Below are 57,671 nucleotides of genomic sequence, written 5' to 3'. Positions count from 1 at the left end.
TGCCCGCGGGGCCGATGGCGAGGGTCTCGATGGTCCGCCCGTCGCGCAGGATGGTGACGGCGTCGGCGACCCGGGCGATCTCGTTCAACTTGTGCGAGATGAGGATGCAGGAGATGCCCCGGGCCTTGAGTTCGAGGATGAGGTCGAGCAGCTTGCGGCTGTCCTCGTCGTTGAGGGCGGCCGTCGGCTCGTCCAGGATGAGAAGCTTGACCTTCTTGGCGAGTGCCTTGGCGATCTCGACCAACTGCTGTTTGCCCACCCCGAGATCGGCGACCCTGGTGTGCGGGCGCTCGTCGAGTCCGACCTGCCGGAGCAGGTCGGCGGCGTGGGTCAGCGTCCGGTGCCAATTGATCACGCCCCGGGTGGCGTGCTCGTTGCCGAGGAAGATGTTCTCGGCGATGGACAGGTAGGGCACCAGCGCCAGTTCCTGGTGGATGATCGCGATGCCGCGCTGCTCGCTGGCCCGGATGTCCCGGAACCGGCAGGGGGTGCCTTCGAAGTAGATCTCGCCCTCGTAGCCGCCGTACGGGTACACCCCGCTGAGCACCTTCATCAGGGTGGACTTGCCGGCGCCGTTCTCACCGCAGACGGCGTGCACCTCGCCGGCGGCGACGGTCAGGTTGACCTCGGAGAGGGCTTTCACCCCGGGAAACGTCTTGCTGATCGACCGCATTTCGAGAACGGGTCGGGCCATGGCTGTGCGTCCGTATCGTCGGGGCGGCGCGGTGCCCGCGGGTCTCCCCGGGCACCGCACCCGCCGGCTGCTACTTGAGCTGGTCCTCGGTGTACTGGCCGCTGTCCACCAGGACCTTGCGGTAGTTCTCCTTGTCGACGCTGACCGGCTGGAGCAGCTGCGCCGGAACGGTCTTGACGCCGTTGTGGTACTGACGGGTGTCGTTGACCTCGGGCTTTCCGCCGGTCAGTAGCGCGTCGCCCATCTGGACCGCGACCTTGGCCAGTTGGCGGGTGTCCTTGTAGACGGTCTGGGTCTGCTCGCCCGCGATGATCGACTTCACCGAGGCCAGCTCGCCGTCCTGACCCGTGACGATGGGCAGGGGCCGGCCCGGTGTGCCGTAGCCGACGCCCTTCAGCGAGGAGATGACGCCGATCGAGATGCCGTCGTACGGCGAGAGGACGGCGTCGACACGGGCGGTCGTGTACGCCTTGCTCAGCAGGTTGTCCATCCGGGACTGGGCGAGACCGCCGTCCCAGCGCAGGGTGGCGATCTGGGCGAGGGAGGTCTGGCCGCTCTGCACGACCAGCTTCTTGTCGTCGATGTACGGCTGGAGGACGCTCATCGCGCCGTTGTAGAAGAACGCGGCGTTGTTGTCGTCCGGAGAGCCGGCGAACAGCTCGACGTTGAAGGGGCCCTTGCCGTCCTTGAGGCCGAGCCTGTCGACGATGTAACTGCCCTGGAGGACGCCGACCTTGAAGTTGTCGAAGGTCGCGTAGTAGTCGACGTTGCCGGTGCCGCGGATCAGCCGGTCGTAGGAGATGACGGGGACGTGGGCGTCGGCGGCCCGCTGCAGCACATTGGTGAGCGAGGAACCGTCGATGGCGGCGATCACCAGCAGTCTGGCCCCCTTGGTGATCATGTTCTCCACCTGGGAGACCTGGTTCTCCACGACGTTGTCGCCGTACTGGAGGTCCGTCTTGTAGCCCTTGGCCTGGAACTCCTTGACCATGTTGGTGCCGTCGTTGATCCAGCGCTCCGACGACTTGGTCGGCATCGCGATGCCGATGAGGCCGCCCTTGGCGTCGCTGCCGCCCCCTCCGTCGCCCGCTCCGTTGGCGCTCTGGCCGCAGGCCGCCAGCGCCAGCGTCATGCCCAGGGCGGCAAGGCCCGCTGAAAGCTTCCGCACAGTTCCTCCAGTGATGGTCCGCGACCGGCACAGCGCGCCCCGGCAGGGGCAACCGGAAACGGTCGGGCGGGGCCGGCCGGGAGCCGCGTCCTCGCACGGTGCGAAGTCGTGTGGTGTGCGGCGTCTCCGGCCTGGCGATCCTGAGTGTTAACGCTCACAAGAGCGCCGTCAAGGGTCTGTGCGGATCACCGGGCGGGGCCAACTTCGGTGCGGCGTATGGCCCTTCCGGGAGTGAGTGCCCCGGATCGTCGGACGGGTCCGAGCCGGGCTTCCGCGGCGAGGGCGGCGCACGGTCCTTGACGCGCCGATTGTTAGCGTTAACATTCCCTTCGGGGGGGCCGGGCCGCGCAAGGGCGCGGCCCGGCTCATGAGCACTCCGGGTCAGCGGGCGCCGAGGAGGTGTTCGAGGGCCAGCTGGTCCAGCTGTTCGAAGGCCATGCCGCGACGGGCGGCCGCGTCGACGTCGAACTCCTCGAACGCGGACCGGTCGGCCAGTAGGCCGGCCAGGCCGTCCTCGGCCGTGGGCAGAGCCAGTTCGGGCAGCCGGGAGGCGGCGAGCGCGGCCTGGACCTCCGGATCCGACCGGAAGGCGCGGGAACGCTGCGCCAGGAGCAGGTAGTTGCGCATGCAGGCGGCGGCCGAGGCCCAGACGCCGGCAGGGTCCTCCGTGCGCGGCGGCTTGAAGTCGAAGTGGCGCGGGCCTTCGTAACCCGCCGACTCCAGCAGGTCGACCAGCCAGAAGGCCTGGCGCAGGTCGCCCGCGCCGAAACGCAGGTCCTGGTCGTACTTGATCCCGCTCTGGCCGTTGAGGTCGATGTGGAACAGCTTGCCGTGCCACAGGGCCTGGGCGATGCCGTGCGGGAAGTTCAGCCCGGCCATCTGCTCGTGGCCGACCTCCGGGTTGAGGCCGACCCGCTCGGGCCGGTCCAACTCGTTGATGAACGCCAGGGCGTGGCCGACGGTGGGCAGCAGGATGTCGCCGCGCGGCTCGTTGGGCTTGGGCTCGATCGCGAAGCGCAGGTCGTAGCCCTGGTCCTCGACGTACTCGCCCAGCAGGTCGAAGGCTTCCTTCAGCCGGTCGAGGGCGGTGCGCACGTCCTTGGCCGCGCCCGACTCCGCGCCCTCGCGGCCGCCCCAGGCGACGTAGACCGAGGCGCCGAGCTCCACGGCCAGGTCGATGTTGCGGATCGTCTTGCGCAGCGCGTACCGGCGCACGTCGCGGTCGTTCGCGGTGAACGCGCCGTCCTTGAACACCGGGTGGGTGAAGAGGTTGGTGGTGGCCATCGGCACCTTCAGCCCGGCCGTGTCCAGAGCGGTGCGGAAGCGCTTGACCGCCTGCTCGCGGGCGGCTTCGCCGGAGGCGAAGGGGATCAGGTCGTCGTCGTGGAACGTGACGCCGTAGGCACCGAGCCCGGCCAGCCGCTCCACGGTCTCGACCGGGTCGAGGGCGGCTCGGGTGGCGTCGCCGAAGGGGTCCCGCCCCTGCCAGCCGACGGTCCACAGGCCGAAGGTGAACCTGTGCGCGGGAGTGGGGACGAGCGGGTCGCTGCTCATGAGGCGCTCCGGATCAGGCCGAGGTCTATTTGTAATGGCGAAAAACAAATTAGTATGCCGAGACGCCAGAAGGAACCCCACCGGAGGGACCCCATGCCCGCACAGCGTGTCGTGATCGGCGTCGACAGCTCGACCCAGTCCACCAAGGCCCTCGCCGTCGACCTGGAGACCGGCGCCGTCCTGGGCGAGGGCCGCGCCGCGCACACCGTCAGCGCGGGCCCCGGACGCGAGAGCGACCCCGAACAGTGGTGGCGGGCGCTCGGCGAGGCCACGGCGGCCACCGGCTGGGCGGACCGGGCAGCCGCCTGCTCGATCGCCGGCCAGCAGCACGGCCTGGTCACCCTCGACACGGCCGGCCGGCCCGTGCGCCCCGCACTGCTGTGGAACGACGTCCGCTCCGCCCCGCAGGCCGCCGCGCTCGCGGCCGCCTTCGGCCCGGCAGAGCTGGCCCGCCGCACCGGAAGCGTCCCGACGGCCGCCTTCACCGCCGCCAAGTGGGCCTGGCTGCGCGCGCAGGAGCCCGCCGCCGCCGGCCGCGTCGCCGCGGTCCGGCTTCCCCACGACTTCCTGACGGAGCGGCTGACCGGGGAGGCGGTGACGGACCGCGGTGACGCGTCGGGAACCGGCTGGTGGGGCCCCGACGGCTACGACCGGGACGTCCTCGCCCGGATCGGGCTCGACTCCGCTCTCCTGCCGGAAGTCCTCGCGCCCGGCGCCCGGGCGGGCCTCGTCCGGGCCGGCACGCCGCTGCGCGAAGGCGCGCTCGTGGCCACCGGGACCGGCGACAACATGGCCGCCGCCCTCGGGCTGGGCCTGACCCCCGGCCGTCCGGTGCTGAGCCTCGGCACCTCGGGCACCGTCTACGCCGTCGGCCGGACCCGGCCCGCCGACCCGAACGGGACCGTCGCCGGCTTCGCCGACGCCCTCGGCGGCTGGCTGCCGCTCGCCTGCACGCTCAACTGCACCCTCGCCGTCGACCGCTTCGCCGCCCTCGCCGGCCGCGACCGCGAGGACGTCGAGGAAGGCGGCACGGTGGTGGTGCTCCCCTACCTCGACGGCGAGCGCACCCCGGACCTCCCGGGTGCCTCGGGTCTGGTCCACGGGCTGCGCCACGACACGACACCGGGCCAGCTGCTCCAGGCCGCCTACGACGGCGCCGCCCATGCCCTGCTCACAGCCCTGGACGACGTACTGCGCGCCACGGGCGAAGACCCGGCCGCGGAAGAACCCCTGCTGCTGATCGGCGGCGGAGCAGGGGGCAGGGCCTGGCAGCACACGGTCCTGCGGCTGTCCGGCCGGGCCGTCCAGGTGCCGCGGGCCCGGGAACTGGTCGCGCTCGGGGCCGCCGCGCAGGCCGCCGCCCTGCTGACCGGTGAGCCCGCCGACGCCGTCGCCCGGCGCTGGCGCACCACGGAGGGCCGGGTGCTGGAGCCCGTACCCCGTGACGACGACACGCTCGAACGGATCACCGGTACGCTGCGGCGGGCGCGGGCCCTGCAGGAGGTCCCGCCGGACGAACGACAGGAGGGACGGGAGCGATGACCTCGCTCGGCAGGCCGGGCGGGAGCGCGCAGACCGCACCCGCCTCCCAGCAGGGGATGCGCCGGCAGAACCTGGCCGCGGTGCTCGGCGCGGTCGCCGCGCACGGCCCGCTCTCCCGGGCGGGCGTCGCCGGACACACCGGCCTGACCAGGCCGGCCGTCTCCTCCCTGGTCGACGAGCTGATCGGCCGCACCGCCCTGACCGAGACGGAGACCGCCCCGAGCGGACGCGTCGGCCGCCCCGGGCGGGCCCTGGCCCTCAACGACCGGGGCCCCGCGGGGCTCGGCCTGGAGATCGGCGTCACCCATCTCGCCGTGTGCGTCGTCGACCTGCGCGGCGAACCCCGGGTGTGGCGCCGGGTGGAGCGGGCCAACGCGGGCCGGCCGGCCGGGCAGGTGCTGAGGGAGGCCGCCGCGCTCACCGCCGACGCGGAGTCCGAGGCCACTGCCCTCGGCCTGCGCGTCGAGGGCCGCGTCCTGGCCGTCCCGGGGGTGGTGCCGAACGCCCCCGGCGGACTGGTCGCCAACGCCCCCAACCTCGGCTGGAAGGCCGTCCGCCCCGCCGACCACTGGCCCGACCCCGACACCGTGCCCGAGCCGGAGAACGAGGCCAACCTCGGAGCGCTCGCCGAGCAACGGCAGCAGGGACACCCCGCCGAGACCTTCCTCCACGTCTCCGCCGAGGCCGGAATCGGCGCGGCGCTGGTCATAGGCGGCCGGTTGTTCCGGGGCGCCCGCGGCTTCGCGGGCGAACTCGGCCACCTGCCCGTCCACCCGCAGGGCGCACCGTGTCCCTGCGGGGCGCGCGGCTGTCTGGAGCAGTACGCGGGCGAAGCCGCCGTACTGCGCGAGGCGGGGCTGGCGGGCGCCGGCGACCCGGTGGCCGTGCTGGCCGAGCGGGCGGGCGCCGGGGACGGGGCGACCCTGCGGGCCTTGGACCGCGCCGGACGGGCCCTGGGCCTCGCCCTCGTCTCGGCGGTGGACCTGATCGACCCGGACGCCCTCGTCCTGGGCGGTGCCTACGCCGAACTCGCCGAGTGGCTCCTTCCCCCGATACGTGCCGAACTGGCGGCCCGGGTCACCGTCAGGCCCTGGAACCCCGAGGCGGTGCGCCCCTCCGCCCTGGGGCGCCGCGGACCGGTACTGGGTGCGGCGTGGTCGACCGTGCAGCGGATCATCGCCGACCCCACCCGCCTGCCCGTCCGCCAGGCCGTGTGAGCCCTCTGCCGCCTTCCGGGGGCTACGCCCCGCCCGGGGCGTGCAACCGTCCCGTCCGGGCCACGCGGGAGTACCAGAGAGCGCTCGATTTGGGCGTGCGCTCCAGGGTGTCGTAGTCGACGTGAACGGCGCCGAAGCGCTTCGCGTAGCCGTAGGACCACTCGAAGTTGTCGAGCAGCGACCACAGGAAGTATCCGCGCACGTCCGCACCGTCTGTGATCGCCCGGTGCACGGCGTCGAGGTGCGCGTGGACGTAGGCGGCGCGCTGCGGGTCGTGCACCCCGCCGTCGGGGCCGACCTCGTCCTCGTACGCGGCGCCGTTCTCGCTGATGACGAGCGGCAGGCCGGGATAGCGGGCGGCGGTACGGGTGAGCAGGTCGTAGAGCGCGTCGGGGTCGACCGACCAGCCCATCGCGGTGCGTTCACCCGGCGCCCGGTGGAAGGCGACGTCGTCCGCGCCGGGCCAGGGCGAGTGCTCGCTGTCGCCGTGGCCGTCGTCCTGCGGCCGCTCGGCGCCCTGCGCGACGTGCGAGACGACCGTCGGGGTGTAGTAGTTCACGGCGAGGAGGTCCAGCGGCTGGTGGATTGTCGCGGCGTCGCCGTCCCGGACGAAGGACCAGTCGGTCAGGTGGGCGGTGTCCGCGAACAGGTCCCGGGGGTACGCGCCCTCCAGCATCGGTCCCAGCCAGATCCGGTTGCCGACGGCGTCGATGCGACGGGCCGCCTCCCGGTCCTCGGCAGAGGGTGTCAGGGGGCGGACCGCGTGGAGGTTGAGGGAGACCGCGAGCCGGGCGTCGCCGGGCAGCGAGGCCCGCAGGGCCCGGACGGCGAGGCCGTGGCCGAGGTTGAGGTGGTGGGCCGCGCGCAGGGCGGCGACCGGGTCGGTCCGTCCCGGGGCGTGGACGCCGGAGCCGTAGCCGAGGAACGCGCTGCACCAGGGCTCGTTGAGCGTCGTCCAGAGCTTCACCCGGTCTCCGAGGGCAGCGGCCACGAGACCCGCGTACTCGGCGAACCGCTCGGCGGTCCTGCGCTCCGGCCAGCCCCCCGCATCCTCCAGGTCTTGGGGCAGGTCCCAGTGGTAGAGCGTGAGCGCCGGCACGATGCCCGCGGCGAGCAGTTCGTCGACGAGCCGGCGGTAGAAGTCCAGGCCCCTCTGGACGACCGGGCCCCGGCCGGTCGGCTGGACGCGCGACCAGGAGACGGAGAACCGGTACGCCCCCAGGCCGAGTGCGGACATGAGGCCGACGTCCTCGGCGAAGCGGTGGTAGTGGTCCACGGCCACGTCACCGGTGTGACCTTCGAAGACCTTGCCGGGGGTGTGCGAGAAGGTGTCCCAGATGGACGGGGTCCGGCCGTCCTCACGGGCGGCGCCTTCGATCTGGTACGCGGCGGTGGCCGTGCCCCACAGGAAACCGGACGGGAAGGTGCGGGTGGCGGTGAGTGGCCGGGTCTCGGGCACGGTCATCGAAAAAGCGCTCCCAACACGGGTTCGGATGAAGTCGTCAGACGCCGTCAGTTCTTGACGGCGCCCGCGGTGATGCCGCCCACGATGTGCTTGCCGAGAACGGCGAAGACCACGAGCAGCGGCAGCGTGGACATGAGCGCGCCGGTCAGCACGACGGCCTGGTCGACCGTGTGGTTGCCCGCTCCGAGGCCGGCCAGGGCGACCTGCAGGGTCGGGTTGCCGTCGGGGGTCAGCGCGATGAACGGCCAGAAGAAGTCGTTCCAGGCCTGGACGAAGACGAGCATCCCGAGGACCGCCATCGCGGGCCGTGCCACGGGGAACACCACGTGCCAGATGATGCGCAGGCTGTGGGCGCCGTCCATCCTGGCCGCCTCCACGAGCTCCACCGGGAGTGCCTCGAGGAGGTACTGGCGCATGAAGAACACGCCGAAGGCGGCGACCAGCGAAGGCAGGACGACCGACTGGAGCTGATCGACCCAGCCGAGGTCCGTGATGATCTGGTAGAGGGGGATCACGCTGAGCTGCGGCGGGATCGTCATGGTGGCCACCACGAGGGCCAGCAGGGCGCCCCGGCCCTTGAAGGGCAGTTTGGCGAAGGCGAATCCGGCCAGGGTGGAGAACAGGACGGTGGACAGGGCCACCAGGCCGGCCACGATCGTCGTGTTGACCAGTGCCTCGCCCATGTCGACCTGGTTCCAGGCGAAGGAGAGGTTGTCGAGCAGCCGGGGGCCGGGCAACAGCGGCGCCGGGGCCTTGACCACCCGCTCGCCCGTGTGGGAGGCGGCGACGAGGTTCCAGTAGAGGGGGAAGAGGGAGAGCAGGGCCGCCAGGCCCAGGAGGACGTAGGTCAGCGGTCCCGCGTGGTGCTGACGGCCGGCCGACGGGCGAAGACGCCTGACGCGCGGCGCCCCGGAGGCGGTCGTGTCGGGTGTGCGGGCCATGGGTTCAGCTCCCCGCCTTCGTGCGCAGTCGGGAGATCAGGATCCGGAGGCCGCCGACGAGCAGGAGGAGCAGGAGCATGACCCAGGCGATGGCGGAGGCCTGGCCCAGCGCGCCGGTCACCCACCCCTTCTCGTACATCAGCAGGCTCAGGGTCTGGAACTGGTTGCCGCTGCCGCCGCTGATCCCCACGCTGCCGCCGAAGAGCAGCGGCTCGCCGAACAGCTGGGTGGCGCCGATGGTGGAGACGACGGCGGTGAAGAGGATCGTCGGCCGGATGGAAGGGACGGTCACGCTGAGGAACTGGCGCCGGCGCGAAGCCCCGTCCAGCGCGGCGGCCTCGTACAGGTCCTGCGGTACGGCCTGCATCGCCGCCAGATAGATCAGCGCGTTGTAGCCCGTCCACCGCCAGGTCACGATCGTCGATATCGCGATCTGAGCGGGCCACTTGGAGGACTCCCAGTCGACCGGCGCGAAGCCGGCCCGGCCCAGGACCGTGTTGATCAGACCGTAGTCGGTGTTGAAGAGCTGGGCGAAGACGAGCGTCGCCGCCGCGATGGAGGTGGCGTACGGGGCGAGGACCGCGACCCGGAAGAACCCGCGGCCGCGGGCCTTGTGGTTGAGCAGATGAGCCAGGCCCAGGGCCATCAGCAGCTGGGGCACGGTCGAGAGCAGACCGATGGTGAAGGTGTTGGCCAGCGCGTTCCAGAAGAATTCGCTGGTCGCCAGCGAACTGTAGTTCTCCATTCCCTTCCACTGGGCCTCCCCGCCGAGCTCGACCCGGTGGAGCGAGAGCCAGCCCGTGTAGATCAGGGGGAAGAGGCCGAAGGCGGCGAAGGTGAGGAAGAAGGGGGCGACGAAGACGTACGGGACGGCCTTCAGGTCGAGGCGGTGGAGCGTGCTGCGCCAACCGCTGCGGCCGCGGGGCCGCCGGCTGGGGGAGCCGGGGCCGGCGCTGCGGCCCCGAACCGGTGTGGCGGGCGGCGCGGAGCCGTCGCCCGCCGCCCGTACGGAGGTGGCCACGGGGGCTTCCTTCCAGGTCGATGCGTGCGGTGGTCCGCGTTACCGGTCGATCTTGTCGGCGACCAGCTTCCTGACGTTCTCCCAGGCCTTCGCCGGATCGGTGCCGCGCTGCTCGATGTCGAGGATTCCGTTGTCGGTGAGGAAGGTCTTCACCTGACCGTCCCAGCGGCTGATCGGGGCGGGCGTGATGCCGGCCGCGGCCTGCGAGTAGATCCTGCCGACCGGGGTGTCACCGAAGTACGGCAGCTTCGCGTCCTGGACCGCGGGGGAGGCGAGGGTGTCCTTGGAGGACGGGATGTTGCCGTTCACGCCGAAGACCTTGGCGTGCTGGGCCGGGGCGGTGAGCCAGGCGGCGAGCTCGGCCGCCTCCTTGACGTGTTTGCCCGACTTCGGCACGGCGAGGAAGGAGCCGCCCCAGTTCCCGGCCACGGGCGGCGCGGCGATGTCCCACTTCCCCTGGTTCTCCGGGCCCGCCTGGTCCTTGATGATGCCCGTCATCCAGCTGGGACAGGCGACCGTGGCGAACCTGGAGTTCTTGAAGGCCGCGTTCCACGTGCCCTTCTCGTCGAACTGGCGCAGTTTGGCCGTCAGTCCGCCCTGAGCCGCCGCCACGGCAGTGTCCCAGGCCTTCTTCACGCCGGGGCTGTTCTCGTAGTCCAGCTCCCCCTTGGCGTTGGCGTACTGCACGGCCTCGCTGGAGATGACCGCGTTGAACAGCCCGCTGGCGGAGTCGTGGAAGGCGGTCCCGGCGGGGGCGTTCTTCATGTACGTTTCCCCGGCCGCCAGGAACTTCGCCCAGTCGCCCGCCCAGAGCCGGGCGACCTCCGCACGCTCGGTCGGCAGTTTGGCCTGGGCGAACAGGTCCTTGTTGTAGCAGATGGCCATCGGGCCGATGTCCGTGCCGAGCCCGATGACCTTGCCGTCACCCGTGGTGGCCTGCTTGACCTTCCAGTCGAGGAACGACCCGAGGTCCGCGCCGCCCGTCTTGCCGAGGTCGGCCCACTTGCCCGCCATCGAGGGACCGGTGGCCTCGGCGATGTATCCCACCTCCAGGGCCTGGATGTCCGCGAGGCCGCTGTCGCGGGAGAGGCGGAGCTTGAGCGTGTCCCAGTACTTCTGGCCGTCCGCGACGTTCGATTCCTCGATCTTGATGTGGGGATGGGACTTCTCGTATTCGGCGTAGAGCTTCGCCCCGGTGGCGTTGTCGTAGCCGAAGGAACCGTAGGTCGCGATCCGCAGCTTGATCTGTCCGCCGGCGTCCGCGCCGGCGTCCCCGCCGTCGTCGCCTCCGCAACCGGTGAGCAAGGCCGCGGCGGTCACCACGGCGACGGCCGTGACGAGCGCGGTGCGGTGGCCGCGGCCACGTCTGCTGCTGGAAGTGCGCATTCCACTCTCCTCGTCCAAGGCGGTGCTGGTCGTGCGCCAGGGGTCCGGCGGCTCGTTCGCGGCTCGGCGAGGGCCCGCGCGGACCTGAAGCGACGTCTGGTGCGCCCCGGGGTGGGAGCGCTCCCACATCGCTGCCGGAAGGTTCCTGCCTGGCGGGCGTGAGTGTCAAGGGTTGAACGCGGATTCGTGCGTGGCGTGTTTCAGATGATCGAGGGTACGGTGGGAGCGCTCCCATAATGGCTCCCATGACGGCTCCCGTGACGCTCCTCGACGTAAGGTGTGCCGCGCGAAGCGGCGGGGTCCATCATGGTCGGCGGATCCACCGGATCGGGGCCGACGCGGAGTGCGATGCGCGAGGGGAGTGCGAGAGGCGTGAGCGGACAGCGGAACGGCAGGCCCACCCTGGAGGAGGTCGCGGCCCTGGCCGGCGTGGGCCGGGGCACGGTGTCCCGGGTCATCAACGGCTCGCCGAGGGTGAGCGAGCAGGCCAGGGAAGCCGTCGCCCGCGCGGTCGCCGAGCTCGGGTACGTACCCAACCAGGCGGCCAGGGCGCTGGCCGGCAACCGGACCGACGCGGTCGCCCTGGTCATCCCGGAGGCCGAGGCCCGGGTGTTCTCGGAGCCGTACTTCCTGGACCTGATCCGCGGAGTCAGTGCCGAACTCGCCCAGGCGGACAAACAGTTGCTGCTCACCCTCGTCCGGACCGAGGCGGAGCGCCGACGGTTCGAACAGTACCTGGCCGCCCAGCGGGTCGACGGCGTACTGCTGGCATCCGTCCACGGGGACGACCCCCTGCCCGACCGGATGGCGCGGCTGGGCCTGCCGGTCGTCATGAACGGACGGCGCTCCGAGGCCGAGCCCGTCGACTACGTGGACTCCGACAACGTCGGCGCCGGCCGGGCGGCCGTCGCCCACCTGGTGGCCCGGGGCCGCGGCCGGATCGCGACCATCAGCGGCCCGCTCGACATGTACGTGGCCCGCGCCCGCCTCGCAGGCTACCGCGCGGGCCTCACCGAGGCCGGGATCGCGCCCGAGGAGCCGCTCCTGGCGGTCGCGGACTTCACCGAGGAGGGCGGCAGGCTGGCGATGCGCGCACTGCTGGAGCGCGCCCCCGGGCTGGACGCGGTCTTCGCCGCCTCCGACGTGATGGCGGCCGGAGCGCGCGGGGTGCTGCGCGAGGCCGGCCGACGGGTCCCCGAGGACGTGGCCCTCGTCGGCGTCGACGACTCGGTGGTGGCGCGCCTGATGGATCCGCCCCTGACGAGCGTGCGCCAGCCGATCGAGGAGATGGGCCGCACGATGACGCGGCTGCTGCTGCAGAAGATCGCCGAAGGGCCCGGAGCCGGCCCGGCGGCGGGGGAGGAGCAGCGGCGGGTCCTTCCCACGGAGCTGATCGTGCGGGATTCCTCCTGAGCGGCGGGGGACGTGCGCCGGTTCCGATCGCGGCCGGGGCCCGAGCGCGTACGGGCCGGAGCCGTACGGGAACCAGGTGGTTCCGTACGGCTCCGGGTCCTTCACCGGCGGTCCGTCACAGGGCCGGGTAGGCGTTCTTCATGAGTTCCCGGAACTGTGCGGAGAACCACTGTCCGGCGAGCGGCGCGTCCGGGAGTGCGCCCGACATGCTGTTGCCGTTGCGGACGTTGCCCGTGTAGGTGGGGTCGCACATCCGGTCGAAACCCTTGCCCTCGTTGTTCGGGACCTCCTTGCTCGCCCCGTCCGACTCGCCCGGCGGCTTCATCCACACGTAGGCGTCGATGCCGGGGGCCGGTGCCGCCTGCGGCCGTTCGCCCAGCCCGGCCCCCGCCTGGTTGCACCAGTTGCCGAGGTGGATGCGCCGGTCGTAGCGGCCGCCGTTGACGTAGGAGTCCACGCTGGTCGTCGCGCCGGGTCCGGTCGGGCGGGCCGTGCCGCCCCAGCCGTTGCGGGAGGTGTCGATGAGCATGCCGACGCCGGCGTCGAAGCCCAGCGAGACCACCTTGGCCCGCATGGCCTGGGCGTAGGACAGCTCGTCGGTGTAGCGGTTCCAGTCGACCCACTTCGACTGGCGCACGGAGGTGCCGCCCACCGAGTCGTCGATCTTGAAGTTGTCCTCCTTCAGCGCGCTGAAGTTGGCCGTGTTCACGATGAAGCCGTGGACCTTGGAGAGCGTGGAGCCCTCGGCGGTGGCGGCCTGCTTGAACATCTCCGCGGAGGCGGTGAAGTTGTCGTCCCAGCCGAGCCAGCCGTGGTGGCCCGCGTCCACGTAGTTGTAGACGTTGGCGACCGAGCCCAGCTTGTTCAGCGCGTAGCCGACCCCCTTGATGTAGTTGCCGTTGGTCTTCATCACGTCGCAGGTGGGGGTGGCCGTCGGGCGGCCCGAGACGTTGGTGACGAGGTTCGGCAGCGAGTCGATCTCGACGGCGGTGACGATCCGCAGACCGGCGTACTTGGGATCGGCGAGGATCGCGGCGATCGGGTCGATGAACTGCGTCTTGTACTTGTCGATCTCGGTCGGGCCCAGTTCTCCGTTGGAGGCGAGCGCGGAGCAGTCCCGTCCGGGCAGGTCGTAGATCACCAGCTGGACGACGAGTTCGCCGCTGCCCTTCTGGGCCAGGGCCGCGTCGAGGTGGTCGCGCAGGCCCATCTTGCCGCCGGCGCCCGTGACGAGGGCGATGCGGTCCAGCCAGACGGCGGTGGGCTGGTTCGACACCCTCGTGCCGCCCGGCTCGGCGGCCGCCTTGGCGGACCACTCGGGATTCACGTACACCCTGGCGCCGGCGTAGGGGTTGTCGACCTTGCCGCCCGAGGGCGGAGGCGTCGTGGGCGGGGTCGTCGGGGGAGTGGTGGGGGGCTGGGTCGGATCGGTGGCACCGTTGCAGGTGACCCCGTTGAGCTTGAACGTCGCGGGCACGGCGTTCGTGCCGTTGTGGGAACCGTTGAACCCGAAGGACGTCGAACCGCCGGTGGCCAGTGACCCGTTGTACGAGAGGCTCTTGGCCGTCACGGCCGCCCCCGACTGGGTGATCGCGGCGTTCCAGCCCTGGGTGACCTGCTGGCCGTTCGCGTAGGTCCATTCCAGGGTCCAGGCGGCGACCGGGTCTCCGGTGTTGGTGACGACCACATTGGCGCCGAACCCGGTGTTCCACTGGTTCGTGATCTGGTATTCGACCTTGCAGCCGGCGGTGGTGGCGCCGGCGGGGGTGCCGAAGGCGGTGGCGGTGGCGCCCGCGGCCGTGACGAGGCCGAGGGCCGCCAGTAACGCGGTGCGGGGGATGATGCGGCTCATTTCGCGGGGTGCCCTTTCCGGTAGGGGCGCGCAGGCGGAGCCTGGCGCCGGTGGGGGCGCTGCGTCGTGCGGGGAGGGGTGCGGGGTCGGAACCGGGCCATGGCACGGCCGGAGAGCGCATGTCCGCGGGTGGGGGCGCCGTCCTGGCCGTGGCACGGAGGGACCGTGCACGAGCCGTGAACCAGTGGGAGCGCTCCCACTGTGCGGACGGAGCCCAGCCGAGTCAAGGTACGCGAAGGGTCGAAAGCATTTCGCTCAGGAATTGCGCTTCCCCCGGTCGGCGCGCCGCGCAAGCGCGACCTCGGCCGCGAGTACCGGCCGCCCGGTTCAAAACCCCAGTGCCAGCCGGTGGTAGGCCTGGTTCCAGCGCAGATCGCGCCGGAACTGCTGCGGGGTGGTGCTCTCTTCGATGAGGAGGAGCTCCAGGCGGAGCATTTCCGCGAGATCGTCGAGGTGGTCGGAGGTCAGGGCGGTGCTGAGGACGGTGTGGTGGGGTCCGCCGGCCGTCAGCCAGGATTCGGTGGAGGTCCGCAGGTCGGGGCGGGGCCGCCAGACCGCGCGGGCGACGGGCAGGGCGGGCAGCGGGTGCGGGGGTGCCACGACGTCGACGTCATTGGCCACCAGACGGAACCGGTCGCCGAGGTCGGCGAGGCCGACCACCACGGCCGGGCCGGGGGCGGCGTCGAACACCAGCCGGACCGGGTCCTCCCGCCCGCCGATGCCGAGCGGGTGGATCTCGCAGGCGGGCCTGGCGGTCGCGAGGGTGGGGCACACTTCCAGCATGTGTGCGCCGAGGATGAGCTCGTTGCCCGGTGTCATGTCGTAGGTGTAGTCCTCCATGAAGGAGGTGCCGCCGGGGAGGCCCGTGGCGGCCGCCTTGAGGGCGCGCAGCAGGACGGCGGTCTTCCAGTCGCCCTCCCCTCCGAAGCCGTACCCCTGGGCCATGAGCCGCTGGACCGCGAGGCCGGGCAGCTGGCGCAGTCCGCCCAGGTCCTCGAAATTGGTGGTGAAGGCCCGGAAGCCGCCCGCTTCGAGGAAGGTGCGCAGGCCGGCTTCGATGCGGGCCGCGTAGCGCAGCGACTCGTGCCGTTCGCCTCCCCGTCGAAGCTCGGGCGCCAGGTCGTACAGGTCCGCGTACTCCTCGACGAGCGAGGCCACCTCGCTCTCCTGCGCGCTGTCGACGACCTCCACCAGGTCGTTGACGCCGTAGGTGTTGACGGAGACGCCGAGGCGCAGCTGGGCCTCCACCTTGTCCCCTTCGGTGACGGCCACGTCGCGCATGTTGTCGCCGAAGCGGGCGGCCTTGAGGGTGGCCAGTTCGGAGCGTGCGGCGGCCGCCCGCACCCAGACGGCCACCCGTGCGATCGTCACCGGGTCGGTGACGTGTCCGGCCACGGTCTTGCGGGGCACCCCGAGGCGGGCCTGGACGTGCCCGAACTCGCGGTCCCCGTGGGCGGCCTGGTTGAGGTTCATGAAGTCCATGTCGATGGTGTTCCAGGGCAGGGCCACGTTCGACTGGGTGTGCAGGTGCAGCAGCGGCTTGCGCAGCGCGTCCAGTCCGGCGATCCACATTTTCGCCGGCGAGAAGGTGTGCATCCAGGCGACGATCCCGGTGCACCGGTCGTCGGCGTTCGCGTCGAGGCACTGGCGGCGGATGGCGTCGGCGTCGGTGAGCACCGGCTTCCACACGACGCGTGTGGGAATGCCGGAGGCGTCGTCCAGCGCGGCGGCCAGCTGCCGCGACTGTTCGGCGACCTGTTTCAGGGTTTCCTCCCCGTACAGGTGCTGGCTGCCCGTGAGGAACCAGATTTCCTGGGCGGGTGACGTTCGGCTGGGCACATGGACTCCTGGAGGTGATGTCCCGCGACGCGCCGAAGCGGGCGGGGAGGGCGGGCAGCGGCGCGGGTCAGTTCGCCGTGTGGGTCGTGTCGCGGATGCGCCTCAGGCGGTGCAGCTGGCCGTCGGTGCCGAAGCGGTCGTGCAGGAGCCGGTATTCGGCGTAGAGGGCGTCGTAGGCATCGGCCCGGGAGGCGTCGGGCGTGTAGACGGCCGGAAGCCGGCGGCCCATGGCGGCACTGGCCGTCCGCACGTCGCTGTACGCGCCCGCGGCCACGGCGGCGTGGATGGCCGACCCGAGGGCGGGTGCCTGGTCCGATGCGGCGAGGGAGACGGGGCGGCGCAGCACGTCGGAGTAGATCTGCATCAGCAGTTCGTTCCTGGCCAGTCCGCCGGCGACGATGAACTCGCGCACCGGTACGCCGCCCGCTTCCAGGGTCTCCACGATGACGCGGGTGCCGAAGGCGGTGGCCTCGAGCAGCGCGCGGTAGACGTCCTCGGGGCGGGTCGCGAGCGTCAGACCGACGATGACTCCGGAGAGGCGGTGGTCGACGAGGACCGAACGGTTGCCGTTCAGCCAGTCGAGGGCGACCAGTCCGTGGCCGCCGACCGGCTGTCGGGCGGCCTTCCGGCTCAGCAGGGCGTGCAGGTCCTCGCCGCGGTCGGCGGCCTCGGCGAGGTACTCCGGTGGGACGCCCTGGTCCAGTACCCAGGCGAAGACGTCACCGACCGCGCTCTGGCCGGCCTCGTAGCCGTAGGCTCCCTCGACGATCCCACCGCTGACGACACCGCAGATGCCGGGGACATCGGCGAGGACGGGAGCGTTCACGACGTGGCAGGTGGACGTTCCCATGATGGCGAGCAGCTGACCGTCCTCCACGGCCTGGGCCGCCGCCGCGGTGACGTGGGCGTCGACGTTGCCCGCGGCCACCGCGATCCCGGCGCGCAGCCCCGTCCAGGCCGCAGCCTCGGTACTGAGCGGGCCCACGCGTGAGCCCAGCGCGGAGAGCGGGAATGCGAGGCGGGTACGGGCGAAGTCGGCGAACCGGGGGTTCAGCCCGGCCAGGTACTCCTCACTCGGGTAGGCACCGTCCTGGTGGATGCCCTTGTATCCGGCGGTGCAGGCGTTGCGGGACTCGGTTCCGGTGAGCTGCCACACGATCCAGTCGGCGGCCTCGATCCACCGCGCGCAGGTGTCGTACACGAGCGGATCCTCCTCCAGGACCTGGAGGGCCTTCGCGAACTGCCACTCGGAGGAGATCCGGCCGCCGTAGCGGGCGATCCACTTCTCCCCGCGGGCGTGGGCGAGTTCGTTGATCCGATCGGCGTACGGCTGGGCCGCGTGGTGCTTCCACAGCTTGGGCCACGCGTGCGGCCGTCCGGCGAGCTCCGTCTCGGCGAGGGGGGTCCCGTCGGCCAGGGTGGGCAGGACGGTGCAGGCGGTGAAGTCGGTGGCGATGCCGATCACCGCGGCGGGATCGATCCCCGCCGCTGCCACGGCCTCCGGGACGGCGCGGCGCAGCACGTCCCGCCAGTCCTGGGGGTGTTGCAGGGCCCAGTCCGGTGGCAGTTGAGCACCGTCGTGCGGCAGGTGCCGCTCCATGACGGCGTGCCGGTAGGTGTGGACCGCCGCCGCCAGCTCCTGCCCGTCGCGAATCCGCACCACCACGGCGCGGCCCGACAGGGTGCCGAAGTCGACACCGACCGTGTACTGCTCCGGTTCCACGGAACGGGGGGCGGGCGCGAGGAGGTGGGGTGACGTCAACTGAATGCCTTTCGCAGGAGTGGCGGTGTCGGACGCCATGCAGTGTGAGCGCTAACAATGTCGAGGAGCAAGGGGGTTCGCTCAGATCGCGCGATGAGTCACTCAATCTCGCGTCCGGCGCGATAACAGACAGGTAACGCGAGCAAGAGGGTTGAGAACCGCACTTGTTAGCGCTCACAATGCGACGGCTCCCCTTCTCGACGGCGGCCCCTTGCCGCTGCACTCGGCCCCGCCGCACCCACGGCCGTGCGGAGCCCCTTCCGCGCACCCCGAAAGGACACCCGTCATGGCTCGCAGAGCAGTCCTCGTCCTCACCGCCGCACTTCTCGCCTCCTCGGCGCTGACCGCCTGCTCGACCCAGGGCCCGGCCGCCGGTCCCGCCCAGGGCCCGGCCTCCGGCGCCAAGGGGGGCTCCGGCGGCAAGATCACCATGGGCTTCGCCCAGGTCGGCGCCGAGAGCGGATGGCGTACCGCCAACACCAAGTCCGTCCAGGAGGCGGCGAAGAAGGCCGGGATCGAACTCAAGTTCTCCGACGCGCAGCAGAAGCAGGAGAACCAGATCAAGGCGATCCGCACCTTCATCCAGCAGAAGGTCGACGTGATCGCCTTCTCCCCGGTCGTGGAGTCCGGCTGGGACACGGTGCTGAAGGAGGCCAAGGACGCGGGCATCCCGGTCATCCTGACCGACCGCGCCGTGGACACCAAGGACACCTCCCTCTACAAGACCTTCCTGGGCTCGGACTTCGTCAAGGAGGGCAAGGCCGCGGGGGAGTGGCTGACCGGTGCGTACGCGAACGCGCAGGGTCCGGTCAACATCGTCGAGCTCCAGGGCACCACGGGCTCCGCACCCGCCAACGACCGCAAGGCCGGCTTCGCCGACGCCATCCGCTCCGACGGCAAGTTCAGGATCGTCGCCTCTCAGTCGGGTGACTTCACGCGTGCCAAGGGCAAGGAGGTCATGCAGGCGTTCCTGAAGTCCCAGAAGGACATCGACGTCCTCTACGCCCACAACGACGACATGGCCCTCGGCGCCATCCAGGCCATCGAGGAGTCCGGCAAGAAGCCCGGTACGGACATCAAGGTGATCTCGGTGGACGGGATCAAGGACGCCTTCGTCGCGATGACCGAGGGCAAGATCAACGTCGTGGTGGAGTGCAACCCGCTCCTCGGTGACCAGCTGATGGAACTGGCCAAGAAGGTCGTCGCGGGGGAGAGCGTGCCCGCCCGGGTCGAAACCCAGGAGGGCGTGTTCCCGCAGGACAAGGCCGCGGCCGCGCTGCCGTCGCGGAAGTACTGACACGGCGCGGCGGCCCCGCCGCCGCTGGAGTCCCGGCGGGCCCGGCCGTCCCCTCCTGATCCCGCCGGCCCGCGAGGCCCGGCGATCGGGCCCGCTCCACCCACACACGAGAGGAGGGCGGATGACATCTCCGTCCACTCGGCCCCCCACGGGCACCGGCGGCCCGCGGCCGGTCCTGGAAGCCCACGGCATCCGCAAGCGGTTCCCGGGCGTGCTCGCCCTCGACGGAGTCGCCCTGCGGCTCTTCCCCGGCGAGGTGCACGCCCTCATGGGCGAGAACGGCGCCGGGAAGTCCACCTTGATCAAGGTGCTCACCGGTGTCCACCCCGCCGACGACGGCACCGTCCTCGTCGACGGCCGCCCCCACGCGTTCACGGACCCCCTCCAGGCGCAGCGGGCCGGAATCAGCACCGTCTACCAGGAGGTCAACCTCTGCCCCAACCTCTCGGTCGCCGAGAACATCCTCATCGGGCGCGAACCGCGCCGGTTCGGTCTCGTCCGCTGGTCCGCGATGCGGCGGCGGGCGGCCGAGCTGCTGACCGAGCTGGAGCTCGACCTGGACGTCGCCGGCCTGCTCGACGCGCATTCCCTGGCGGTGCAGCAACTCGTCGCCATCGTCCGGGCGGTGGACGTCTCGGCGAAGGTGCTCGTGCTGGACGAACCCACCTCCAGCCTGGACCGCGAGGAGGTGGCCCAGCTCTTCAGGCTGGTGCGGCGCCTGCGTGACCGCGGTGTGGCCATTCTGTTCGTCACGCACTTCCTGGACCAGGTGTTCGACCTCTGTGACCGTGTCACCGTCCTGCGGGGCGGCCGGCTGGAAGGCGAGTACCCCATCGACGAACTCACCCCGGTGAAGCTCGTCCAGCGCATGATCGGCGGAGAACTGGCCACCCTCGACCGGTTGTCGGGCCGTGCCCAGGGACCTGGGGCCGAACGGGCGGCCCGCGAGCCGTTCCTCCGGGCCCGACGGCTGACCCGTACCGGCTCGATCGAACCCTACGACCTCGACATCCACGTCGGCGAGGTCATCGGACTGGCCGGCCTGTTGGGCTCCGGCCGCACCGAGGCGGCGCGCCTGCTGTTCGGCGCGGACAGCGCGGACGCCGGAGAGGTGCGCGTCGAGGGCAGGAAGGTGGTCCTGCGCAGTCCCCGCCACGCCATCGCCCGGGGCATCGCCTTCTGCTCCGAGAACCGCAAGTCCGAGGGCCTGGTGGAGGAGCTCACGGTCCGCGAGAACATCGTCCTCGCCCTGCAGGCCGCCCGCGGCTGGACCAGGCCGCTGACCCGCGCGAAACAGGACGAACTGGCGCGCAACTGGATCGAGGCCCTGGACATCCGCCCCGCCGACCCCGAAGCACAGGTACGCCACCTCAGCGGAGGCAACCAGCAGAAGGTCCTCCTCGCGCGCTGGCTGCTCACCGAGCCCCGGCTCCTGATCCTCGACGAACCCACCCGCGGCATCGACATCGGGGCCAAGGCCGAGATCCAGAGACTCGTGGCCCGCCTGGCGGGCGAAGGCACCGCCGTGCTGTTCATCTCGGCGGAACTCGAAGAGGTACTGCGCCTGAGCCACCGCATCGCCGTGCTCCGCGACCACCGCATGGTGGCCACCCTGGCGAACGACGACACCGTCACGCCCGAACGCCTCCTGACGACCATCGCCACCGGAACGGACTCATGACCCCCCAGCCCGCCCCGTCCGGGGCCGCCGTTGGCAACGGGCGACGGCCGGCCGGCCACCGCCTGCTGTGGCCCGCGCTCGTCCTGCTCGCCCTGCTCCTCGGCAACCTCGCGTTCCACCACGACTTCTTCTCGGTCCGGGTGCGTGACGGCCACCTCTACGGCAGCCTCGTCGACATCCTGCGCTTCGGCGCGCCCCTCGTCCTCGTGGCGCTCGGTATGACCCTCGTCATCGCCACACGGGGGATCGACCTCTCGGTGGGCTCCACCGTCGCCATCGCCGGCGCGCTCGCCTGCGGACACATCTCCGCCGCGGCGCGTCCCGGCAGCGTCGCCACCACGCTCACGGCCGTCGCCCTCGCGCTCGGGGTCGCCCTCGTGCTGGGCCTGGCCAACGGACTGCTGGTGTCCGGGCTGGGGGTGCAGCCCATCGTGGCCACGCTGATCCTCATGGTCGCGGGCCGCGGCGTCGCACAGCTGATCACGGACGGCCAGATCATCACGGTGACCAGCGCCCCCTACAAGATGATCGGGGGCGGCTACTGGCTCCTCCTCCCGTTCGCCGTCCTGCTGGCCGCCGTCCTCGTCGCGCTCACCGCCTTCGTCACCCGCCGCAGTGCCCTCGGCATGCTGATCGAGTCCGTCGGCGGCAATCCCACCGCCAGCCGCCTGGTGGGCATCCGGGCCGGCGGTCTGCTCGCCTTGGTCTACGTCTTCAGTGCGCTGTGCGCCGCCGTCGCCGGGCTGATGATCAGCTCGAACGTCTCCAGCGCCGACGGCAACAACGCCGGTCTGTGGATCGAGCTCGACGCGATCCTCGCCGTCGTGGTCGGCGGGACCGCCCTGACCGGGGGGCGCTTCTCCCTCGGTGGGACGGTCCTGGGCGCCCTGATCATCCAGACCCTGTCCACCACCGTCTACACCCTCGGCGTCCCTCCCGAGACCACCCTCGTCTTCAAGGCCTTCGTCGTCGTCATCGTCTGCCTCGTGCAGTCCCCGGTCTTCCGGGCCAAGGTCGTACGCCGCCGGACAACCACTCCCCGACCCCCCGCCACGGCGGGCACCACCCCGCAGGAGCAGGAGGTACGAGCATGAGTACCGGCACCGTGAACGCCGCCGCGCGACCGGCCCGCCCCGTCGCGACCGTTTCCCCGCGCGCCCGGGCCCGTATCCCACTGATCGTCACCGCGGTCCTGCTGATCATCATGTTCGGTGTCGGATCGGTGCGCTACGAGGGCTTCCTCTCCGCGCAGGTCGTGCTGAACCTGCTGATAGACAACGGATTCCTGCTGGTCGTCGCGGTCGGCGCGACCTTCGTCATCCTCACCGGGGGCATCGATCTGTCCATCGGCTCCATGGTGGCCCTGTCGACCATGCTCACCGCCTGGCTGGTCGAGGCGCACGGCTGGCCCCTGGCCGCCGTGATCCCCCTGGTCCTCCTGGCCGGCGCCGGGAGCGGGGCGCTCATGGGCTGGGTCATCCACACCTTCGAGATCCAGCCGTTCATCGTCACCCTGGCCGGCATGTTCCTCGCCCGGGGGCTCTGCTACACGATCAGTACCGAATCCATCACGATCAACGATCCCGTCACAGCGGGAGTCGCCCAGACCAGGCTCTACGGCCCGGGCGGACTGTTCGTCTCGCTCCCCGTGCTGATCGCCCTGGCCGTGCTGGTGACCGCCTTCGTCGTCCTGCACCACACGCGATTCGGCCGCAACGTCTACGCGCTGGGCGGCAACGAGTCCTCCGCACGCCTGATGGGTCTGCCGACGGGCACCACCAAGATCGCCGTATACGGCGTCAGCGGCCTGTGTTCCGCGCTCGGCGGTCTGCTGCTGACCTTCTACACGCTCTCCGGCTACGCCCTCCACGCCATGGGCATGGAACTCGACGCGATCGCCGCCACCGTGATCGGCGGCACGCTGCTAACCGGAGGGTCCGGCTTCGTCCTGGGCACCGCCCTCGGCGTGCTGGTCCTCGGCATGATCCAGACGCTGGTCAACTTCCAGGGCACGCTCAGCTCCTGGTGGACCCGGATCGTCATCGGTGCCCTGCTGCTCGTGTTCATCGTGCTGCAACGCCTGATGGGCGGCCGCCGGCCCGCCGCGCGCTGACGCCGGGCCGCGGGCGCCGCCCTCGGGAGAACGGACACGGACCACCCGGGCCGTGACGAACTTCCTCACGACAGGCTGGGCCGAATGAGTGGTAACGCTGTTACCGACCGGATGCGGTGTTTCCCATGAGTACCCCTTATCAGGAGGCACAGCGTGCCGGTCATGACGCCGTGCGCACCACGATCCTCGACCGCGCCGTTCATCTGCTGGTGGCGGAGGGCCCGGCGGCGCTGACGATGCGCCGGATCGCGGCCGACGTCGGTTCGTCGACCAAGGTCCTCTACACGATGTTCGGCGGGAAGGAGGGGTTATCGACGCCATGTACCGGGAGGGCTTCGCCCGGCTGCGCCGCGCGCAGGAGAGCGTCCCCGACTCCACCGGTCCGCCGGCCCACCTCAACGCCCTCGGCACGGCCTATCGGGAGCACGCCCTGTCCGAACCGGCCTACTACGAGGTGATGTTCGATCAGTCAGTGCCCGGCTTCCGGCCCAGTGCCGACGCCCTGGCCGTTGCCGAGACGGCCTTCGACACCTCGACGGCCACCGTAACGGCTTGCATGGAGGCGGGGATCTTCCGGTCCGGTGACGCGCGGGAACTGGCGAAGATGTGGTGGGCGGCTGCGCACGGCGCGGTGAGCCTGGAGCTCGCCGGCCACTTCGCCCCGGAGGAGGCCGGCCCGCGCTACCACGCGCTGATGGCGGCGACCGGCAGTGCGTTCGGCGCCCGCACCACCGACGACGGAGGACGAACCGCGTGACGACCGTCCGACGTGAACGCAACCGCTACCTGTCGGGGCGTTTCGCCCCCGTCACCGAGGAGGTCACCGCCTACGCCCTTCCCGTCACCGGCCGGATCCCCGCACATCTCGACGGGCGCTACTTACGCAACGGCCCCAACCCGCTGGGGGTGGAGGACCCGGCCGCGCACATCTGGACGCTCGGTGCGGGCATGGTGCACGGCGTACGGATCCGGGGCGGGCGCGCCGAGTGGTACCGAAACCGGTGGGTCCGCTCCTCCGCGGTCGCCGACCGGCTCGGTGAGCCGCGCCGTGGCACCCCGGCCGGCGAGCGGCTCGACATCTCACCGAACGTGCAGGTCGCCGGCCTCGCGGGGCGTACCTTCGCCCTCATCGAGGGCGGCATCAGGCCGTACGAGCCGACCTACGACCTGGACACGGTGGGCCCTTGCGCGCTGGGGCTGACGCCGCAGGGCTACAGCGCGAACGCCCACTCCCTCTTCGACCCGCATACCCGCGAGCTGCACTCGCTCGCCTTCCTGTACGGCTCCGATGACGTCCAGCACATCGTCATGGACGAGACCGGCACGGTCCGGCGCACGACGACGGTCCGCGTGCCCGGCAACCCGTACATGCACGACTTCGCCCTCACCCCGCACCACGTGCTGCTCTTCGACTTCGCCCGTCGTCTTCAGTTCCGCCCGTCTGGCCACGGGCGTCCCCTTCACGTGGGACGCGCGGCGCGGGGCGCGGGTGGGGGTGGTACCGCGTGAGGGGGACGGTCCAGTGCGCTGGTTCGACCTCTCGCCCGGTCTGGTGGGGCACACCCTCAACGCATACGAGAAGGGGTCCGGGCAGATCGTCGTCGACGTGGTCCGGCACGGCGAGGGTTTCGACATCAGGGACATCGGCTCCAGCCGGCCCACTCCGGACCGCTGGACGATCGACCTGGCGCGCGGGACGGTACGGGAGGACCGTCTCGACGAACGGACCCAGGAGTTCCCACGGGTCAACCCCCGCCGTCTGGGCCGCCCGTACCGGTACGGGTACACCGCAGCCGTCGAGCTCTACGCCGCTCCCGGCGGCCCGGACGACGACCGTCCGGAGGAGGGGTTCAGCAATGCCCTGCTCAAGCACGACCTGGAGCGCGGCACCACGGAGGCGCACGAGTTCGGGCGCGACGGGACGGTCGGGGAGGGCGTCTCGTGTCGGGCGAGTCGCCGACAGCGGAGGACGACGGCTACGTCATGGCGTACGTCTTCGACCCGGACCGGTCCGCGACGAGCTGGTGATCCTTGCCGCCCGGGACTTCGGCGGCGAACCGCTCGCCCGTATCCACCTGCCGGTCCGGGTGCCGCTGAGGCTGCACGGGAACTGGGTCCCGGACGTCAGGGACTGACGGCCCTGGCGGAAGGTCGTTTCCGGCAGCGCAGGCCGCGTCCGCCGTCCGCCGTCCGGTGCCCGGCCCCTCCGGCGGGGGGGACCGGGCACCGGGCATGCCGGGCTCATTCGCCGGGGAGGGCGATCCTGCGGGCCGTGCTGGCGCGCACGATGAGCTCGGGGACCACCACCAGGTGCGTCGGCTCGTCGGCCCGGCCCTCGATGTGGTCCAGGAGCAGACCGATGCTGTCGCGGCCGAGCGAGGCGAAGTCCTGGCGGATCGTCGTCAGCGGAGGCGGGAAGAACTCGGCCTCCGGGATGTCGTCGAAGCCGGCGACCGCCACGTCCTCGGGCGTGCGCAGTCCGGCTTCCCGCAAGGCGCGCAGGACACCGAGGGCCATCTGGTCGTTGGCGACGAACACCGCCGTGAGGCCCGCTCCCCCTCCTCGTGACGCCCGGACCCGCCCCGCGAGCTGCTGGCCGGCCTGGTATCCCGACAGGGGGCTCCAGTCGCCGCGCAGCAGGGGCGGCACCTCGGCTCCGGCGTCCCGCAGCGCCTCCTCCCATCCCTGGGTGCGGGCCTCGCTCTCGAGCCAGTCGGAGGGGCCCGCGACATGCCACACGGTGGAGTGGCCCGAGGCCAGGAGGTGTTCCGTGATCATGCGAGCGCCGAGGTTCTGGTCCAGCGACACCCCGGGCAGGGCCAGGGTGTGGCCGCCTTCCACGGTGACCACCGGGCACGGTGCCTCCAACGCCGCCAGGGCCTTCACCGCGGCGCGCTGCGGAGTGACGGCGACGATCCCCTCCACCCCCCACCCGGCGAGGTGCTGCATGGCTTCGGCGAGGGCCGTCTGCGTGGCCGTCCGGAGCGTGACGGCGGACGTCAGATAGCCGCGGTCGCGAGCGGCTTCCTGAACCCCCGCCACGGTGCTGGCGGGCCCGTGCAGCGTGGTGTTCACCGCGATGACGCCCAGGGTGTGGGTCCGGCGCGTGGCCAGGGCCCGGGCCGCCGAGTTGCGGCGGTAGCCCAGCTGCTCGATGACCTGTGTCACCGCGGCCCGGGTCTTGGCGCTGACGTTCGGGTGGTCGCTGAGCACCCGCGAAACGGTCTGATGGGAGACGCCTGCGACGCGCGCGACGTCCGTCATGGTGGGCGCTCGCGAGACGTCCGGGAGCTGGGTCAACTCTCTTCCTTTCCTCATCGAGCGGCCTTCCCTCACGGTACCGAACCGGCCGCGGCCCGCACACATCTCGGACCGGCCGGGAGACGGTCGGCGGGGTATTGATGTTGGCGCTCACATTATGCAGCGTTCTTCGCAGAGTCTGAGCGGGAATCTCCTCGTAATCTCTTGAGCTTGACGCTTGTTAGCGCTCACAATCTGAACGGCAGCGACCGGTCCAGTGACGGAAAGACGGTGAGGGTGCAGTGAGCGGGACCCATCTCGAGAAGCTGCGTCGCGAGGTCCTCGCGGCCAACCTGCGCATCCCGGAGGCCGGGCTGGCCACTCTCACCTGGGGAAACGTGAGCGGAGTGGACCGGGACGCCGGTGTCTTCGTCATCAAGCCGTCCGGGGTCTCCTACGCCGACCTCACCGAGGAGGACCTGGTGGTGGTGGCGCTGGAGGACGGGAGGGTCGTCGACGGGCACCTCAGGCCGTCCACCGACGCCGAGACCCATCGGTGCCTCTACCGCGCGTTCCCCTCCATCGGCGGGGTCACCCACACCCACTCGGCGCACGCCGTCGCCTTCGCCCAGGCGCGCCGCCAGATCCCGGTGCTCGGCACCACGCACGCCGACACCTTCAACGGCCCCGTCCCCGTGACGGAGGACCTCACCGCCGCGCAGTGCGCGAAGGACTACGAGTACAACACCGGCCAGGTGATCGTCGCCCGGCTCGGCGGCGATCCCCGCCGGGCCGAAGAGGTCCCCGGAGCGCTCGTCTCACGACACGGCCCCTTCACCTGGGGCGCCACCGCGAAGGCCGCGCTGGAGAACGCCGTCGTCTGCGAGGCCGTGGCGGAGATGGCGCTGCACACGCTGGCGCTGGGATTCCGCCTCGGGAGCGTCTCCGAGCCGCCGAGGCACCTTCTGGAGCGGCACTTCACCCGCAAGCACGGACCGGACGCCTACTACGGCAACGCCCCCCGCACTGCGGGAAGCTGAGGCCGCGCACCGCCTCGCGCCGTACGGGGAGCGCCGCCTCGCCGGCGCGCCGCCGGTGTCGGGAGGGCATCCTCCGCGAGGCGCGGCCGGGAGGCCGGGTGCCCGGTGGGCCGCTGGGCCGGGCCCCCGGCCCGGCTCCCGGAGTCGCGCGGCCGGGAACCGGTGGTGGGGCCGGGCGTGGCCGGCGTCGCGCCGTCCCGCCACCCGCCCGGGCGCGACCGCCACCCGCAGGGCGCGACCTCGACCCGCCGGGCGGACGGTCCCGCACCGCGCCGATGGGAGGGTGGCGGCCCCGTACGTCCACCGATGCTCCGGTGCCCGGGCCGGGCGGTTCGCGGGCTGCCGCCCGCGCACGAATGCGGATGCGCCAACTACCCCTGGTGCAAGGCTACTTGACGGGTCCGTCCGGCTGCTGGCTTGATTGGGAGCGCTCCCACACCCCCTTGCCTAGGAAGGCTCCACCCGTGCCTCCTGTCACCCCTGCGCGCGGCGTGCCCCGTCGCGCGGCCGCCGTACTCGCCGGCTTCGCGCTATCGGTCGGCGGCCTGTCCACGACCGCCCTGACCGTTCCGGCAGCGGCCGCCGCCCCCGTGGCCGCCGTCGCGGACACACCCGTCCGGGTCAACCAGCTCGGCTACCTGCCCGACGGCCCCAAGCGGGCCACCGTGGCCAGCACCGCGCCCGTCCCGCTCGGCTGGCAACTGCGCGACGCCGCGGGCGCGGTGGTCGCCTCGGGCACCACCACGGTGCGCGGCGCGGACCAGGCGTCCGGACAGTCCACGCACCTGGTGGACTTCGGCGCGTACACCGGCACCGGCACCGGCTACACCCTCGGCGTCGACGGCCGCACCAGCCACCCCTTCGACATCTCCCCGTCGCTGTACGACGCGTTGCGCGCGGACAGCATGTCGTTCTTCTACCAGCAGCGCAGCGGCATCGCGATCGACGCGGCCCTGGCCGGCGGCAGCGCCTACGCCCGCCCCGCCGGGCACCTGGGCGTCGCCCCGAACAAGGGCGACAGCGACGTCCCCTGCCAGGCGGGGGCGTGCGACTACCGCATGGACGCGCGCGGCGGCTGGTACGACGCGGGCGACCACGGCAAGTACGTCGTCAACGGAGGCATCTCCGTCTGGGAGCTGGTCAATTCCTTCGAGCGGGCGCGCCGGTCGGGCGGCGACGCGGCGCTCGGCGACTCGACGCTGCGGGCCGGAGCGCGGCAACGGGACGCCGGACGTGCTGGACGAGGCCCGCTGGGAGCTGGAGTTCCTGCTGCGGATGCAGGTCCCGGCCGGGAAGCCGATGGCCGGGATGGCCTTCCACAAGATGCACGACGCCCAGTGGACCGCCCTGCCGACCCGGCCCGAACTCGACGCCGAGCGGCGCGAGCTGCACAAGCCGTCCACCGCCGCGACGCTGAACCTGGCGGCCTCGGCCGCGCAGTGTGCCCGGGTGTACGCGCCGTACGACACCGAGTTCGCCGCACGCTGTCTGGACGCGGCCCGCCGCGCCTGGACGGCCGCCAAGGCCAACCCCGACGTGCTCGCCCCGGCGACCGACAACACCGGTGGCGGCGCGTACGAGGACGCCGACGTCTCCGACGAGTTCTACTGGGCGGCGGCGGAGCTCTTGGCCACCACCGGAGAGCCGCAGTACCGGGACGCCGTCACCTCCTCCCCGCACCACACCAAGCCCGTCGACGCGTTCTGGTGGGGTGGCACGGCCACCCTCGGCCGCATCACCCTCGCCACCGTCCCCGGCGTGGGCCTGCCCGCCGACGACATCGCCCGGTTGCGCGCCCTGCTGACCGCCGCCGCCGACGGCCACCTGTCCACCCTGGCCGGACAGGGCTACCCCGTGCCGCTCCCGGCCACCGGGTACGCATGGGGCTCCAACAGCTCCGTCACCAACAACGCGATGGTGCTGGCCGTCGCATACGAGCTCACCGGCCAACAGCGCTATCGGGCCGGAGCGCTGGAGTCCCTGGACTACCTGCTCGGCCGCAACGCGCTCGACCTCTCCTACGTCACCGGCTACGGCGAACGCCACTCCGAGAACCAGCACCACCGGTTCTGGGCGCACCAGAACGACGCCGCGCTGCCGCACCCGCCGGCCGGCTCCTTCGCGGGCGGGCCGAACGCGGCACTGGAGGACCCGGTCGCCAGGGAGAAGCTCGCGGGCTGCGCGCCGGCGGCGTGCTACGTGGACGACATCGGCTCGTACTCCACCAACGAGGTCGCGATCAACTGGAACGCTTCGCTGGCCTGGCTGGCGGCCTTCGCCGCCGAGCGGCGCGGCGCTCCGGCGGTGCCCGTGGTCCAGGTGGCCCCGTCGGCCGTGACGGTCCCGGAGGGCGGTTCGGCGCCGGTGGGCGTACGGCTCTCGGCGGCGCCCGCGCGGAACGTCACGGTGACCGTGGCCCGGAGCTCCGGCGACCAGGACCTGTCGGCGGCCGCGACCCTGGTGTTCACTGCGGGCAACTGGGCCACGGCGCAGCAGGTTCCGGTCTCGGCCGCGCAGGACGCCGACGCGTTGCCGGGCAGCGCGACGTTCACGGCCGGCGGTCCCGGCGTGCAGTCGGCCACGTTCACGGCGACGGAGGCGGACGACGACGCCCCGGCGGCCTCCTGCACGGTGGTCTACCGGATCGACAACGCCTGGGGCAACGGCTTCACGGCGACGGTGAGCGTGCGGAACACCGGAACCTCGGCGGTCTCCGGATGGACCCTCGGCTGGAGCTTCGCGGGTGACCAGCGGATCGGCAATGCCTGGAACGCCACGGTGAGCCAGTCGGGCAGCACGGTCACCGCCCGGGACGCCGGGTGGAACGGCACCCTGGAGCCCGGCGGCAGCGCGAGCTTCGGCCTCCAGGCCACGTATTCGGGCACCAACGCGCCCCCCGCGCGCTTCACGCTGAACGGTGCACTCTGCTCCTGAACGACCGCACGCCCTGCCCGCCGCCCCTCGGGGACGGCGGGCAGGGCGCGTTCTACGGGCCTTCGGGGGTTCAGGTGCGGGTCCAGCGCTGGTTGCTGCCGCCGGAGCAGGAGTAGAGCTGGATCAGGGTGCCGTTGGCGGTGCCGTTGCCGGTGGCGTCAAGGCAGAGGCCGGACTGGACGCCGACGATGGATCCGTCGGAGTTGAGGCGCCATTTCTGGTTGTCGCCGCCCCAGCAGCCGTAGATCTGGAACTTGGTGCCGTTGCCCGTTCCGGCGGCGTCCAGGCACTTGTCACCGTAGACCCTCAGCTCGCCTGCGGCGGTGTACGCCCACTGCTGGTTGGCGCGGCCGTTGCAGTCCCACAGGTTGAGCCGGGTGCCGTCGGTGGTCGCGGCACCCGGCACGTCCAGGCAGCGGCCCGAACCGACGCCCTTGATCGGCCCGGAACCGGGCGAGGGGGTCGGAGTGGAGGAGCCGGCGGCGTTGAGTGAGCCCAGCACGGAGGTGTAGGCGGGCTTCTTGTTGCCGTTGCCGTCGAACAGCAGCGGCGACTGCTCCGATCGCCACGAGTCGGTGTCCCGTACGCCCCAGACGGTGATGCCGAGGCAGCGCGGGACGGACAGGCAGTCGTCGGCCACGTGGGCGTAGGTCGTGGCCGGGGCGCCCTGGACGTCGAGTTCGGTGACGGCCACATCGACGCCGAGGGCGGCGAAGCTCCGCAGGGTGGTGCGGAAGTTGCTGTCGTAGGGGCTGTCGTTGTTGAAGTGGGACTGGAAGCCGACGCAGTCGATCGGCACGCCGCGCTGCTTGAAGTCCCGGACCATGGAGTACACGGCCTGGGTCTTGGCCCAGGTCCAGTTCTCGATGTTGTAGTCGTTGTAGCAGAGCTTGGCCCCGGGGTCGGCGGTGCGCGCGGTGCGGAAGGCGACCTCGATCCAGTCGTTCCCGGTGCGCTGCAGGTTGGAGTCCCGGCGTGCGCCCGAACTGCCGTCGGCGAAGGCCTCGTTCACGACGTCCCACTGGACGAGCTTGCCCTTGTAGTGGGCCATCACGCCGTTGATGTGGTTGACCATCGCCTGGCGCAGCGCGCTGCCGCTGAGGTTCTGCATCCAGCCGGGTTGCTGGGAGTGCCAGGCCAGGGTGTGGCCGCGTACCTGCTTGCCGTTCTGCACCGCCCAGTTGTAGACGCGGTCACCTGCGGCGAAGCTGAACTGACCCTGTTGGGGCTCGGTGGCGTCGGGCTTCATCTCGTTCTCGGGCGTCACCGAGTTGAACTCGCGACCCGCGATCGACGTGTACGCGCCGTCGCCCAGCCTGCCCGAGGCGATGGCGGCGCCGAAGTAGCGGCCGCTCTGCGCCGCCGCGCCGCCGAGCGTGCCCTCGGCGGCCTGTGCGGCCGGCGGAGCCGCCAGCACGGCGGCCGCACCGAGGACGGCGACGGCCAGGGCCGCGCGCAGCCCCCGGGTCTTGCGGCGGAGGAGGGGCGGGGGAAGGGCGTTCGATCCCATGAATGAGCCTCCAGGAGAGAGAACAGGGAAGGAAGAGCACGGAAGGAAGAGCACGGAGGGAGTGGAGCGCGGCGGAGTGGATCCGCGGGCGGGCTCAGTAGCCGTAGATCATCTTGTAGGCGGCCTCCGGCAGGAACTGCCCGGCCGAGGAGCCCGCCCCGACGCCGCAGTTGCCGTCCGACTCGCCGGGGATCTTGATCCACAGCAGCATCTCGGCACCGCCCCCGCGCCGGCTGGGAGTACCGGTCCGCCGGCCGGCGGGGTTGCACCACTCGCCGTTGGAGCCGTTGCCGTTGCGGCTGGTGTCGATGACGAACGGCTTCGTGTAGCCGTAGGAGCGCAGGGCCGAGTTGACGGCGTTGCCGTAGGAGCTGTTCTGGTCGGTGGTGAAGTAGTTGGAGACGTTCAGCGCGAAGCCGTGCGCCCCGCCGACCCCGGCGGCGGCGAGCTGCTGGGCCATGGCCGCGGCGCCGATCCAGCCGGCGTTCCCGGCGTCGAGGTAGACCCAGGTGTTGGGCGCCTTGGCGTTGAACTGGGCGATCGCGTACTTGAGCATGGCGTTGCGCTCGGCGATCTGGCCGGCCGTCATACAGCTCTCGTGCCCGAGCGCGTCGGGTTCGAGGATGACGACGGCCGGGCGGCTGCCGATGCCACTGGCGAAGGAGGCGATCCAGCTCTCGTAGGCGGCGCGGCTCCCGGCGCCGCCGCCGGACTGGCCGGCGCAGATGTCCCGGTCGGGGATGTTGTACGCGACCAGGATCGGCAGCTTGTCGGCGGAGTCCGCGCGGCCCGCGTAGGAGCCGGCGGCCGCGGCGATGTCGCCGCTCCAGTTGCCGAACCAGCGGGCGGCCGGGGTGTTGGCGATGGACGTCCGGATCGCCGCGGCCCGGCCGTCGCCGGGGTTCGCCGTGGTCCACCGCAGGGCGGAGTTGTCGGGGTCGGTGTAGAAGCCGCTGGTCATGGTGGTCGGGTCGGCGGCGTACGCCGGGCCGGCGTGGAGCAGGGCGAGACCGCCGGCGAGGACTGCGGCCAGCAGGGTGGATGCGGCTCGGACGGACTTGCGCATGGTTGGTCCTCCGGTGGGGGGAAGGGGGGAAGCGCTTCCGGCTGCGGGAGTGCGCTCTCCCCGGGGCGGGGGCCGTGGAGCGGAACCGTGGACGGGCCGCGGGCGTCACCGACGCCGGTGTCCGGGCGGTTCCTGCCGGCTCGGATAAGTGATGTCGAACCAGGTGAAGTGCGCTTGGCTGGTGGAGGGGCGGCCGTTGGAGGTGGCGTAGAGGCCGAGCTGGACGCTGGTGAACAGCGGGCTGAGGAAGGTGGCTTCGACGGGGGGCAGGTCCTGCCGGGCGCCGCCGGGTGCCGCATGGCTGAAGGTGTGGTGGAAACCGCGGATGCGGACCCCCAGGCGCACGGGGCCCTCGGGGACGGGAACCCGGGCCAGCACCTCCGGCCCGTGGCGGAGGCTGAGTCCTTCCGTGGTGCGAAGGAGGAGGAGATGGGTGTCGTCGTCGAGGACCACCGCGAGGCCTGCCTCTTCGTCCGGTGCGGCGGGAGTGAAGCGCAGTTCCGTGGAGACGTCGCAGTCGGGCTGTTCCTGGGGCCGGGCCAGGAGGGACGGGGTGGTGCGCTCGCCGAGGCGTCCGGGCCGGAGCCGGAGGCGGAGCCCGTCGCCGGTGGTCCAGAACGGTGCCGGTGGGGTGCGCAGGGTGCTCCAGTCGGCGGAGAGGGTGGCGAAGTCGTCGTGGAGGGGGCGGCGCGGGCCCGTGTGGCGGACGGGGGAGAAGACCGGCCAGCCGTCGTCCCAGGTGACCCGGCTGAGGAAGGTCTCGCGGCCGACCGCGGAGCCCGGGCGGACGCCCAGCAGGACGGCCCGCCAGTCGCCGTGCGGGGTCCGGACGAGGTCGGCGTGCCCGGTGCAGGTGACCGGCCCCCCGGCGGGTGGCAGCACCGGGTTGCCCGGGGCGCCCTCGTAGGGGCCGGTCACGTGGTCGGCGCGGGCGGCCACCACGCTGTGGTCCACATCGGTGCCGCCCTCGGCGGTGAGCAGGAGATAGGCGCCGTCGATCCGGTACAGGTGCGGGGCTTCCGACCATCGGGCCCCCGGGCGGCTCCCCGACCACAGGACGTACTCGGGTCCCGTGAGCCGTCGTTCGCGGGGAAGGTACTCGCGCATCCAGATCTCTGTGCGCCCGGCGGCCTCGTCCACCACACGGGCGGCGGTGAACCAGGCATGGACGTCGCTTTCGTCCGGTCCGTCGTCGAAGAACAGCGACGGGTCGAAGCCCTCGCCGTCCAGCCACCGCGGCTGCGACCACGGCCCCGCCGGGTCCGCCGCTGTGACGACGAAGTGACCGGGACCGTCCATCAGCGTGCAGACGAGATGGAAGAGTCCGTCATGGTGCCGGATCGTCGGTGCGAACAGGCCCCGTGAGGGAGCGCAGCCGACGAGGTCGAGCTGGGACGCCCGATCGAGCGCGGATCCGATGCGCCGCCAGTTCACGAGGTCCCGGCTGTGGAAGACGGGAAGGCCCGGGAACCATTCGAAGCTGGACGTCACCAGGTAGTAGTCCGCTCCCACCCGGCAGACGGACGGGTCGGGCCGGAACCCGGGCAGTACGGGGTCACCGGAGAACCCGGTCATGGAACCGGGACGATCTCGACCGGCACGGACAGCACCCGGTCGGCGGCCGGATGGCGTACCGGCCCCCGCAGCGTGAAGGAGCCCTGGAGCGGAAGGTCGCCGCTGGACCGTCCGACGGCCACCCCGATCTCCCCGGGCTCCACTCTCCTGCGCAGGTCGAGCCCGGTGAAGGAGGTCCGGTCGGCATGGACGCAGAAGGCGACCCGGGCGGCCGCGCCCGGCGGCAGCTCGACCCGGGCGAATCCGGCGAGCCACTGCTGCGGCCGGACGACGGACGCCACCGGGTCGGAGAGGTACAACTGGACCACCTCGGTCCCGGCCACCCCGCCGACGTTGCGCACGGTGGCCGAGACGGTGACGGCCCCGTCCGTCCGGGCCTCGGGATCGACCGAGAGCTCCGAGAAGGCGAACCTGGTCCAGCTCAGCCCGTGTCCGAAGGGGAACAGCGGGGTCGGGTCCACCGAACTCCAGTCGGTGGGCCCGCCGAGCCTGGCGTGCAGGTAGGTGCCGGGCTGGCCGCCGGCCCGGCGGGGGAGGGAGACGGGCAGCCGTCCGGACGGTTCCGCCGCCCCGCTGATGATCCGGGCCAGCGCCGTCGCCCCCTCCTCTCCGGGGAAGAAGGCCTGTATGACGGCCGACGCGCGCTCGGCCGGCGGGCCCAGCGCGTAAGGCCGTCCGGAGACCACGACCAGGACGGTCGGCACGCCGGAGTCCAGGACGGCGGAGGCGAGTGCGGCCTGGTCGCCGGGCAGTTCGAGGGTTTCGGCGTCGCAGCCCTCTCCGGAGGTGCCCCGGCCGAACAGGCCGGCCCGGTCCCCGAGCACCAGTACGTTCACGTCCGGGTCATCCGCGGTGACCGTGAACCCGGCGGCGCCGAGCGCTTCGCCGAGCGTGGGGATCACCAGCCCCGGCTCGCCCGGCGCCGCGACGTGGTTGGGAAAGGCATAACAGCCGAGGAAGGACCGGGGTTCGTCGGTGTACGGCCCGTGGACCGCGACCCGGCAGGGCCGCAGCGGCAGGGTGCCGTCATTGGTGAGCAGCACGGTGGACCGTTCGGCCACGAGCCTGGCCAGTGCTCGGTTCTCCGGCGGGTCGAGGTCGACGGCCTCGGGCGCGGCGGGCTCCCAGTCCGGGTCGAGCAGGCCGAGTTCGGCCTTCTGCAGCAGGACCCGCTGTGCGGCCCGGTCGATGAGCTCCTCCGGTACGCCTCCCGACCGGACGACTCCGGTCAGCGGCTCGCCGTAGCAGCGGGCCGTGGGCAGTTCGACGTCGATTCCGGCGGTCAGCGCCAGCGCGCCGGCTGCGCCGCGTGAACCGGTGACGCCGTGCCGGCTCTCCAGGAAGGAGACGGCGTAGTAGTCGGCGACGACCACACCGGTGAAGCCGAGTTCACCCCTGAGCAGCCCGGTCAGCAGCCGTTCGTCGGCGGCCACCGGGACGCCGTCCACGTCGGTGTAGCTGTTCATCACCGACCGGGCGCCCCCCTCGCGCAGCGCCCGTACGAAAGGCTCGACCAGCACGTCGGTGAACTCGCGCGGCCCCACTGCGACGGGTGCCATGTTCCGGCCGGCCCGTGAGGCCGAGTACCCGGCGAAGTGCTTGAGCGTCGCCACGATCCCGGCGCCTTGCAGGCCCTGCACGTAGGCGGTGCCGATCGCTCCGACGAGATAGGGGTCCTCACCGATGCACTCCTCGGTCCTGCCCCACCGGTAGTCGCGGACCACGTCGAGGACCGGAGCCAGCCCCTGGTGGACACCGGCCCGCCGCATCCCCGCGCCGATCGCGGCGGCCATCCGGCGCACGAGCCCGGGGTCGAAGGACGCACCCCAGGCGAGCGGCGCGGGGAAGACCGTCGCCCCCCGCGTCATGAACCCGGTCAGGCACTCCTCGTGGGCGACCGCGGGGATCCCGAACCGGCCCGCTGCGATCACCTGCCGCTGGAGCGAGGCGAGCCGTTCCATTCCGGCCTTCGCGGTGATCGCAGCGGTGCCGTATACCCGGGTGAGCTGTCCGAGCCCGTGTACGGCGATGTCGTCGAGCCCGGGTGCGGACTCGCCGGAATCGTCCTCCGCGGGCGCGACCGGTGCCCCCGGAGCCGAGGGCTGCGCCCAGAACGCGGTGAGCTGCCCGGCCTTCTCTTCCAGTGTCATCCGTTCCAGCAGATCGGCGACGCGCACGGACACGGGCAGCAGGGGGTCGCGCCAGGGCTCGTTCAAGGAGTTCTCCTAGAGACGGGGCGGGGCGGTGGACAGGCGGACCTTGAGCTCGGTCGAGAGCTCCATCCGGGGGCTGACGAGGGGCTGGCCGTCCATCAGCTGGAAAAGCGTTCGGGCGGCGAGTCGGCCCATTTGCTCCAGCGGCTGGCGCACCGTCGTCAGCGGCGGTGACAGCCATCCGCACATCGGCAGGTCGTCGAAGCCGACCACGCTGAGGTCTCCCGGGACGCTCAGTCCGCCTTGCCGGGCCGCTTCGTAGACGCCCATCGCCTGCTGGTCGCTTCCGGCGAAGATGGCGGTCGGCGGCTCGGGGAGCGCGAGCAGTTCCCGGGCGCGGCGGAACCCGCCCTCGTGCTGGAAGTCACCGAACCGGATCATGTCGCGGCGGACCTCGATGCCGGCCCGCTCCAGCGCGGCACGGTACCCGTCGATGCGGGCCTGGCTGCAGAGCATCTCCTTGCGCCCGCCGATCGCGGCGATCCGGCGGTGTCCGAGCTCCAGCAGGTGCTCCGTGGCGGCGAGGCCGCCCGCCCAGTTGGTCGCGCCGATGCTCGGCACACCGTTGCCCGGCAGGTCGATCGGGTCGATGACGACCAGCGCCACCCCGGCCTGTTCGATCTGGGCGCGCTGGGCCCGGGTGACCGAGGCGGTGACGAGGATGACGCCGTCGCTGTGGTGCAGGACCGGCAGTGCGGCCCAGCTCGACGGCGTGGCTTCGCCCGGCGGGACGAGCGACACGACGGTGCCCACGCTGCGCTGGGCGCACTCGGCCTCGACGCCGCGCAGTATCTCCACCGCCCACGCGCTGTCCAGACCGCCGATGATCAGGTCGACCAGGCCCGACCTGCGGGCCCTGCCCTGCCGCCCGGGGTGGAGGTAGTGGTGGGCCCGCAGCAGGCCCTCGATCCGTTCGCGTGTCGAAGCCGCGACATCGGCGCGGCCGTTGAGCACCTTGGACACGGTGGCCTGGGAGACCCCTGCCTCGGCGGCGATGACGGCCAGGGTCGGACGCTGCTCGCTCAACTTCTCTCCTCCGCGCGGACGCCTCTGGCTGTCGATAGGTATCGCAAACTTTCGAGGAGTTTCCGGCCGGTGCGACCCGATTGTCAAGCAGTAAGAGGGCTTCCCTGAAAGGCAATTCAGGAAGAAGGCTTGACCGGAGGGCCTCACGTTCCTAGTTTGTGGCAGCGCGAATTCGAGAAAGTTACGAAACATTTCGAACTCGAACCGGCTTTCCTCACCCCGGAGGTCCCATGGCGAGCACACCCCCGAGTCGACGAAGCTTCCTCGCGCTCTCGGGCCTGACCGTTCTGTCCGCCTCACTCACCGCGGCCTGCGGTGACGGCGGCTCCGGTCCGGTGTCGGCGGCCGACGGCAAAGTGGCCTTCGCCTGGTGGAACATCGCCACCACGGAACCGGGCAGGTCCCTGTTCCCGCAGCTGTCCACGGCGTTCACGGCCGCCCACCCGAACATCGCGATCAAGACGACCTCGTTGGAGAACGAGGCGTTCAAGTCCAAGCTGGCAGCGGTCACTTCGTCGGGAAGGCTCCCCGACGTCTTCCAGACCTGGGGTGGCGGTGTGCTGCGGCAGCAGGTCGACGCGGGTCTGGTCGAGGACCTCACCGACGCGTTCGGCTGGGCGTCCGACCTCACCCCGGTCTCGCTGCAGGCCTATCAGTTCGAGGGCCGGACCTACGCGGTGCCCTACGACGTCGGCATGGTCGGCTTCTGGTACAACAAGAAGCTCTTCGCCAAGGCCGGCATCACCGCTCCGCCGGCCACCTGGGCCGAGTTCCTCGAAGACGTCAGGAAGCTCAAGGCGGCGGGCGTCACTCCGATCGCCCTCGCGGGCAAGGAGAAATGGCCGGGTCACTTCTACTGGGCCTACCTCGCGATGCGCGTCGGGGGACTCCCCGCCCTGGGGCAGGCCGCTGCCGCCAAGGACTTCACCGGCGCGGGTTTCGTCCGGGCGGGCAGCCACCTCAAGGAACTGGTCGACCTCCAGCCGTTCCAGCCGGGCTTCCTCGGCGCCGGCTACTCCACTCCCGGCGGCCAGGCCGCGACCATGGGCAACGGCAAGGCGGCCATGGAGCTGATGGGCCAGTGGGCACCGTCGGTCCAGAAGGACGCGGGCGCGGACCTGGGAGCGGACCTGGGCTTCTTTCCCTTCCCGACGGTCGACGGCGGCGCCGGCCGGGTCACCGAGGTGCTCGGCGGCGGCGGCGGTTTCGCGCTGCGCAAGGGCGCCCCGAAGGAGGCACTGGACTTCCTGAAGTTCTTCGTCCTGGAGAACCAGTCCAGGCTGCTGGCCTCCAACGGCTACCTGCCCGTGGTCAAGGGCGCGGAGAGCGCGCTCACCGACGCCAACCGGAGGGCGGTGGCCGACGCCCTGGCCGGGGCGACGGGGTTCCAGCTCTTCCTCGACCAGGCCTACCCGCCGGCGGTCGGCCAGGAAGTCAACGACAGCGTGGCGGACCTCATCGCGGGCCAGAAGACCCCCGAGCAGGTCACCCGGTCGATATCCGCGGCGGCGAAGGGTGCCTGACCCCGTGTCCGCCCTGCCCCGGGAGCGGTCGCGGGACGCCGCGCCGACGGGCCCGCCCGGCTCGCCCGGCCCGGCACGCCCGGGTCCGCGCGGGTTGCGGAGCTGGGCGTCGGTGGCCTGGTTCCTGGTCCCGGCCCTGGTCCTCTTCCTCGTCTTCGTCCTCGCCCCGATCGCCGTCGCCGTCTACACGGGCCTCTTCAAGTGGGGCGGGACCGGCCCCATGGACGACTTCGTCGGCTTGGGGAACTACGCCAGGCTGTTCCACGACCAGGTCTTCCTCGGCGACCTGGAGCGCGGGCTGTACCTGATCGCCCTTTCGATCACGGTGCAGTTGCCCTTCGCGCTGTTCACCGCCGTCCTCCTGAACCAGAGGCTGCGCGGGCGGGCCGTCTACCGGATGCTGTTCTTCGCTCCGTACGTCCTGTCCGAGGTGGTCACGGCGGTCCTCTTCACGATGGTCTTCCTTCCCGGTGTCGGCATGGCCGACCACCTCGCCGGAGCCTTCGGCCTGGAGGGGTTGCGGGGGAGGTGGCTCGCCGATCACTCGACGGTCATGCCGACCCTGTTCGTGGTGATGACCTGGAAGTACTTCGGCTTCCACATGATGCTCTTCCTCGCCGGCCTGCAGAGCATCCCGGGCGAGGTCCTCGAGGCCGCCTCCATCGACGGCGCCGGGCTCTGGCAGCGTTTCCGGCACGTGACGCTGCCGCTGCTCGGCCCGACGATCCGGATCAGCGCCTTCCTTTCGATCATCGGAGCCATCCAGCTCTTCGACCTCGTGTGGGTCATGACCGCGGGCGGACCCAACCACTCCTCCGAGACGATGGCGATCTCGATGTTCCAGTTCGGGTTCAAGCGCTACCAGGTCGGCTATGCCAGTGCGATCAGCGTGGTGCTGTTCATGATCAGCCTGATCTTCTCCCTCTTCTACCAGCGTTACGTGCTCCGCAGGGACCTGAGCGGCGCCGTCACCTCCGGAGGTGGCCGATGAAACCCCGCAGGACGGCACGCGCTGTGTCCCTGCACGCCGTGGTCTGGCTGATCGGCGCGTTCGTCGCCGTGCCGCTCGTCTACGCGGTGATCTCCGGGTTCAAGAGCACCGGCGAGCTGACGACCAACCCGTTCGGGGTGCCCGAGCGGTGGAAGGCCGGCAACTACACCGGCATTCTCGGCGACGGCTCGTTCTGGCGGCAGATCGCCAACAGCGCGGGCATCGCGATCGGCACGACGTGCTGCACGGTGGCGGCATCCGCAATGGCGGCGTTCGTGCTGGCCCGCTACGCCTTCCGGGGGAGGGAGCTCTTCTACACGCTGTTCACGATCGGGCTGATGTTCCCGTTCTCGGTGGCCGTTCTGCCGTTGTTCCTGCTGCTGCGGACCTTCGGCCTGCTCGACAACCCGCTCGGAGTGATCCTCCCGCAGGCGGCCTTCGGGCTCCCGACGACGATCATCATCCTGCGCGGCTTCTTCCGGACCGTTCCGCCGGAGGTCGAGGAAGCGGCCGTCATGGACGGCTGCGGCAAGTTCCGCTTCTTCTGGCGGATCCTGCTGCCGATGGCGCGTCCGGCGCTCGGCACGGTGTCCGTCCTGGCGATCGTCGCGAGCTGGAACAACTTCTTCCTGCCGCTGCTGGTGCTCGACGGCCCGACATGGCAGACGGTCCCGGTCGGAGTGCAGCAGTTCCAGGGCCAGTACTCCACCGACTACGCGCTCGTCCTCGCCTACATCGTGCTCGCCATGGTCCCCGCCCTCGCGTTCTACGCCGTCGCCGAGCGGCAGTTGATCGGCGGCCTCACCGCGGGCGCCACCAAGGGCTGACCCGTCCGCATGTGGCGTACTGGCCACCGCAAAATTGTTAGCGCTAACAATCCCATTTGCCCCCGCCCACGAAGGAGTTCTCCGATGCGGTTCCGCCATCCGTCCCCGGCTCACCTGACACGACGTCTGCTCGCCCTGCTGGCACCCTTGCTGCTCCTGGTCGCCTTCCTCGGCGCGCAGCCCGCCGGCGCGGCGCCGACCATCGATGCCGACGCCTCGTACGTGCTGGTCAACCGCAACAGCGGCAAGGCCCTGGACGTCTACAACCTGGCAACGGGCGACGGGGCCCGGATCACCCAGTGGACCAGGAACGACCAGAACCAGCAGCTGTGGCAGTTCGTCGACTCCGGCGGCGGCTACTACCGCATCAAGTCCCGTCACTCCGGCAAGGTGCTGGACGTCCAGAACCGGTCCACCGCGAACGGCGCCCCGATCGTCCAGTGGACCGATGTGAACGGGACCAACCAGCAGTGGCGGCTCGCCGAGAGCCCCGACGGCTACGTGCGGCTCATCGCGCGCCACAGCAACAAGGCCCTGGAAGTGCAGGGCGGCTCCACCGCCGACAACGCGAACGTCGTCCAGTACGACGACTGGGGCGGCACCAACCAGCAGTGGCAGCTCGTCCGGGTCGGCAGCGGCACCCCCGGCACGTGCGCTCTCCCCTCGACGTACCGCTGGACGTCGACCGGCCCGCTGGCGCAGCCCAAGCCGGGGTGGGCCTCCCTCAAGGACTTCACCGTCGCCCCCTACAACGGCCGGCAGCTCGTCTACGCGACGACGCACGGCGCGGCGGGAACCGGGGCGGGCTGGGGTTCGATGAGCTTCACGCCGTTCACCAACTGGTCGGAGATGGCCTCGGCCGCCCAGAACGGGATGTCCTCCTCCGCGGTCGCGCCCACGCTCTTCTACTTCGCCCCGAAGAACGTCTGGGTGCTCGCCTACCAGTGGGGCAGGACCGCCTTCTCCTACCGGACGTCGACCGACCCCGCCAATCCGAACGGCTGGTCGGCGGAGCAGGAGCTCTTCTCCGGAAGCATCGCGGGCCCCGGAACCGGACCCATCGACCAGACGCTCATCGGCGACGGGACGAACATGTACCTGTTCTTCGCCGGCGACAACGGCAAGATCTACCGGGCCGCCATTCCGATCGGGAACTTCCCGGGCAGTTTCGGCACGTCCTCGACCGTGGTCATGAGCGACACGACGAACGACCTGTTCGAAGCCCCTCAGGTCTACAAGCTCCAGGGCCAGAACCGGTACCTCATGATCGTCGAGGCGATCGGAGCGCAGGGCCGCTACTTCCGCTCGTTCACGGCCACCAGCCTGGACGGCTCCTGGACCCCCCAGGCCGCGACCGAGAGCAACCCCTTCGCCGGCAAGGCGAACAGCGGCGCCGGCTGGACCAACGACATCAGCCACGGTGAACTCATCCGCACCAGCGCCGACCAGACCTTCACCGTCGACCCCTGCAACCTGCAGTTCCTCTACCAGGGGCGCGACCCCAGGTCAGGCGGCGACTACGGCCTGTGGCCCTACCGGCCGGGCCTGCTGACACTGCAGCGCTGAAGCCGCCGCGGCGGGCTCGGCGAAAGGCCGAGCCCGCCGCGCCACGCCCTCGTGCGGTCGTTTCAGTGGGGCCGGGCGGGGGCTCGCGGACCCGACTTCCAGACGGGTGGCATCAGGTCGCTCTCGCTGATGGTGTAGGTCAGCAGGGGGTAGACGAAGTCGGTTTCCTTGTTCTCGCGGCGCCGTAGCCGGTAGAACTCCTGCCTCTGCTCGTCGTCGGCCGACACGAGTCGCGCGCCCTGCGGGAGGTGCGCATGTCCGTCGCGGTACCGCACGAGGGTCTTCGACGTTCGGAAGGTCACGCCCAACCAGGGGTTGTCCGTCGTCCGGGCGGTCGTGTCCAAGACGATTTTGTGCCTGAGTCGCCGATTCGAGTCGATGGAAAACGCGACGAAGCCGTGGTGGGCGAGGGGGATCTCGAACCTCTTGCCGCCGGACTCCTTTGATTCGAAGATCAGCTTCCTTGTCGGGCTCGCCTCGGGACGTTCGTAGCAGGAGAAGACGGCGATGAACGAGTCGTCGGCCAGATCGAGGGCCTGGTCGGAGTGGCTGCCCATGGTTCGGTAGGCGTCCGTGTAGCTCTCGATGAGGGCGTTGTTGAAACCGACCGGAAGCGCCGCACGTTCCTGGATCCGTTGCGCCAGCCGTTCGTGCACCGCCCGGAAACGCTGCGCCGGGCTGCCGTATTGAGTGGTCGTGCGTACGAGGGGCACCCCGCCCGCCTCGTCGACCTTGGTGAGCGTGGCGCCTCGCCGGCCCTTTCCCAGCTCTTCCATACGAGCCGACGCGGACAGCTCGGCAAAGAGGTTCTCTTCGCCCGGCAAGGCGCACGAGAGGATCTCGTCCGGGATCCTAGGCTCGGGGGGCAAGGTAGTCTCCCCTGTTCATGCTGAAGAGGAAATCGTCGCCGTAGTCGATGAAGGACGAGGTCCTGTTCTCCTCGGCGTACAGCCTGCGCAGCTCGTCCATGCCGGCCGGTGTGGGTGGTTCCAGCTCGACCGGATCCCCGGCCGCTTTGAGGAACGTGCGGCCGTTCTTGTGCACGGCTTCGGCGTTCGAACAGCGCACCACGTATCCCAGGCGGGTCGGGAGCAACGCGGCGTCCAACGTCGAGGGCCGGATTTCGTGCGTGTACAGGCGGTTGGTGGACAGCGGCATGAAGAACACGGAACCGGGGTGGAGGGTCAGGGTGAACTGCGCGGGGAGCGCGACTCCGTCACGCCCTTCGGTCGGCTCCTTGAGGCGGAAGCGGAGTCCGGTCAGCCCGCTGACACCCTTCATGCCGTGGTCGAAGGGGTCTTCGGCCAGGGGCTGCAGCTTGTCGAGCCCGTCATAGAAGGTGCAGAAGGCCATGATGCCGTTGGCGGGCATGTCCTTGGTCTTGTCGGCGTGGGCCGCGATCTTGGCCTTGGACTGCTTGCGCTCGGCCGTGGCAAGGGTGTTGTGGTAGATCTGCGCGAGCACGTGGTTGAGCGGTGCCTGATTCCGGAAGACGGCGGCGGCCTCGCGGTTCAGGGCCTCGACGATGCGCGTGTCGGTCGGGCGAAAGGTCTCCGTCGGCCCCGAGAGGTTCGTGGAGCACCGGAGCAGGCGGAAATGCAGTTCGTCACCGTTTCGCGTGACGGGCGTCAGGTAGATTCCGCTGCGATGGGCCGTTCCGGGCTTGGTGGACTCCGTGAGGGACTGGAACTCGTGCTCCGCACGGATCCGACCGAAGTGGTCGGCGCCGAGTCCGAAGAACCGGCGGTAGTAGACGCCGACGCCGTGCACGCGGAGGGGAACTCGGCCGGCATCGACCAGGGCCCAGGGCTCGTCGACGTGCTCCCGGTAACCGTGCGACAGCTCCCGGACGACGAATACCCGGTCGGCCGCCTGCAGTTGGCGGGCGTCGATCCCGGAGATGTCGCCGCACAGGTAGACGGTCTTCTGCGCGAGGTCGGGCGCACCGGAGGCAAGGTCCTCCGGCGTGATGGTGGACCCGAAGAAGTCCCTGATCAAGTCATCGTCCTGCACCATCGAAGGCGCAACCAAGAGGTTGCTCGCATCCTCGATGCAGGCTTCTGTCACGCCCGTTGCGTACATCAAACGGTACCCGTCGTTCGCAGATACTGATGGATTACCCGAAACCGCCGAACCTTGATCGTCTCATGGGGCTCCACAGCGGGCAACGGGCTCTGCCCGTCCGCATGCCGTCGCCCCGCGCCCGTACCGCCATAACCGCTGGGTTATCGATCGACGCACCAAGTCTGCGTTGATCGGGCGGTGGTGCCGGAGGAGGCTGTTTCGTGCCAGGGACGGGTCATGCCGTCATCGCTTGACACTGGCTCACCAGCCATCCTCGGTACCAGGAGTCGGACAGACGTGAGCGACAGGCTCGACATGACCGTGACGTACGCGGTGCACGGCGCACTGCGAAGGGAGTTGCGGCAACTGGCTCGGGCCATGGCCCGGCCCCGCCCCGATCCCCGGCACGTCCTGCGGGCAGCCCCCGGCTGGGGGATCTTCCGCAGCGCCCTGCACGCCCACCAGGCTGCCGAGGACGAAGCGCTGTGGCCCCCGCTGCGCCGGGCCCTGGCCGGCCGGCCCTTCGATCTGACGCGGCTGGAGGCGATCGAGGCCGAGCACGCCGCGCTCGTCTCCCTCGTCGCGGTGATCGACGGGGCGCTGGCCGACCGCGACGCCGGACTCGACCTCCTCGGCGAACTCACCGGGTCCCTGGTCACCGGCTTGGACAAGCACCTCGACCACGAGGAGGAGGCCGTCTTCCCGCTGGTCCAGACGGTCCTGAGCCAGGAGGAGTGGGACCTCTTCGGGGGCGCCCACGCCCGGCGGATCGAACCCGGCGCGGCACGGATCCTGCCCTGGCTCCTGGACGGCGCGGACGCGCGGACCGTCGCCTCCGTGCTGGCACAGCTCCTGCCGGAGCCCGCGCGGCACGCGTACGTGCACCAGTGGCGACCCGCGTACGAGGCGCTCGACCTGTGGGGCAGGGGTACCCGGGGCGCACTCACCGGCGCCCGGTGAGGAGGTCTTCAATGAAGCCGCACGTCACCGGTGTCACCGCTGCCCAGGAGGACGTGGACGCCATCGTGGCGCTGGTCGCCCGGCTCGAACACGCGCAGCAGAACGCGCTGCCCGACGCGTTCGTGGAGCTGTTCCGGCACGACGCGCTCTGCTCGGTCCCGTACGGCACCGCGCTGACCGGGATCGAAGAGATCGCCGACTACACCCGCCGGGTGCTGCCCGGCACGGTCGGACAGGCACTGACCTCGACCTTCGAGACCGAGTACATCCAGTTCATCCGCCCGGACGTCGCCGCGGTCAGGATCCGGCACCGGCCGGTCACGCGCGACGGCGAGCTGCTCGACGACCTGCTCCGCCGGCACCGGGAGGGGAGCGTCACCCGGGGCGGGTGCCGGAAGTCCACTGAGGCCGGGCGCCGTTGGGCTTCTCTTGTGGCCTCCCAACCCGGAGTCGAGCCCGGCGCCGCCGTCCACGTCCTGACGAAGACCGACGGTCGATGGCTCATCGCCGTCGCCCAGAACCCCACGGCCGTCGAAGCCGACCTGCCCGCCTCCGGCTGACGCACCGGACGGTTCCGGCCGACTTCACCACCCTGAGACACGAAAGGCCCGCCCGCATGTCACGAGAGTTCACGGTCGCGGCGGTCGACACCCGCCTGCGCGGTGTCGACTCCTTCGGCGACGGACCCCCGTTGCTCTTCCTGAACGGAGGCTTCTCCACGCGGCGGCAGTGGAACCGCGTCATCAGCCGGCTCGGCGACAGGTACCGCACCGTGAGGTTCGACGGCCGCACGAGCCGCGGACGGGGGGCCTGCGCCGAGTACTCGGTACGTGACGCGATCGACGACGTCGATCGGGTGATCGAGGCGACGGTGCTCGAGCGGCCGGTCCTGGTCGGCTGGTCCCACGGGGCGACGATCGCGGTGTGCTATGCGGCGGAGCATCCGGAGCTCGTCGGCGGTCTGGTCCTCGTCGACGGGGCCTACCCGGTCTCCCTGTTCGACGAGGCCGGCAAGGACGGAGTGCGGGAGCGGCTGCGCGGCAGCCGCCGGCTCGCACGCTGCGTGGCCCTGCTCGGCGGCGCCGCCGGAATGTCCCCGCGGCAGCGGGCGGAGGCCGTCATCGCGACGGACGAGGTCAACGGCGGCCTCGTGGCCGACTTCGCGGCCCTGCGCTGCCCGACCGTGTTCGTCGTCCGGAGCGGTCGGCGTCCCGGGGCCCCTCAGGAGCAGGCGCGCAGGATGCGGGCCGCCGCCGCGCAGGCTGCGGCGGGCAACGCCCAGGTCACCGTGTTCGCCACCGCGACCGGCCGCCCTGCGCGGCTCCTCGCCCGGGACGCCGGCATCGTGGCCGCAGCCATCGACGAGGTCGCCGCCCGGCGGTGGGCCGGTCTGCGGCCGCCGGTCGCCTGAGCACCGGCGCAGAGCGTCAGAACCGGAACGTGCCGAGTTCGCGGACCGTGTCGGCGAGGGCGCGGATCGGCTCGTTCTCGGCATCGGTCCGCCAGACCAGGGCGTAGGACAGGGTCGCCAGGTCGGGGACGGGGATCCAGCGGATGTTCGGCATGCCCCAGTGCCGGGTGACGTGGCTGGGGAAGCTGTGGATGATCTCGCCCATGCCGACCCGGTTGATCAGGTCCTCCGCGTTGGTCGTGGGTCGGCCGCGCTCGATCGTCCGGCCCCGCGGCGTGTAGAAGGGCAGGTAGCCGTCCTCCCAGTAGTCCGGGACGTCGGGTGGCATGGTGTGCCGGAAATCGGCGAACATCTCCAGCCGCACCGAGGTCCGCTGCGCGAGCTCGTGCTCGGCGGTCACGGCGAGGATCCGCGGGTCCGTCAACATGACCGGCCCCACGGTGAAGTCCGGCTCCTCCACGGGCAGCCACACGACCAGGACGTCCAGCTCGCCGTTGCGGAGCCGGCCGAAGGGATCGGTGTACACCATCTGGCGGACCTCCAGCTCCCACTGCGGATGCCGCGAGCGGAATTCCTTCCAGTAGAAGTGCAGGTCGACGAGGTTGAACGGCATCATGCCGACGCGGAGCCGGCCGGTGACGCCGCGGGCGGCGAGCCGGGCGCGTTCCAGGGAGTCGTGCAGGCCTGCGTAGACTGGCTGCAGGTCGTCGCGCAGCTGGCGGCCGACGTCGGTCAGGCGCACGGTGCGGCTGGTGCGCTCGAACAGTGCGGCGCCGATGCGCCGCTCCTGCTTCCTGATGGCCTGGCTGACCCGGGCCTGGGAGACCCGGAGCCGATCGGCGGTCCGGCCGAAGTGCAGTTCCTCGGCCAGCGTCAGAAAGATCTCAATGTCCCGCAGCTCCATCACGGCCCCCCGTGTCCCCTCCCGACGACCCCGCGGTCGTCGAGCCGCAGAAGTATATGGTGATCACCTTTTCCGGCCGCTGGGCTGTCGGGGCGTCACCTGCGCGGGATACAGGCCGTGGTCGCGCAGCGAGCCGGGCTCCGGCGGACGGGGCCGCCCGTCCGCAGGGGCGGCGGGGCTGGAGGAAGACGGGCCGGTCGGCGAAGATGGCAGCGTCCCGACCGACCGAGTGAACGAGGAGCGTTTCCGCCGATGCCCAGTGCCGGTTCCGGTTCCGCCTCTGCTTCCGCCGCCGGTCCCCGCAGGCGCAACCCGACGATCGCCGATGTCGCCCGGGCCGCATCGGTGTCGCCCACGACCGTGTCCCATGCCCTGAACGGGCTGGGCAAGGTCGACCCCCGGACCCGCGAACGCATCAAGCAGACCGCCGCCGAACTCGGATACCGGCCCAATCTGCGCGCACAGCGTCTGCGCCAGGGACAGGCCAAGGCCATCGCCCTCGCCTCCTCGATGCCCTTCGCGGTGGCCGCCGGCCCCTCCCGTCTCGGCTTCTACATGGAGATCGCCGCCGCCGCGGCCGAGCGCGCCATGATGCACGGATACGCCCTGGTCCTGGTCCCGCCCGTGCAGTCCGGATCGGCGCTGCACTCCCTCGACATCGACGGCGCGATCGTGGTCGAGCCCGGCGAGGACGACCCGGCCGTCGCGCAGCTGCGCGAGCGGGGCCTGCCGTACGTGGCGCTCGGCCGCGAGGTGTCCTCGCGACCGGACGTCCCGTACGTCGATCTGCGCGGCGGCCAGGTCACCGAACTGCTGCTGGAGCACCTGCGCGAGCAGGGCGCCCGCCGTCCGGCGCTCCTCATCGGCGCGGGCACCCGCCACTCCTCGGTCGACGCCCGCGCCGCGTACGAACGCGCCGCGGCCGAGGGGGGCTGGGCCCCCGTGGTCGCCACCGCCGCGGAGGAGGGCGGCGAGCAGGCGGGATACGACCGCTGCGCGGCCCTGCTGGCGGACCACCCGGAGATCGACGCCGTCTGCGCGCTCGTGGACGTCTTCGCGGTGGGCGCCGTCCGCGCGATCCGGGACAGCGGCCGGCGCGTCCCCGAGGACGTCATGGTGGTCACCCGGTACGACGGCCCGCGGGCCCGCACCTGTGAACCCCCGCTCACGGCGGTCGACCTCCAGCTGGACCGGGCGGCCACCGACGCCGTGGAGCTGCTCCTCGCCCGCCTGACGCGCAAGGACGGGGACGCAGCCGCCGCCGGGCCGGCCGCGGCGGCAGTGCCGCCGTCCGCGCCCCGCATCGTCGCGCGGGCCTCGTCGCTGCGCGTCACGGCGCCAGGATGAGCACCACCCCGGAGACGAGCGCGAAGCCCAGGACCAGGGGCCGCATCCGCGCGGCGTCGATGCGGTGGTGCGCCAGCCGGCTCAGCCACGCCCCGAGAGCCAGGGCCGGCAGCACCAGCACGGCCCAGCCCAGCTGCGCCGGGGTGCCGCGGCCCGTCGCGAGGAGGAGGGCGAGCGAGACCACCTCGCCGACCAGGAAGCACAGGGCGACCGTGGACCGCAGTTCCGCCGGCGGGCGGTGCTGGTAGACGAGGGCCAGCGGCGGACCTCCCACCCCGGTCGCGGTCTCGGTGAGCCCCGTGACGAGCCCCGCCCCCAGGTAGGCGGCCCGGCCGGGCACGAAGGCCGGCGCTGCCAGGCTCACCGCCGCCGCCAGTACGGTCGCCACGCCGACGACCACGCCGAGCCGCTGCCCGGGCACCGCCCAGAGCAGCAGGAGCCCGCCGGGGGTCGCCGCGATCCGGGCCGCCGTGATCCAGCCCGCGCCCCGCAGGTCGAGGGAGCGCCGCTCGCGCCAGGCCACGTAGACGTTCAGCGGGATCATCGACGCGAGGACGAAGACCGGGAGCAGGGCCGGTTCGAGCAGACCGGCCACCGGTGCGACGACCAGCGCGAATCCGAGGCCGCTGACCCCCTGGACGAACGCGGCGGCCGCCACCACCAGGGCGAGGACCGCCACCGCCTGGGCGCTCACCGTACGGCGCTCCTGGCCCGCGCCTGCGTGGAGGTGGGGTGCACGCGCGTCACCCCGGCCCGCCCGACCACCTCTGCGGCCAGCTCGGCCGCCCGCTGTACGAGTGCGCGGTCGTCCCAGCCGACGGCCCGGCCCTGCCACATGCGCAGCCTGCCGGCCACGAACACGGCGGTGATCTGGTCGCGGTTCCCGCGTCGCACCAGCTCCCAGGGCAGGTCCCAGGACGGCCGCATCTCCGGGCCGCTGACGTCGACGAGCAGGAAGTCGGCGGCCGCCCCGGGGGCGATCCGGCCGGTGAGCGCTCCGAGGCCGACGGCGTCGGCACCGCCCGCGCCCCCGCGTTCCAGCCAGGACCAGCCCGCGCCGCAGGAGGAGTCCCCGGTGGCCAGGCCGTAGGCGAGGCGCTGCGCGAACTCGGCCGCCTCCGCGAGGCGGAAGGCGTCGCCGCGGGTGCCGTCGGTGCCCAGGCCGAAGCGGATCCCGCGTTCGGCCATGGTGGTCGCCGGTGCCACGGCGTTGCCCTTCCAGGCGCTGGCGACGGGGTTGTAGCTCACCGCGGTGCCCGTGTCGGCGAGCAGGGTCAGCTCGGCCGGCGTGACCAGGGTGGCGTGCGCGGCCAGCAGCTGCGGTCCCAGGGCGCCGGCTTCCCGCAGGTACTCCAGCGGGCGCAGGCCGTGGCGGACCAGGGACCGCTCCACTGCGGCGAGGTGCTCGTTGACGTGGATCTGGACGACGGCGCCCGCTTCGGCGGCGAGCCGGGCGGTGCCCCGCAGGGTCCTCGCAGTGGCGGCGTCCGGGACGGAGACCGCCAGCGACGGGTGGACGAGCTCCGCGCCGGCGTACCGGGCGAGGTGCGCCTCGGCGGCGGCCAGGGCGGCGGCGCCGCCGGTGCCCTCGACGCCTTCGGCATCGGCGACGTCGGCGGCGTCGTTGCAGACGAGCCCCAGTACGCAGCGGATCCCGGCGTCACGGGTGGCCGTGGCCACGACGTCGAGGTCCACCGAGGCCCGGGTGCCGGCGTCCGCGACGGTGGTGAACCCGCCCCGCAGCGATTCGAGCGCCGCCAACTTCGCGGCCACGTAAGCCGATTCCTCGTCCAGCGCCCCCTCCAGGGGGACCCAGACGCGGCGGAAGATCTCGGAGGGCTCTCCGAAGGCCAAGGCCGAGCCGAAGCTCTGCGTCAGGTGGTGGTGCGCGTCGACGAACCCCGGCATCAGCACGTGTCCGGGCAGCCGGACCGGGGTCAGGCGGGGGTGCTCGCGCACCAGCCGGGCGGCCGGCCCGACGGCCCGGAAGGCGCCGTCGGCGACCACCGCCGCGTACCCCTCCATCGGCCCCTCGGGGGTCATCACCACGGCGGGGGCGAGGAGTTGAACCTCGGCGGCCAGGTGGTCGGGGCCCAGCGGCCCGTGCACGGTCGGGCTCTGCGCGGTGGCGTGGTCAGCTGTCATCGGGTGGGTCATCTCGTCCTTCGCGTACGGGGTCATCCGTGGGGCAGGGGGCGGGGACCGCCCGCGTCGACGGGGCCGGTGGCCGGACGTGCGGCCCGGATGCGGCCCAGCCGGGGCCGTACGTGGTGGAACAGGACGTTGAGGACGGCGGCGGTGAACGCGCCGACGGCGACGCCGCTTTCGAGCAGGATCCGTGCACCGGTCGGCAGGCCCGCGTACACACCGGGGACGAGGATCGGCAGCAGGCCCAGCGCGAGGGCGACCGCGCAGACGAAGGCGTGGGAGTGCCGGTCGAGTTCGGCCCGGCCCAGCATCTGGACGCCGAGCACCGTGATCACTGCGAAGACCACCATGGCGGTACCGCCGACGACGGCGGACGGGATGACGCTGATGGCACGGATGACGGGGGCGAGGAAGCCGATGGCGACGAGCACGACGCCGGCGGCCGCGGTCACGAACCGGCTGCGCACACCGGTGACCCGGACGATGCCGATGTTCTCGCCGCTGGTCACCATCAGCGGCAGCCCGAGGAAGCCGGCGAGGAGGGAGACGAGGGCGTCGCCGCGGATGGTCCGCGGCACGTGGGTGCGCTGGTCGATCTCCTTGCCGACGGTCTCGGCGTTGATCACGGTCTGCCCGGTGGCCTCCGCCATGGAGGCCAGTCCGTACAGCATCAGGGGCAGCGCGGCGAGGAGGTGGAACTCGGGCGTGCCGAAGGGCATCAGCTGCGGGGCGCTCAGGAGCCCGCCCTCGGCGACGCCGCCGAAGTCGATCCGTCCGAGGGCGAAGGCCAGCACGCTGCCGGCGATCAGGCCCAGCATCACGGCGAGTTGCCGCAGGATGCCGCTGGACAGCCAGTAGAGGGCGACGGTGAAGCCGATCGTCGCCAGGCCGAGCGCCAGGTTGGTCGGGTCGGCGAAGCCGGGCTGTCCGGGACGTCCGGTGACGAGCAGGGCGCCGACCTTCACCAGGTTGACCCCGACGATGACGATCATCGTGCCGATGACCAGGGTGGGGAAGAACCGCAACAGGCGGGAGAAGACCGGCAGGACGACGAAGTAGAAGGCCGCGCTGATGATCACCGCCCCGGTGGCGGTGCGCACGCCGTGCTCTTCGGCTATGGCCAGGAAGAGGATCAGCGGGGCCCCGCCGGGCAGCATGACGAACGGCAGCCGGGGCCCGAACTTCCACGGGCCCAGTGACTGGATCAGCGAACCGACCCCGGAGAGCACGAAGGCCGCCGAGAGCAGGTTCACGGTGAGTCCGGGACCGAGGTGGAGGGTCGCGCTCATCAGGAAGATCGCCGAGACGGGGGTCGCCGCCATGACGAGGACGTGCTGGACACCGAACAGCAGGATCCGGCTCAGTGGGCGGGATTGGTCCACGGGGTGGGGGAGAGTGCTGGGACTGGACACGTTCGAGCTCCGTTCGGCTCGCTCCGGCTTCGGCCCGCGATCCGGCTCCGGAGCAGGAGCCGAATCGTTGGGGCCAAATCGATTTGGCCGTCAGTATGTGAGGGCTTTTGAAGGCCCGTCAAGGGTTGTGGAGGCGCTGCTTCCATCGGCCGCGGCACCCGCAACGTCCCGGCGTCCCCGCCCCTTTGAGGCCCGAGGGACGCCGGGACGCGGCCGCCGTCTATCCCGCCGTGCGCAGGCGGGTGGCGGCCGCCTCGGCCTCCTGTACGACGCGGTCCGTGTCGATGTCGACCAGCCGGCCGCCGAGTTTCAGCGGCCGCCCGTCCACGAACACGGCGTCGACGTTCTCGGGACGTCCGTTGAAGACGATCTGACCGACCCAGTCGAAGCGCGGTGCGAAGTTCAGGGCGGCCGGGTCGACCACCACGACGTCGGCCCGCTTGCCGGGGGTCAACGAGCCCACCTGGTCCGCGAGGCCGAGGACCTCGGCGCCGCCCAGGGTGGCCATCCGCAGGACGTCGTGCACCTGCGGGAAGACCCCCGCCTCGGTCGTGCGGGCGCGTTGCAGGCCGACGGCCGCCTTCATCAGAGCGTGGAAGTCCGAGCTGTCGTTGGTTCCGCCGTCCAGGCCGAGCCCGACCTTGACGCCCCTGCGCCCGAGGTCGGACAGCCGCATGATGCCGGAGGCCAGCCGCATGTTGCTGAGCGGGCAGTGGGCCACGCGCACGTCGTGCTCGGCGACGGCGGCGATCTCCGCGTCCGTCAGGTGGACCGCATGGTTGATCAGGAGCCGCGGACCCAGCGCGCCGATGTCGGTGAGGACCCCGAGGGGGTCGTCGGCGCGCTGCTCGGGCCGTTCCAGCACATGGGAGTTGAGCATGACCCCCAGTTCCCGGGCGGTCTCCCAGTGGGCGCGGTTGTGGGCCTCGGCGGCCCGCGCCGCGTGCGTGGCGATCTGGAAGGAGCCGAGCGGCACCGGGTCGACGAGCTCCCGCTTCACCTTCGCGGCGAGCGCCGCGTCGGGCGTCGGCGGGAACAGGGCGTACGTGAACCGGATCCCGGTGTCGGTCAGGGCCCGTACGTAGCTCTCGATGAGGTCGTACGAGAAGATGTCCACCCAGTCCACCAACGTGGTCACGCCCGACTGGACGGCGTCGAGGGCGGCGAGCCGCACGAAGCTGTGTACGGCCGCGGGGGTCAGAAGGCCGCGCTGCGGGTCGGTACACCCCCGGAACCAGCCGAATAAGTCCCGGTCGGTACACCCGCCGCGGATCACCGCCTGCCAGAGGTGGTTGTGCGTGTCGACGAACCCCGGCATCACCAGCTTGCCCGAGGCCTCCACCACCCAGGCGCCGGGTGGTGTCGGCAGTGCTCTGCCGACGGCGGCGACGGCGCCGCCCCGCATCAGGACGTCGGCGTCCTCGAGGGCGCCGAGGGGACCGCGGCCGAGGGCCGGGTCCATGGTGAGCACCAGGGAGGCGCTGCGGAGCAGGACCGTCCGGCTGCCCGGAACGGGCGGGCGGGAGGGGTGGTCGCGGTGTGCGGTGCGGGGGGTGGCGCCGAGGAGGAGCGGGGCGGCGGCGGCCAGGCCGAGCCCGGTGAGCAGATCGCGGCGGCTGGGTGCCGGTGCCGGGGTCGGCGGCGGAGTGGGGACCGACTGCATGGCGTGTTACCTCCCGAGGGCTCAGAACGGAAGGCCCGCCCGGGCGGGACGCAGGGTACGGAGCGTCGAGCGGAGGGCGGGAGACTACAACGCAGCATTCCCGGTGAACGCCCCTCCGATAGGCGCCAGCGGAAAAGTTTTTCCGCTCACCGACTGCTCCGTCGGCTGTCGGACGGTCGCCGGACCGCGCCGGCGGCTCCCCGCGCCGGCGCCTCCCCCGCCGGCGCCTCCCCGCGGTTCCGACTCGCCCGGACGGTCCCCGGCGCGACAGCATGGAGGGAGCGGAACGGTCGGCGGGATGTCCTCGGGAGGAGGCGATGCGGACGGTGACCAGTCATCGCTTTGCGTTCTGCGGTGCTGAGCTCGCCGCTGTCTACGTGGTCGCCGACCAGGGCAGGGAGCTCCATCTGGCGGAGCTGACCGGAAACCGCGGCGTCCTCTACGGGCTGCCCGCGATCCTCGCCGTGGCCGGCCATTCACCCGCCGCCAACGCCTACCGCTCCGGCCGCCCGCTCTGGCTCACCCCCAAGGAACTCGCCACGTTCGTCGAGGACGATCCCCACCACTTCCCCACCCGGATCCGGGACGGTGGCCCCGACCCGCCGGCCAGGGTCTCGCTGGGCGCACTGCCCCTGGGCCACGGCGACCCGGAGCTCGGGTGCCTGATCGTCGCCGGGAAGGTCGGCGACGGCGGCTTCGGCGCAGACGACCGCATCCTCCTGGAGCTCTACGCCGACCAGGTGGCCGCCGGACTCGAATCGGTCGCCGCCCGCTTCGCCGGACGCCAGGCCCCGCAGGCGCATCTGGGGCAGTCCCTGGTACCCGACCAGGGCGGCGCGTTCATCCTGGAACTCGGCACGGGCCGCATGGAGGCCCACGCGCACGTCCTGGAACTGCTCGGTCTGCCTCCCGAGGAGTTCGACGGGCAGGTGGAGACCCTCCTCGCCTGCGCCGTCCCCGACGACATGCCCGCACTGATGGCGATCGTGGAGCCGGACCCGCTGGCCGCCGACGGACAGCAGCTGGCGTTCCGCATCCGCCGCCCGAACGGCGAGCTGCGCTGGCTGGGGCTGCGCTGCCGCGTGGAGGTGGACTCCGACGGCACGCCGCAGCGCGTCCTGGGCGTGGTGGCCGACGCCACCTACCTGCGCCCCAGCGCCGACGAGGTCTCCCTCGTGCAACGGCTGTCGGCCACCTTGGCGGGAGCGGCGACCGTCCGAGAGGTCAGCAGGATCGCGGTCGCCGCCCTGCGCGATCCGCTCGGTGCCTCCCACGTCGCGGTCGGCGAACTGGAACCCGATCGGCTCATCGCCACCGCCCTCGACCCTGCGGAGCCCGACGCCTGGCCCGAGGCCTGGCGCTCGGAATGGCGCTCCGAGTGGCCCGACGTGCCGCTCGGCGACCTGCCCACCCTGCAGAGCGCGCTGCGCGGCGGGCACATGAGCCTGTGGCCGCCGGGCGCCGCGCTCGAGCGGGGCCTGCAGGGCGTGGGGCCCGGTGGTCTCGCGGTGCTGCCGCTGCCCGCCGAAGGCCGCATGGTCGGGGTGTGCCTGGTGGGGTGGGACGCGGAGCACCGGTTCGCACCGGAGGAGCGGTCGCTGCTGACCGCGGCCGCGGGGCTGGTGGGGCAGGCGCTGGTGCGCGCCCACGCGCTGGACGCGGGCCACGAACTCGCCACGATGCTCCAGCGCAGCCTGCTGCCCCGCAAGCTCCCGGAGCTGCCGGGCGGGGTCGCCGTCGCCCGCTACCTCCCCGCGACGGCGGGACTCGAGGTCGGCGGTGACTGGTACGACGTCATTCCGCTCGCCGACGGTCATGTGGCGTTCGTCATCGGGGACGTACAGGGGCACAGCGCGGGAGCCGCCACCATCATGGGCCAGATGCGTACGGCGGTCAGGGCCTACGCGGTGGAGGGCCACCCGCCCGACGTGGTGGTCGCGCGGGCCAACCGGCTGCTCGTCGGCATGGAGACCGATCTGTTCGCCACCTGCGGGTACGTGGACCTGGACATGGAGGAGGGCATCGCCAGGTGCGTACGGGCCGGCCATCTGCCGCCGGTACTGCGCCATCCCGACGGCTTCACCGAGGAGATGGCGGTCGAGGGCGGCCCTCCGCTGGGAGTGCTCGCGGAGTCCGAATTCCCCATGACGGAGGTGGGGCTGGCCCCCGGCACGCTGCTCGTCCTGCTGACGGACGGGATGGTCGAGTCCTCCAGGCTGCCCCTGGACGAGGGCATGCGGCGGGTGTGCGAGGTGCTGGCCGCGGCCGACCCGGTCGATACCGGAGGGGTCGCGGACGAGTTGGTCGTCGCCGTGGGTCGCCGCGACGACGACGTGGCGCTGCTGGTGCTGCGCTACGACGGCACACGGGGCCGGCCGCAGCGGAGCCACTGGACGGTGTGGCGGCTGCCCAACGCGGTCATGCACGCGCGCAGGTTCACCGCACGCACCCTGCGGTCCTGGGGAGTGGTCGAGGAGCTCGACACCGCGCTGCTGGTCGTGTCCGAGCTGGTCACCAACGCCCTCGCGTACACGCAGGGCGAGGTGGGGATGGATCTGACCCTGTCGGCGGACCGGCTGCGGATCGCGGTGAACGACGCCTCGCCGCGCAGCCCCGTCAAGCCGGTGGAGGTGAGCTGGGAGTCGACCGGCGGTCGGGGGCTGCTCATCGTCCAGGCGACGACGACGGCCTGGGGCTCGGTGCCGCTCAGCGGCGGCAAGCAGGTGTGGGCCGAGATCCCCTGGCGCGGCGCGGACGGCTGACGCAGGATCGGGACGTGGTCGTCACGTCACGGGGATGGACCCCGTGGCCGGAAAGTGGCTGAGTGGGAGCAGCCCATCATGTGACGACAGGGGGTTCGCGCCATGAGTGACGGCAGAGGTGTCCCGGGCACCGACGGAGGCTTCACCGACCCGACTCCGGGCCGGGACGATTCCCGGGCGATCGGTCCGAAGCAGGATGACCCCCGGGCGATCGGTCCGAAGCAAGACGATCCTCGGGCGATCGGTCCGAAGCAGGATGACCCGCGGGCGATCGGTCCGAAGCAGGATGACCCGCGGGCGATCGGTCCGAAGCAGGACGATCCTCGGGCGATCGGTCCGAAGCAGGATGACCCGCGGGCGATCGGTCCGAAGCAGGATGACCCGCGGGCGATCGGTCCGAAGCAGGATGACCCTCGGGCGATCGGTCCGAAGCAGGATGACCCTCGGGCGATCGGTCCGAAGCAGGATGACCCTCGGGCGATCGGTCCGAAGCAGGATGACCCTCGGGCGAAACGACCGAAGCAGGATGACCCACGGGCGAACG

At 71.7% G+C, this 57,671-nt stretch carries 43 protein-coding genes and 4 pseudogenes (1 of these 47 running past the window's edge); 24 read left to right on the top strand and 23 right to left on the bottom strand.

Annotated features, from left to right (window positions below):
* The 3 genes from mmsA to xylA all read right to left on the bottom strand — a co-directional run.
* A protein-coding gene (mmsA, locus tag ABZ924_RS19110) for a multiple monosaccharide ABC transporter ATP-binding protein (protein WP_361910707.1) crosses the window boundary here: on the bottom strand, nucleotides 1-694 show its start. The gene continues 854 nt to the left of window position 1, outside the view; only the first 694 of its 1,548 coding nucleotides appear in the window; it begins with the start codon at nucleotides 692-694; its stop codon lies off the left edge, out of view.
* 70 nt (nucleotides 695-764) lie between these two features.
* A complete protein-coding gene (chvE, locus tag ABZ924_RS19105; protein WP_361910753.1) occupies nucleotides 765-1,826 on the bottom strand; it encodes a multiple monosaccharide ABC transporter substrate-binding protein in 1,062 nt (353 codons plus the stop codon).
* Between the two features lie 417 nt (nucleotides 1,827-2,243).
* Nucleotides 2,244-3,416: a xylose isomerase gene (xylA, locus tag ABZ924_RS19100; RefSeq protein WP_361910704.1), complete on the bottom strand. Its 1,173-nt coding sequence runs from the start codon at nucleotides 3,414-3,416 to the stop codon at nucleotides 2,244-2,246.
* 93 nt (nucleotides 3,417-3,509) lie between these two features.
* Between xylA and xylB the strand changes: the two genes are divergently transcribed.
* Both xylB and ABZ924_RS19090 read left to right on the top strand, forming a co-directional pair.
* Nucleotides 3,510-4,958, top strand: a complete 1,449-nt coding sequence (xylB, locus tag ABZ924_RS19095) for a xylulokinase (protein ID WP_361910701.1) — start codon at nucleotides 3,510-3,512, stop codon at nucleotides 4,956-4,958.
* Nucleotides 4,955-6,175, top strand: a complete 1,221-nt coding sequence (locus ABZ924_RS19090; protein WP_361910698.1) for an ROK family protein — start codon at nucleotides 4,955-4,957, stop codon at nucleotides 6,173-6,175. Before xylB ends, ABZ924_RS19090 begins: the two co-directional genes overlap by 4 nt.
* A gap of 22 nt (nucleotides 6,176-6,197) precedes the next feature.
* On the opposite strand, the gene ABZ924_RS19085 is transcribed toward ABZ924_RS19090, so the two are convergent.
* From ABZ924_RS19085 to ABZ924_RS19070, 4 genes are read right to left on the bottom strand one after another with little or no spacing between them, the layout of a single operon-like run.
* Nucleotides 6,198-7,640, bottom strand: coding sequence for a GH1 family beta-glucosidase (locus ABZ924_RS19085; protein WP_361910695.1), 1,443 nt, complete (start codon nucleotides 7,638-7,640; stop codon nucleotides 6,198-6,200).
* Nucleotides 7,641-7,687: 47 nt separating this feature from the next.
* Complete coding sequence (locus ABZ924_RS19080; RefSeq protein WP_361910692.1) at nucleotides 7,688-8,581, bottom strand: carbohydrate ABC transporter permease; 894 nt, start codon at nucleotides 8,579-8,581, stop codon at nucleotides 7,688-7,690.
* Between the two features lie 4 nt (nucleotides 8,582-8,585).
* Nucleotides 8,586-9,602 (bottom strand): sugar ABC transporter permease, encoded by a 1,017-nt coding sequence (locus tag ABZ924_RS19075; protein ID WP_361910689.1) that lies wholly within the window; start codon nucleotides 9,600-9,602, stop codon nucleotides 8,586-8,588.
* A gap of 39 nt (nucleotides 9,603-9,641) precedes the next feature.
* Nucleotides 9,642-10,988: an ABC transporter substrate-binding protein gene (locus tag ABZ924_RS19070; protein WP_361910687.1), complete on the bottom strand. Its 1,347-nt coding sequence runs from the start codon at nucleotides 10,986-10,988 to the stop codon at nucleotides 9,642-9,644.
* Nucleotides 10,989-11,336: 348 nt separating this feature from the next.
* Here ABZ924_RS19070 and ABZ924_RS19065 point away from each other — a divergent pair, with 348 nt between their 5' ends.
* On the top strand, nucleotides 11,337-12,401 hold the full coding sequence (locus ABZ924_RS19065) for a LacI family DNA-binding transcriptional regulator (RefSeq protein WP_361910684.1): 1,065 nt from the start codon (nucleotides 11,337-11,339) through the stop codon (nucleotides 12,399-12,401).
* A 115-nt stretch (nucleotides 12,402-12,516) separates the two neighbouring features.
* On the opposite strand, the gene ABZ924_RS19060 is transcribed toward ABZ924_RS19065, so the two are convergent.
* The 3 genes from ABZ924_RS19060 to araB form a co-directional block, all read right to left on the bottom strand.
* A complete protein-coding gene (locus ABZ924_RS19060) occupies nucleotides 12,517-14,253 on the bottom strand; it encodes a glycoside hydrolase family 6 protein (RefSeq protein WP_361910681.1) in 1,737 nt (578 codons plus the stop codon).
* 327 nt (nucleotides 14,254-14,580) lie between these two features.
* A complete protein-coding gene (gene araA / locus ABZ924_RS19055) occupies nucleotides 14,581-16,092 on the bottom strand; it encodes an L-arabinose isomerase (RefSeq protein ID WP_361910678.1) in 1,512 nt (503 codons plus the stop codon).
* 67 nt (nucleotides 16,093-16,159) lie between these two features.
* Nucleotides 16,160-17,854: a ribulokinase gene (gene araB / locus ABZ924_RS19050; protein WP_361910675.1), complete on the bottom strand. Its 1,695-nt coding sequence runs from the start codon at nucleotides 17,852-17,854 to the stop codon at nucleotides 16,160-16,162.
* 286 nt (nucleotides 17,855-18,140) lie between these two features.
* On the opposite strand from araB, the gene ABZ924_RS19045 reads away from it, so the two are divergent.
* From ABZ924_RS19045 to ABZ924_RS19005, 9 genes and pseudogenes are all read left to right on the top strand, one after another.
* Nucleotides 18,141-19,151, top strand: a complete 1,011-nt coding sequence (locus tag ABZ924_RS19045; RefSeq protein WP_361910672.1) for an ABC transporter substrate-binding protein — start codon at nucleotides 18,141-18,143, stop codon at nucleotides 19,149-19,151.
* Between the two features lie 121 nt (nucleotides 19,152-19,272).
* Nucleotides 19,273-20,832, top strand: coding sequence for a sugar ABC transporter ATP-binding protein (locus ABZ924_RS19040; RefSeq protein ID WP_361910668.1), 1,560 nt, complete (start codon nucleotides 19,273-19,275; stop codon nucleotides 20,830-20,832).
* Nucleotides 20,829-21,926 (top strand): ABC transporter permease, encoded by a 1,098-nt coding sequence (locus tag ABZ924_RS19035; protein ID WP_361910665.1) that lies wholly within the window; start codon nucleotides 20,829-20,831, stop codon nucleotides 21,924-21,926. The genes ABZ924_RS19040 and ABZ924_RS19035 overlap by 4 nt, the downstream gene beginning before the upstream one ends.
* Nucleotides 21,923-22,945, top strand: a complete 1,023-nt coding sequence (yjfF, locus tag ABZ924_RS19030) for a galactofuranose ABC transporter, permease protein YjfF (RefSeq protein WP_361910662.1) — start codon at nucleotides 21,923-21,925, stop codon at nucleotides 22,943-22,945. The genes ABZ924_RS19035 and yjfF overlap by 4 nt, the downstream gene beginning before the upstream one ends.
* 125 nt (nucleotides 22,946-23,070) lie before the next feature.
* Nucleotides 23,071-23,196 (top strand): annotated as a pseudogene (locus tag ABZ924_RS19025) (TetR/AcrR family transcriptional regulator); the annotation flags it as partial.
* Between the two features lie 68 nt (nucleotides 23,197-23,264).
* Nucleotides 23,265-23,702, top strand: coding sequence for a TetR-like C-terminal domain-containing protein (locus ABZ924_RS19020; RefSeq protein WP_361910659.1), 438 nt, complete (start codon nucleotides 23,265-23,267; stop codon nucleotides 23,700-23,702).
* Nucleotides 23,699-24,454 (top strand): carotenoid oxygenase family protein, encoded by a 756-nt coding sequence (locus tag ABZ924_RS19015; RefSeq protein WP_361910656.1) that lies wholly within the window; start codon nucleotides 23,699-23,701, stop codon nucleotides 24,452-24,454. Before ABZ924_RS19020 ends, ABZ924_RS19015 begins: the two co-directional genes overlap by 4 nt.
* Nucleotides 24,435-24,824 (top strand): annotated as a pseudogene (locus tag ABZ924_RS19010) (carotenoid oxygenase family protein); the annotation flags it as partial. The gene ABZ924_RS19015 and the pseudogene ABZ924_RS19010, both read left to right, overlap by 20 nt.
* Nucleotides 24,802-25,080, top strand: coding sequence for a carotenoid oxygenase family protein (locus ABZ924_RS19005; RefSeq protein ID WP_361910653.1), 279 nt, complete (start codon nucleotides 24,802-24,804; stop codon nucleotides 25,078-25,080). The pseudogene ABZ924_RS19010 and the gene ABZ924_RS19005, both read left to right, overlap by 23 nt.
* Nucleotides 25,081-25,186: 106 nt before the next feature.
* Here the strand turns inward: ABZ924_RS19005 and ABZ924_RS19000 are convergent, their stop codons facing one another.
* Nucleotides 25,187-26,245 (bottom strand): LacI family DNA-binding transcriptional regulator, encoded by a 1,059-nt coding sequence (locus ABZ924_RS19000; RefSeq protein WP_361910650.1) that lies wholly within the window; start codon nucleotides 26,243-26,245, stop codon nucleotides 25,187-25,189.
* 242 nt (nucleotides 26,246-26,487) lie between these two features.
* Here ABZ924_RS19000 and araD point away from each other — a divergent pair, with 242 nt between their 5' ends.
* The gene (araD, locus tag ABZ924_RS18995) at nucleotides 26,488-27,225 is read left to right on the top strand and encodes an L-ribulose-5-phosphate 4-epimerase AraD (RefSeq protein ID WP_361910647.1); all 738 of its coding nucleotides are present in this window, start codon (nucleotides 26,488-26,490) and stop codon (nucleotides 27,223-27,225) included.
* A 464-nt stretch (nucleotides 27,226-27,689) separates the two neighbouring features.
* Nucleotides 27,690-30,159: pseudogene (locus ABZ924_RS18990) on the top strand (glycoside hydrolase family 9 protein).
* A gap of 70 nt (nucleotides 30,160-30,229) precedes the next feature.
* Here ABZ924_RS18990 and ABZ924_RS18985 read toward each other — a convergent pair.
* From ABZ924_RS18985 to ABZ924_RS18965, 5 genes are all read right to left on the bottom strand, one after another.
* On the bottom strand, nucleotides 30,230-31,669 hold the full coding sequence (locus ABZ924_RS18985; protein ID WP_361910645.1) for an endo-1,4-beta-xylanase: 1,440 nt from the start codon (nucleotides 31,667-31,669) through the stop codon (nucleotides 30,230-30,232).
* Between the two features lie 94 nt (nucleotides 31,670-31,763).
* On the bottom strand, nucleotides 31,764-32,735 hold the full coding sequence (locus ABZ924_RS18980; protein ID WP_361910642.1) for a glycoside hydrolase family 6 protein: 972 nt from the start codon (nucleotides 32,733-32,735) through the stop codon (nucleotides 31,764-31,766).
* A 105-nt stretch (nucleotides 32,736-32,840) separates the two neighbouring features.
* Nucleotides 32,841-34,310, bottom strand: a complete 1,470-nt coding sequence (locus tag ABZ924_RS18975; protein ID WP_361910640.1) for a family 43 glycosylhydrolase — start codon at nucleotides 34,308-34,310, stop codon at nucleotides 32,841-32,843.
* The gene (locus ABZ924_RS18970) at nucleotides 34,307-36,526 is read right to left on the bottom strand and encodes a glycoside hydrolase family 3 N-terminal domain-containing protein (RefSeq protein ID WP_361910638.1); all 2,220 of its coding nucleotides are present in this window, start codon (nucleotides 36,524-36,526) and stop codon (nucleotides 34,307-34,309) included. The genes ABZ924_RS18975 and ABZ924_RS18970 overlap by 4 nt, the downstream gene beginning before the upstream one ends.
* A 9-nt stretch (nucleotides 36,527-36,535) precedes the next feature.
* Complete coding sequence (locus ABZ924_RS18965) at nucleotides 36,536-37,549, bottom strand: LacI family DNA-binding transcriptional regulator (protein WP_361910635.1); 1,014 nt, start codon at nucleotides 37,547-37,549, stop codon at nucleotides 36,536-36,538.
* A 230-nt stretch (nucleotides 37,550-37,779) separates the two neighbouring features.
* On the opposite strand from ABZ924_RS18965, the gene ABZ924_RS18960 reads away from it, so the two are divergent.
* The 4 genes from ABZ924_RS18960 (at nucleotide 37,780) to ABZ924_RS18945 (ending at nucleotide 42,456) form a co-directional block, all read left to right on the top strand.
* Nucleotides 37,780-39,072 carry an extracellular solute-binding protein gene (locus ABZ924_RS18960; RefSeq protein ID WP_361910632.1) on the top strand — a complete coding sequence of 431 codons (1,293 nt, stop codon included), beginning with the start codon at nucleotides 37,780-37,782 and terminating at the stop codon, nucleotides 39,070-39,072.
* A gap of 94 nt (nucleotides 39,073-39,166) precedes the next feature.
* Entirely contained in the window at nucleotides 39,167-40,063 is an 897-nt protein-coding gene (locus ABZ924_RS18955; RefSeq protein ID WP_361910750.1) for a sugar ABC transporter permease, read from the top strand.
* Nucleotides 40,060-40,890 carry a carbohydrate ABC transporter permease gene (locus ABZ924_RS18950; RefSeq protein WP_361910629.1) on the top strand — a complete coding sequence of 277 codons (831 nt, stop codon included), beginning with the start codon at nucleotides 40,060-40,062 and terminating at the stop codon, nucleotides 40,888-40,890. Before ABZ924_RS18955 ends, ABZ924_RS18950 begins: the two co-directional genes overlap by 4 nt.
* A gap of 84 nt (nucleotides 40,891-40,974) precedes the next feature.
* Complete coding sequence (locus tag ABZ924_RS18945) at nucleotides 40,975-42,456, top strand: non-reducing end alpha-L-arabinofuranosidase family hydrolase (protein ID WP_361910626.1); 1,482 nt, start codon at nucleotides 40,975-40,977, stop codon at nucleotides 42,454-42,456.
* Nucleotides 42,457-42,518: 62 nt separating this feature from the next.
* Here the strand turns inward: ABZ924_RS18945 and ABZ924_RS18940 are convergent, their stop codons facing one another.
* Together ABZ924_RS18940 and ABZ924_RS18935 are read right to left on the bottom strand one after the other, a co-directional pair.
* The gene (locus tag ABZ924_RS18940) at nucleotides 42,519-43,325 is read right to left on the bottom strand and encodes a hypothetical protein (RefSeq protein ID WP_361910624.1); all 807 of its coding nucleotides are present in this window, start codon (nucleotides 43,323-43,325) and stop codon (nucleotides 42,519-42,521) included.
* Nucleotides 43,309-44,538 carry a hypothetical protein gene (locus ABZ924_RS18935; protein ID WP_361910621.1) on the bottom strand — a complete coding sequence of 410 codons (1,230 nt, stop codon included), beginning with the start codon at nucleotides 44,536-44,538 and terminating at the stop codon, nucleotides 43,309-43,311. Before ABZ924_RS18935 ends, ABZ924_RS18940 begins: the two co-directional genes overlap by 17 nt.
* A 279-nt stretch (nucleotides 44,539-44,817) precedes the next feature.
* Between ABZ924_RS18935 and ABZ924_RS18930 the strand changes: the two genes are divergently transcribed.
* From ABZ924_RS18930 to ABZ924_RS18920, 3 genes are read left to right on the top strand one after another with little or no spacing between them, the layout of a single operon-like run.
* Nucleotides 44,818-45,480: a hemerythrin domain-containing protein gene (locus ABZ924_RS18930; RefSeq protein WP_361910619.1), complete on the top strand. Its 663-nt coding sequence runs from the start codon at nucleotides 44,818-44,820 to the stop codon at nucleotides 45,478-45,480.
* Between the two features lie 11 nt (nucleotides 45,481-45,491).
* A complete protein-coding gene (locus ABZ924_RS18925; protein ID WP_361910616.1) occupies nucleotides 45,492-46,040 on the top strand; it encodes an SgcJ/EcaC family oxidoreductase in 549 nt (182 codons plus the stop codon).
* Between the two features lie 56 nt (nucleotides 46,041-46,096).
* The gene (locus ABZ924_RS18920; protein ID WP_361910614.1) at nucleotides 46,097-46,891 is read left to right on the top strand and encodes an alpha/beta fold hydrolase; all 795 of its coding nucleotides are present in this window, start codon (nucleotides 46,097-46,099) and stop codon (nucleotides 46,889-46,891) included.
* A gap of 16 nt (nucleotides 46,892-46,907) precedes the next feature.
* Here the strand turns inward: ABZ924_RS18920 and ABZ924_RS18915 are convergent, their stop codons facing one another.
* Nucleotides 46,908-47,795: a LysR family transcriptional regulator gene (locus ABZ924_RS18915; protein WP_361910611.1), complete on the bottom strand. Its 888-nt coding sequence runs from the start codon at nucleotides 47,793-47,795 to the stop codon at nucleotides 46,908-46,910.
* Between the two features lie 252 nt (nucleotides 47,796-48,047).
* On the opposite strand from ABZ924_RS18915, the gene ABZ924_RS18910 reads away from it, so the two are divergent.
* Entirely contained in the window at nucleotides 48,048-49,142 is a 1,095-nt protein-coding gene (locus ABZ924_RS18910; protein WP_361910608.1) for a LacI family DNA-binding transcriptional regulator, read from the top strand.
* On the opposite strand, the gene ABZ924_RS18905 is transcribed toward ABZ924_RS18910, so the two are convergent.
* The 4 genes from ABZ924_RS18905 to ABZ924_RS18890 form a co-directional block, all read right to left on the bottom strand.
* Nucleotides 49,126-49,836 carry a sulfite exporter TauE/SafE family protein gene (locus ABZ924_RS18905; RefSeq protein ID WP_361910605.1) on the bottom strand — a complete coding sequence of 237 codons (711 nt, stop codon included), beginning with the start codon at nucleotides 49,834-49,836 and terminating at the stop codon, nucleotides 49,126-49,128. The genes ABZ924_RS18910 and ABZ924_RS18905 overlap by 17 nt on opposite strands.
* Complete coding sequence (locus ABZ924_RS18900) at nucleotides 49,833-51,287, bottom strand: amidohydrolase family protein (RefSeq protein WP_361910602.1); 1,455 nt, start codon at nucleotides 51,285-51,287, stop codon at nucleotides 49,833-49,835. Before ABZ924_RS18900 ends, ABZ924_RS18905 begins: the two co-directional genes overlap by 4 nt.
* A 32-nt stretch (nucleotides 51,288-51,319) precedes the next feature.
* Entirely contained in the window at nucleotides 51,320-52,672 is a 1,353-nt protein-coding gene (locus ABZ924_RS18895) for a uracil-xanthine permease family protein (protein ID WP_361910600.1), read from the bottom strand.
* Nucleotides 52,673-52,922: 250 nt separating this feature from the next.
* On the bottom strand, nucleotides 52,923-54,365 hold the full coding sequence (locus ABZ924_RS18890) for an amidohydrolase family protein (protein WP_361910597.1): 1,443 nt from the start codon (nucleotides 54,363-54,365) through the stop codon (nucleotides 52,923-52,925).
* Nucleotides 54,366-54,682: 317 nt separating this feature from the next.
* Between ABZ924_RS18890 and ABZ924_RS18885 the strand changes: the two genes are divergently transcribed.
* Complete coding sequence (locus ABZ924_RS18885; RefSeq protein ID WP_361910594.1) at nucleotides 54,683-57,127, top strand: SpoIIE family protein phosphatase; 2,445 nt, start codon at nucleotides 54,683-54,685, stop codon at nucleotides 57,125-57,127.
* 102 nt (nucleotides 57,128-57,229) lie between these two features.
* Nucleotides 57,230-57,671, top strand: a pseudogene (locus tag ABZ924_RS18880) (hypothetical protein); the annotation flags it as partial.

The organism is Streptomyces sp. NPDC046876, from assembly GCF_040645035.1.
GTDB lineage: Bacteria > Actinomycetota > Actinomycetes > Streptomycetales > Streptomycetaceae > Streptomyces.
This window is presented reverse-complemented; position numbering and strand designations above follow the sequence as displayed.

Coding starts and splice junctions, on each gene's coding strand:
- ABZ924_RS18910 (WP_361910608.1), top strand. CDS start 48,048: ATGCCCAGTGCCGGTTCCGGTTCCGCCTCTGCTTCCGCCGCCGGTCCC.
- ABZ924_RS19085 (WP_361910695.1), bottom strand. CDS start 7,640: ATGACCGTGCCCGAGACCCGGCCACTCACCGCCACCCGCACCTTCCCG.
- ABZ924_RS19005 (WP_361910653.1), top strand. CDS start 24,802: ATGCCCTGCTCAAGCACGACCTGGAGCGCGGCACCACGGAGGCGCACG.
- ABZ924_RS18975 (WP_361910640.1), bottom strand. CDS start 34,310: ATGACCGGGTTCTCCGGTGACCCCGTACTGCCCGGGTTCCGGCCCGAC.
- ABZ924_RS18945 (WP_361910626.1), top strand. CDS start 40,975: ATGCGGTTCCGCCATCCGTCCCCGGCTCACCTGACACGACGTCTGCTC.
- ABZ924_RS18885 (WP_361910594.1), top strand. CDS start 54,683: ATGCGGACGGTGACCAGTCATCGCTTTGCGTTCTGCGGTGCTGAGCTC.
- ABZ924_RS19040 (WP_361910668.1), top strand. CDS start 19,273: ATGACATCTCCGTCCACTCGGCCCCCCACGGGCACCGGCGGCCCGCGG.
- ABZ924_RS18920 (WP_361910614.1), top strand. CDS start 46,097: ATGTCACGAGAGTTCACGGTCGCGGCGGTCGACACCCGCCTGCGCGGT.
- ABZ924_RS18900 (WP_361910602.1), bottom strand. CDS start 51,287: ATGACAGCTGACCACGCCACCGCGCAGAGCCCGACCGTGCACGGGCCG.
- ABZ924_RS18980 (WP_361910642.1), bottom strand. CDS start 32,735: ATGCGCAAGTCCGTCCGAGCCGCATCCACCCTGCTGGCCGCAGTCCTC.
- xylB (WP_361910701.1), top strand. CDS start 3,510: ATGCCCGCACAGCGTGTCGTGATCGGCGTCGACAGCTCGACCCAGTCC.
- ABZ924_RS18960 (WP_361910632.1), top strand. CDS start 37,780: ATGGCGAGCACACCCCCGAGTCGACGAAGCTTCCTCGCGCTCTCGGGC.
- ABZ924_RS18925 (WP_361910616.1), top strand. CDS start 45,492: ATGAAGCCGCACGTCACCGGTGTCACCGCTGCCCAGGAGGACGTGGAC.
- ABZ924_RS19065 (WP_361910684.1), top strand. CDS start 11,337: ATGCGCGAGGGGAGTGCGAGAGGCGTGAGCGGACAGCGGAACGGCAGG.
- ABZ924_RS19070 (WP_361910687.1), bottom strand. CDS start 10,988: ATGCGCACTTCCAGCAGCAGACGTGGCCGCGGCCACCGCACCGCGCTC.
- ABZ924_RS18935 (WP_361910621.1), bottom strand. CDS start 44,538: ATGTACGCAACGGGCGTGACAGAAGCCTGCATCGAGGATGCGAGCAAC.
- ABZ924_RS19090 (WP_361910698.1), top strand. CDS start 4,955: ATGACCTCGCTCGGCAGGCCGGGCGGGAGCGCGCAGACCGCACCCGCC.
- ABZ924_RS18890 (WP_361910597.1), bottom strand. CDS start 54,365: ATGCAGTCGGTCCCCACTCCGCCGCCGACCCCGGCACCGGCACCCAGC.
- yjfF (WP_361910662.1), top strand. CDS start 21,923: ATGAGTACCGGCACCGTGAACGCCGCCGCGCGACCGGCCCGCCCCGTC.
- xylA (WP_361910704.1), bottom strand. CDS start 3,416: ATGAGCAGCGACCCGCTCGTCCCCACTCCCGCGCACAGGTTCACCTTC.
- ABZ924_RS18985 (WP_361910645.1), bottom strand. CDS start 31,669: ATGGGATCGAACGCCCTTCCCCCGCCCCTCCTCCGCCGCAAGACCCGG.
- ABZ924_RS19060 (WP_361910681.1), bottom strand. CDS start 14,253: ATGAGCCGCATCATCCCCCGCACCGCGTTACTGGCGGCCCTCGGCCTC.
- ABZ924_RS18950 (WP_361910629.1), top strand. CDS start 40,060: ATGAAACCCCGCAGGACGGCACGCGCTGTGTCCCTGCACGCCGTGGTC.
- ABZ924_RS19035 (WP_361910665.1), top strand. CDS start 20,829: ATGACCCCCCAGCCCGCCCCGTCCGGGGCCGCCGTTGGCAACGGGCGA.
- ABZ924_RS19020 (WP_361910659.1), top strand. CDS start 23,265: ATGTACCGGGAGGGCTTCGCCCGGCTGCGCCGCGCGCAGGAGAGCGTC.
- ABZ924_RS18915 (WP_361910611.1), bottom strand. CDS start 47,795: ATGGAGCTGCGGGACATTGAGATCTTTCTGACGCTGGCCGAGGAACTG.
- chvE (WP_361910753.1), bottom strand. CDS start 1,826: ATGACGCTGGCGCTGGCGGCCTGCGGCCAGAGCGCCAACGGAGCGGGC.
- ABZ924_RS19080 (WP_361910692.1), bottom strand. CDS start 8,581: ATGGCCCGCACACCCGACACGACCGCCTCCGGGGCGCCGCGCGTCAGG.
- ABZ924_RS19045 (WP_361910672.1), top strand. CDS start 18,141: ATGGCTCGCAGAGCAGTCCTCGTCCTCACCGCCGCACTTCTCGCCTCC.